The sequence below is a fragment of the Wenyingzhuangia sp. 2_MG-2023 genome (genome assembly GCF_030548295.1).
Lineage (GTDB): Bacteria > Bacteroidota > Bacteroidia > Flavobacteriales > Flavobacteriaceae > Wenyingzhuangia.
On record NZ_JAUOSB010000012.1, the window covers coordinates 1 to 57,671 of the forward strand.

At 32.6% G+C, this 57,671-nt stretch carries 36 protein-coding genes (1 of these 36 running past the window's edge); 2 read left to right on the top strand and 34 right to left on the bottom strand.

What is annotated here, in order from left to right; translation table 11 throughout:
* From Q4548_RS12485 to Q4548_RS12495, 3 genes are all read right to left on the bottom strand, one after another.
* Positions 1-178 (bottom strand): helix-turn-helix domain-containing protein (locus Q4548_RS12485; protein WP_303455661.1); only part of this gene is annotated, 178 nt, incomplete at its 3' end.
* A gap of 87 nt (positions 179-265) precedes the next feature.
* Entirely contained in the window at positions 266-1,042 is a 777-nt protein-coding gene (locus tag Q4548_RS12490) for an alpha/beta fold hydrolase (protein WP_303455557.1), read from the bottom strand.
* Between the two features lie 79 nt (positions 1,043-1,121).
* Positions 1,122-1,970, bottom strand: a complete 849-nt coding sequence (locus Q4548_RS12495; protein ID WP_303455558.1) for a transketolase — start codon at positions 1,968-1,970, stop codon at positions 1,122-1,124.
* A gap of 182 nt (positions 1,971-2,152) precedes the next feature.
* Between Q4548_RS12495 and Q4548_RS12500 the strand changes: the two genes are divergently transcribed.
* Positions 2,153-3,055: an ROK family protein gene (locus Q4548_RS12500; RefSeq protein ID WP_303455560.1), complete on the top strand. Its 903-nt coding sequence runs from the start codon at positions 2,153-2,155 to the stop codon at positions 3,053-3,055.
* An 11-nt stretch (positions 3,056-3,066) separates the two neighbouring features.
* Here the strand turns inward: Q4548_RS12500 and Q4548_RS12505 are convergent, their stop codons facing one another.
* The 12 genes from Q4548_RS12505 to Q4548_RS12560 all read right to left on the bottom strand — a co-directional run bounded on the left by Q4548_RS12505 (position 3,067) and on the right by Q4548_RS12560 (position 20,183).
* Positions 3,067-4,272: an aspartate aminotransferase family protein gene (locus Q4548_RS12505; RefSeq protein WP_303455561.1), complete on the bottom strand. Its 1,206-nt coding sequence runs from the start codon at positions 4,270-4,272 to the stop codon at positions 3,067-3,069.
* Complete coding sequence (locus Q4548_RS12510) at positions 4,265-5,767, bottom strand: OstA-like protein (protein ID WP_303455562.1); 1,503 nt, start codon at positions 5,765-5,767, stop codon at positions 4,265-4,267. Before Q4548_RS12510 ends, Q4548_RS12505 begins: the two co-directional genes overlap by 8 nt.
* Before the next feature lie 214 nt (positions 5,768-5,981).
* Complete coding sequence (locus tag Q4548_RS12515; protein WP_303455564.1) at positions 5,982-6,611, bottom strand: copper homeostasis protein CutC; 630 nt, start codon at positions 6,609-6,611, stop codon at positions 5,982-5,984.
* A 45-nt stretch (positions 6,612-6,656) separates the two neighbouring features.
* Positions 6,657-8,264, bottom strand: coding sequence for a beta-N-acetylhexosaminidase (locus Q4548_RS12520; RefSeq protein ID WP_303455566.1), 1,608 nt, complete (start codon positions 8,262-8,264; stop codon positions 6,657-6,659).
* 32 nt (positions 8,265-8,296) lie between these two features.
* Entirely contained in the window at positions 8,297-9,445 is a 1,149-nt protein-coding gene (locus Q4548_RS12525) for an N-acetylglucosamine-6-phosphate deacetylase (RefSeq protein ID WP_303455568.1), read from the bottom strand.
* 9 nt (positions 9,446-9,454) lie between these two features.
* Positions 9,455-10,927, bottom strand: a complete 1,473-nt coding sequence (locus Q4548_RS12530; RefSeq protein WP_303455570.1) for a sodium:solute symporter family protein — start codon at positions 10,925-10,927, stop codon at positions 9,455-9,457.
* A gap of 66 nt (positions 10,928-10,993) precedes the next feature.
* Positions 10,994-12,556 carry a family 20 glycosylhydrolase gene (locus Q4548_RS12535; RefSeq protein ID WP_303455572.1) on the bottom strand — a complete coding sequence of 521 codons (1,563 nt, stop codon included), beginning with the start codon at positions 12,554-12,556 and terminating at the stop codon, positions 10,994-10,996.
* A gap of 10 nt (positions 12,557-12,566) precedes the next feature.
* Positions 12,567-13,343, bottom strand: a complete 777-nt coding sequence (locus Q4548_RS12540) for a 6-phosphogluconolactonase (protein WP_303455574.1) — start codon at positions 13,341-13,343, stop codon at positions 12,567-12,569.
* A 110-nt stretch (positions 13,344-13,453) separates the two neighbouring features.
* Positions 13,454-14,230: a glycoside hydrolase family 16 protein gene (locus Q4548_RS12545; RefSeq protein ID WP_303455579.1), complete on the bottom strand. Its 777-nt coding sequence runs from the start codon at positions 14,228-14,230 to the stop codon at positions 13,454-13,456.
* A 5-nt stretch (positions 14,231-14,235) separates the two neighbouring features.
* On the bottom strand, positions 14,236-15,675 hold the full coding sequence (locus Q4548_RS12550) for a DNRLRE domain-containing protein (RefSeq protein WP_303455582.1): 1,440 nt from the start codon (positions 15,673-15,675) through the stop codon (positions 14,236-14,238).
* A gap of 39 nt (positions 15,676-15,714) precedes the next feature.
* Positions 15,715-17,067, bottom strand: coding sequence for a RagB/SusD family nutrient uptake outer membrane protein (locus Q4548_RS12555; protein WP_303455584.1), 1,353 nt, complete (start codon positions 17,065-17,067; stop codon positions 15,715-15,717).
* Positions 17,068-17,087: 20 nt separating this feature from the next.
* Positions 17,088-20,183: a TonB-dependent receptor gene (locus Q4548_RS12560; protein ID WP_303455587.1), complete on the bottom strand. Its 3,096-nt coding sequence runs from the start codon at positions 20,181-20,183 to the stop codon at positions 17,088-17,090.
* Between the two features lie 250 nt (positions 20,184-20,433).
* Here Q4548_RS12560 and Q4548_RS12565 point away from each other — a divergent pair, with 250 nt between their 5' ends.
* On the top strand, positions 20,434-21,477 hold the full coding sequence (locus Q4548_RS12565) for a LacI family DNA-binding transcriptional regulator (protein WP_303455589.1): 1,044 nt from the start codon (positions 20,434-20,436) through the stop codon (positions 21,475-21,477).
* Between the two features lie 218 nt (positions 21,478-21,695).
* On the opposite strand, the gene Q4548_RS12570 is transcribed toward Q4548_RS12565, so the two are convergent.
* From Q4548_RS12570 to Q4548_RS12660, 19 genes are all read right to left on the bottom strand, one after another.
* Complete coding sequence (locus Q4548_RS12570; protein ID WP_303455592.1) at positions 21,696-22,484, bottom strand: glycerophosphodiester phosphodiesterase family protein; 789 nt, start codon at positions 22,482-22,484, stop codon at positions 21,696-21,698.
* Positions 22,485-22,550: 66 nt separating this feature from the next.
* Positions 22,551-24,530: a calcineurin-like phosphoesterase family protein gene (locus tag Q4548_RS12575; RefSeq protein WP_303455593.1), complete on the bottom strand. Its 1,980-nt coding sequence runs from the start codon at positions 24,528-24,530 to the stop codon at positions 22,551-22,553.
* Between the two features lie 13 nt (positions 24,531-24,543).
* Positions 24,544-25,776 (bottom strand): BACON domain-containing protein, encoded by a 1,233-nt coding sequence (locus Q4548_RS12580; protein ID WP_303455595.1) that lies wholly within the window; start codon positions 25,774-25,776, stop codon positions 24,544-24,546.
* A 21-nt stretch (positions 25,777-25,797) separates the two neighbouring features.
* The gene (locus tag Q4548_RS12585) at positions 25,798-27,366 is read right to left on the bottom strand and encodes a SusD/RagB family nutrient-binding outer membrane lipoprotein (protein WP_303455597.1); all 1,569 of its coding nucleotides are present in this window, start codon (positions 27,364-27,366) and stop codon (positions 25,798-25,800) included.
* 11 nt (positions 27,367-27,377) lie between these two features.
* On the bottom strand, positions 27,378-30,983 hold the full coding sequence (locus tag Q4548_RS12590; RefSeq protein ID WP_303455599.1) for a SusC/RagA family TonB-linked outer membrane protein: 3,606 nt from the start codon (positions 30,981-30,983) through the stop codon (positions 27,378-27,380).
* A 129-nt stretch (positions 30,984-31,112) separates the two neighbouring features.
* On the bottom strand, positions 31,113-32,084 hold the full coding sequence (locus Q4548_RS12595) for a FecR family protein (RefSeq protein WP_303455600.1): 972 nt from the start codon (positions 32,082-32,084) through the stop codon (positions 31,113-31,115).
* Between the two features lie 139 nt (positions 32,085-32,223).
* Complete coding sequence (locus Q4548_RS12600) at positions 32,224-32,781, bottom strand: RNA polymerase sigma factor (RefSeq protein ID WP_303455602.1); 558 nt, start codon at positions 32,779-32,781, stop codon at positions 32,224-32,226.
* Between the two features lie 185 nt (positions 32,782-32,966).
* Positions 32,967-34,169, bottom strand: a complete 1,203-nt coding sequence (locus tag Q4548_RS12605; RefSeq protein WP_303455604.1) for a DUF4861 family protein — start codon at positions 34,167-34,169, stop codon at positions 32,967-32,969.
* A 24-nt stretch (positions 34,170-34,193) separates the two neighbouring features.
* The gene (locus Q4548_RS12610; protein ID WP_303455606.1) at positions 34,194-35,426 is read right to left on the bottom strand and encodes a right-handed parallel beta-helix repeat-containing protein; all 1,233 of its coding nucleotides are present in this window, start codon (positions 35,424-35,426) and stop codon (positions 34,194-34,196) included.
* 21 nt (positions 35,427-35,447) lie between these two features.
* On the bottom strand, positions 35,448-38,474 hold the full coding sequence (locus tag Q4548_RS12615; protein WP_303455607.1) for a chondroitinase family polysaccharide lyase: 3,027 nt from the start codon (positions 38,472-38,474) through the stop codon (positions 35,448-35,450).
* A gap of 85 nt (positions 38,475-38,559) precedes the next feature.
* The gene (locus tag Q4548_RS12620; RefSeq protein ID WP_303455609.1) at positions 38,560-39,816 is read right to left on the bottom strand and encodes a glycoside hydrolase family 88 protein; all 1,257 of its coding nucleotides are present in this window, start codon (positions 39,814-39,816) and stop codon (positions 38,560-38,562) included.
* Between the two features lie 370 nt (positions 39,817-40,186).
* Entirely contained in the window at positions 40,187-41,449 is a 1,263-nt protein-coding gene (locus Q4548_RS12625; RefSeq protein ID WP_303455610.1) for a T9SS type A sorting domain-containing protein, read from the bottom strand.
* Positions 41,450-41,888: 439 nt separating this feature from the next.
* Positions 41,889-42,830: a DUF5017 domain-containing protein gene (locus tag Q4548_RS12630; protein WP_303455611.1), complete on the bottom strand. Its 942-nt coding sequence runs from the start codon at positions 42,828-42,830 to the stop codon at positions 41,889-41,891.
* Positions 42,831-42,862: 32 nt separating this feature from the next.
* Entirely contained in the window at positions 42,863-44,494 is a 1,632-nt protein-coding gene (locus Q4548_RS12635) for a RagB/SusD family nutrient uptake outer membrane protein (protein WP_303455613.1), read from the bottom strand.
* 11 nt (positions 44,495-44,505) lie between these two features.
* On the bottom strand, positions 44,506-47,685 hold the full coding sequence (locus Q4548_RS12640) for a TonB-dependent receptor (RefSeq protein ID WP_303455615.1): 3,180 nt from the start codon (positions 47,683-47,685) through the stop codon (positions 44,506-44,508).
* 211 nt (positions 47,686-47,896) lie between these two features.
* Positions 47,897-52,009, bottom strand: coding sequence for a hybrid sensor histidine kinase/response regulator transcription factor (locus Q4548_RS12645; protein WP_303455616.1), 4,113 nt, complete (start codon positions 52,007-52,009; stop codon positions 47,897-47,899).
* Between the two features lie 665 nt (positions 52,010-52,674).
* Positions 52,675-54,087: a sulfatase gene (locus tag Q4548_RS12650; RefSeq protein WP_303455617.1), complete on the bottom strand. Its 1,413-nt coding sequence runs from the start codon at positions 54,085-54,087 to the stop codon at positions 52,675-52,677.
* Between the two features lie 4 nt (positions 54,088-54,091).
* Positions 54,092-56,695 carry a glycoside hydrolase family 2 protein gene (locus Q4548_RS12655; protein WP_303455618.1) on the bottom strand — a complete coding sequence of 868 codons (2,604 nt, stop codon included), beginning with the start codon at positions 56,693-56,695 and terminating at the stop codon, positions 54,092-54,094.
* On the bottom strand, positions 56,695-57,671 hold the 3' portion of the coding sequence (locus Q4548_RS12660) for a heparinase II/III family protein (protein ID WP_303455631.1). The gene runs 880 nt beyond the window's last position; 977 of the gene's 1,857 nt are visible here — the last part of the coding sequence; its start codon lies beyond the right edge, outside the window; it ends in the stop codon at positions 56,695-56,697. Before Q4548_RS12660 ends, Q4548_RS12655 begins: the two co-directional genes overlap by 1 nt.

A 57,671-nucleotide genomic window follows, 5' to 3' on the forward strand; every position in this document is an offset into this window, starting at 1 on the left:
AGTTACCATGTTTTCGTAACCAAACCAAAACGGTACTTCTTCCTTGAATTCCATATGCCTTTTGGGCTTGTTTGTAGCTCATTTCGCCTTTTTCTACTTGGGAAACAACGGCTAATTTAAAGCCTAATGTGTAATCACGCTGGCTGCGCTTCTTCCTTGGATTCTCTGAATATTTCATAAATAAGTCGAATTTGTGTCAACTTATTCTAGGATGGGACAATTTATACAAAAAAGGCTTACAGAAAATGTAAGCCTTTTTTATTTCTTATAATCTATCTAATAAATAGTCTTTTAACTTTTTATTGAATACATCTGATCCTTCAATGTTGACAACATGACCACAGTTGGATATAATTTGCAAGGTTGAGTCTTTATGATTTTCAACGATTAACTTTACACTAGGTAAAAACATATAATCTTGAGCTCCCATAAGATATAAAACGGGAGTTTTTATTTGTTTACTTCTAAAAAAAGTCAATAATTCATTAACACTAGACACTAAAGAGAACCATTTAATAAATTCTTTCTGATTCATTTTTTTAGCCTCTTGTACAAAAAAACTTCGTGATTCTTTATGATTTTTTTTAGGCATAATTACATAGGCAAAAAATTTATAAAGCCATAAATAAGGGATTACATGTTTAAAGAGCATTCCTAACTTCATTAAAACCTGTGCTCTAAAATTTAAATACATAACAGCTCCTCCCATTGTTAAAGAACTTACTTTAAGAGGGTATCTATGTGCTAAATCCATAATAATAATTGTCCCCAAGGAAATTCCTACTAAATGTGTGTTTTTAATCTTTAAAAAATCAATTACCTCAACAACATCATCTGTTATGTTTTCAAAACTGTAACTTTCTTTGCTATAAATATCTTTAGACTTTCCATGTCCTCTTAGATCAATTAGTAATAAATTAAAATCTTTTTTAAAATATCTAATTTGTGAAAACCAAATAGAACTACTACCTCCTGCTCCATGTATAAAAGTAAGCCATGGACTGTCTATTTCTTTATGATTGTAAGTTTTGTAGTGTAGCATATCTATTTTTGTTAAACATAAAAAAAGCTCTGTTGTTTAACAGAGCTTTTTTATAATATGTAACTATAAAGATATTCTCTTAATAGTCTCCTAAAGTTGCAGGGTTTTGAGCCAATGCACTTTCTAATTGTTCATCGTTAGGAGCTTTACCATGCCAAGCATGTGTATGCATCATAAAGTCAATTCCGTTACCCATTTCTGTGTATAATAAAATACAAACTGGTTTTCCTTTTCCTGTTAATGCTTGTGCTTCTTTGATACTTGCAATGATTGTTTCAATATCATTTCCTTTTTCAACTTCTAAAACATCCCATCCAAAAGCTTCAAACTTCGCTTTTAAAGACCCCATAGGCATTACCTCATCAGTAGTACCATCAATTTGTTTTAAATTTACATCAATCGCAGCAATGTAATTGTCTACCTTTTTACCCGCAGCATACATAATTGCTTCCCAGTTTTGACCTTCTTGCAATTCACCATCTCCGTGTAAACTATAAATCAAACGATCGTCTCCATTTAATTTTTTAGCTTGTGCAGCTCCAATAGCAACACTCATTCCTTGTCCTAAAGAACCAGAAGCTATTCTAATTCCAGGCAAACCTTCATGAGTAGTTGGGTGTCCTTGTAATCTTGAATCTAACAAACGGAATGTAGCCAACTCAGATACTGGAAAATATCCACTACGAGCTAATACACTATAAAAAACAGGAGATATATGACCGTTAGATAAAAAGAAGAAATCTTCTCCTACTCCATCCATATCAAAATTAGAAGCATCGTACTTCATTATTTCTTGATACAAAACAGTAATATATTCTGCACATCCTAAAGATCCCCCAGGGTGACCAGAATTTACAGCATGTACCATACGTACAATATCTCTTCTTACTTGTTGTGTAAAATCTTTTAGCTCTTGAATAGTTGCCATTATATATATTTTTAATGTGGCAAAAATACAGTTTTATTTATGTGAAGCAAATTATTTTGTTTTGTATATTAATGATATTTCATTATTAAATCCTTTTCTATGCGTATTGAACATTTCTCAACCTGTTGATTTTCCTTATATTTACTTCCAAAGGAACTAATCACCCCAAAAAAACACTATAAATGGAAGTATATTTAGGTATCGATGTTGGAGGAACCAACCTGAAATTTGGAATTGTAACCAAAAAAGGAAAATTACTAAAGAAAGAAAAATACCCTACCAAAGATTTAAGAAAGACCGGAGATTTTATCAATGGATTTGTAACTCTTATTGGCGAAGAATTAAAAAATCATCCTGAAATAAAAAAAGTAGGAATTGCGGTTCCAGGAATGATTTCTAAAAACCGTCAAACCACTGTTTTTATGGCAAACGTTCCCGAATTTAACGACGTAGCTTTGATTCCAATCTTGCAAAAAAAATATCCTGAGATTTCCTTTTTCTTAGAAAATGATGCGAATGCTGCCGCTTTGGGTGAGTTACACTTTGCCAAAAACAAGGTTCCTAAAAACTTTTTATTTATGACTTTAGGTACAGGACTAGGAAGCGCTGCCATTCTTAAAGGAAAAATATTTAAAGGAGGAGATGGAAACGCTATGGAAGCTGGACATATCATTACTTCTAACGGAAAAACTGCCGAAGACAATATGGGAAAACATGCTCTTATTGAAATGGTTAAAGAAAAAATTAAAAACGGTAAAAAGACAAGATTGACTGCCAAAAATCTAGAAGCTAAAGACATTATAATCGCTGCTATGAATAACGATCCTGTGGCTGTAAATGTGTTTGAATATGTAGGAACGGTATTGGGAGAAGCTCTGGTGTCTACCATCCGAATACTAGACATCAAAACTGTTTTTATTGGAGGTGGTGTTAGTAAGGCATTTTATATTGTTGAAAAAAACATGATGAAAATTTTACACGAGAGATTGCCTAATTATTATACCGACAACTTAGATATTAGACTTGCGACTTTAGGAAATGATGCGGGAATTATTGGTGCTGCAGCTCTTTGTTTTAAGAAATAAAAAAAAGCATCTTAATGAGATGCTTTTTTTGCTATTATCTGATTGATAACCTTTATTATTTTATCACAACCTAATTTTATTTCTTCGTCAGAAATGGTCAATGGTGGACTGATTCTCACTGCTCTTTTCTCAAACAACAAAAAGAACAACAACAAACCTTGATCCATACAAGTCAAAACCACTTCTGTAGCCATAGATTCGTCTTCTAACATCAAAGCCAACATCAATCCTTTTCCTCTAATTTCTTTAATTGCATCGTGTTGCAAATACGTTCTAAAAAGTTGCTCCTTTCTCAAAGCTTCAGCCATTAAGTTGGTTTCTGTAATTTCTTTTACTGTAGCCAACGCTGCTGCTGCAATTACAGGATGTCCTCCAAACGTAGTAATATGTCCTAATTTAGGATGATCTTGTAATTTTTGCATGTATTCAAAACTACTGATAAAAGCTCCAATTGGCATTCCTCCTCCCAATCCTTTTCCAGTAATCAGAATATCTGGAATGCAATTGTAATGTTCAAAACCATAAAACCTACCTGTTCTTCCTACCCCTGATTGAATTTCGTCTAAAATCAACAAAGCTCCTACGGCATCACAACGCTTTCTTACTTTTTCTAAATAACCGTTCTCAGAAACAATAAACCCTGCTCCACCTTGAATGGTTTCTAAAATAACCGCTGCAGTTTCATTCGTTATTTTTTCTAATTCTTCTTCATTGTTAAAAGTGATCAATTTGGTTCCTGGAATCAAAGGTCTAAATGCTCTGTTCTGAACCTCCGTTCCACAAACACTCATTGCTCCTTGGGTATTTCCATGATATGCATTTTTGGCAGCAATTACTTCTGCTCTACCAGTTACTCTTTTGGCCAATTTTAAAGCTCCTTCTGTAGCTTCCGTTCCTGAATTCACCAAATAAACAGTATTCAAATTTTCTGGCAATAAATCCGACAGCAATTTGCACAATGCTGTTTGTGGTTGCTGAATAAACTCCCCATAAACCATTACATGCGTATACGCATCTACCTGATCTTTAATAGCTTTAGAAACCCTAGGATGATTGTGCCCCAAACTGTTTGCCGACACTCCTGCAATAAAATCTAAATATACTGTACCATCTGCACCGTATACATACGATCCTTCTGCTCTTACCACCTCAATTGCCAAAGAATGTGGTGTGGTTTGGGTTTGATGTTGAAAAAATTCTTCTCTTAAGCTAGTCATGTATAAAAATATCTTCTTTAGTTAACGGTCGCTCACTTTGCCTCCAAAGAAACCCTTTCAACAATTTTTTATCTTCTGGAAACTGAGTTGGTGGATAAGTTTTACCATCTGGCTTTTTCAAAAACAAAATCTCTTTGATTTTACTTTCTTCAAAAGTAAACTGAATATTACTACATTCTATATTCATAATAGCATTCAATGCTCCCTTTTCATCTCTGGCATAATTCACCACAGCTCCATTTCCTTTGACCAACAATGAAGACAATTTTTGATTCTCAAACTTACCAAACATATTTTTCCCTTGAATCTGATTGTAACCTACACTGTCTTTTTGAACTATCAACGCGTGTTTTAAAATCTTTAAAGAATCTAATTTGTTGGTTTCTTTATCGCTAATCAAACGAATGCTATCTCCGGTAATCTGATTGTTTTCTGACCACAATACAGGATTGGTAAACAATTCTGTAATTCCTTTTCCTTGATGTGTAACTAAAGAATCACACTTTCCACTCAAATCTGATTTGTAAATTTTTACGTGATGGTACACTTTCATCAATTTATTTTTCTCAACTCCAGTAATAGATAAAGTATCTCCATGAATGTACATCGAATCTTTTTCGCTTACCGAAATAGCTATAGGTCTTTTGGTTATAATAATTGAATCTTTTTGCCTGTAAACTTCTCCATAATCTCCTTTCACTATAATTTTATTCACGGTATCTGTAATCACCAAATTCCCAGTTCCCGAAGCAAAATCTGTCAACTGGTTGTAGTACAAACTATCTCCCTGTATTTCACTATCTTGATGGTAAATAATGGAGTTTTTCAACAAATAACCTAAAGACAACCTTGTGTCATAAATTCCCCTTTCTGTATACAAATCACTGTCTTTGTTCACAATGGTAGAAGGTCCATACAAGTACGTTTTTCCAGACTCTGTATAATAATCCATATGCCCTGTTTTCAAAGTCATGTCTGGGTTTACTACCGTTACATTTTGTCTAGCTGTTAATTTTTTGTCATTGGCAAAATATTCCCCAACTTGACTGGTCATGGTATTTTCTTTATTGACAATAGTTCCAAAACAATCGTAAGACAAAACCTGAGTTGCTCTGTTAAAATGCAACGTATCTGTAGTTAAGGTGATGTCTTTGTCTTTTACAATTACTTTTCCCCAAGACAATGCTTTTTGACTATCTCCATCGTATTGCAAATGGTCACTATTTTGAGTCAACGTATCTGCTTGATTCACCAGCACATCACCATAAGCATACAATCTATTTTCTGCTCTGTAAAACAAAGCTCGTTTGCAGGTTAAAATAGCTCCTTGGTGTTCTACTTCTACTGCACCATTTAACACCGTAGCTCCAGGATATTGTTTTTGATCTGCATACGTTTGATCGGAATGCACTATTTTTATTTTATCTGATTGTGCCTTACCTAACAAGGGAAAACAGAAGATAAAAATGATTTTAAAAGGGATTCTTAGTTTCATACGTGAGCAAAGATACTTTATTCCATTAATTTTAGAAATCTTTGTTGTACAATTGACTTACAAGCTTAGTGCCAATATTTTTTACGGTCAAAAACAGTGAGGGTTTTGTTCTATCAACTTTAAATTTACAAATCAAATACAAAACAAAAAAATCACCAACCCTAAAAGCTGATGATTTTAAAAACATAAAACTAAATGATCTCAATTTTTTTTATCAAATATTTCCTACTATATTTTTACCATGATAGGCTCTTGCTTCAATCAAAGAATGTAACTCATCAAAATTAACAGTTGTAATATGCCCCTGAGCCATTATTTCTATTTCATTTGCTGACAAGGCTATCATTTTTCTTAAATTTTCTGCTCCATCATAAGCATTTTCTTTTCCTCCAGAAGTTAAAACAGTGTCAATTTTTTTTATTTTCAACAACTCTTTTAAAGAATCTACAGGACTCTTAGTTTCATCAATGGCCTTGTGAACAACTACTTTTAAAGGATGAGCTGCATTTGCAAGTTTTGTGATTACTGGAATATCTAAAGTTAAATCTTCTTTTAAAACTCCAAAAACAACTCCTTCAACACCTAGTTCTTTACACAGCTCTATGCTTTCTAACATTTGCTGAAATTCTTCTTGATTGTAAGTAAAATCTCCTGCTCTAGGTCTAATCATTACTCTTATTGGAATTGAAACTTCTTTTTGCACCAATTCTATCAAGGCTCTTGAAGGTGTCAATCCTCCTACTTCCCATTCAGCACACAGTTCAATTCTATTTGCTCCCAAAGCTTCTGCTTTTATAGCCTGTGCTACACTCTCCACACAAGCCTCTTTTATAATTACATTCATTTTCTAACTTACAATTTCTATCATCATTCAATAATATCTCACAACTTAATTTTCCAACTCATAAAAATGAATTCCGAGCAAAGTCCATCGTTCCTTTATTTTCTTAAGAGATTGTTCAAATCTTTCAAAATTTTTGTTTTCTATGTCAGTCCACCCAACCTCAGCATATGCTGCCAAACGTGGAAATATTTGTTTTTCCATACTTGGTACAGTAGGTATCCATTCACTCCACATTTGTGTTCCCGTTCCCAAAATATGAGATTGATACTTCTTATCCAATCCTTCTGGAATTGGGTCAAAAGCATACGATTTTGAAAGCGGTGTTCTTTTGTAAGTATAATCCAAATAAGTATCCCAGTGATTTGAATTCACAACATCATATCCTTCTTGTACTGCTTTGTTTATCAAGTCTAAATTTCCTTTCCAAAAATGAACAATAGCGGATTTTGCTAATTTTTGCTCAGATTTTGGTGCTTCTTCTTTTCTTTCACCATGAACATCTCCTCCCATTATTTCATTCCAACCCATCATTCTTTTTCCTGCATTGTCTATATAATTAGAAATTTGATTGGTAAAATAAATTTGCAAATCTACAGGAGATTTTAATCCTTTTGATTCCATAAAACTTTGAACAGATTCCGAATCTTCCCAAGGTTTAAAATTCACCTCATCTCCACCAATATGCACTACTTGACTTGGAAAAAGCACCAATACTTCATCCAAAATATCTTTAAGAAAACGAACTACTTTTGGGTTTGCTATGTTAAAAGAATCGTCCATTTTACCAAAAACCTCTGGTACTTCGGTCGTTGTTCCCAAAGATCCCAACCATGGATAAGCGGCAATTGCTGCCATAGCATGACCTGGCATTTCAATTTCTGGAACTACACTGATATGTCTTTTTTTAGCATAACTAATAATTTCTTTGATTTCTTCTTGTGTGTAAAAACCTTCATGAGGAACCCCTGTTCTTTCCTCACTTTTTCTACTCAATTGCGTGTTTTTTCGTTTTGATCCTATTTCAGTTAATTTAGGATATTTTTTTATTTCAATTCTCCATCCTTGATCGTCTGTCAAATGCCAATGAAATGTATTCATTTTTAACAATGCCATTTGATCCAAAAGATTTTTTACGACTGTTGCTCCTTTAAAATGTCTGGATTCATCCAACATAAAAGCTCTCCAAGGAAACCTTGGTTTGTCCATAATTTCCAATTCAGAAATTTTAATTTTTTGATTGATTTTCACGAAACCAAAATCCACAGGTAAAAGTTGTTTAAATGATTGTATTCCATAAAAAAGACCTGCGGTTGTTGCTGCTTTTATTACAATCTGATCTTTACCTACAGAAAGCATATACCCCTCCTCACCTAGTTCATTTTTTAAGGTTTCCACAATCTCAAGGTGAATTCCTTTTCCTTTGGCTACAATTTTTATTTTTTTTCTAAAACCTTTTTCTAAAAACTCAGCCAAATATGTTGCTTCACTCATCACCTCTTGATTAGCGATAATTTTAACATTCTTTTTCAATGTTATTTCACTTGTTCCCAAAACTATTTTACTAGGTTGTGGAATGATTTGAATAGCTGGTGATGCTTGTACTATATTTGTAAAAAAGCCTACAAAAAGGCAAATTATATTTATTAATTTCATACGTAAATACTTTTACTTATTTTTTGATTTGATTAACGAGTGTAAACTACTTTACCTGCTTTGATGGTCTTTAATATGTTTATTTTATTATTTGTACGCTCAAAAACAATAACATCAGCAATTGCATTTTTTTCGAGTCCCATAGCTCCTTTTTCTCCTAATAATTGTTGAACTTTTATTGAAGCCATGTCTAAAGCGGTTGACAATGTTGCAATTTCTGAATTTACCAAATGATCTACACACCAACACAACGACTGAGCCGAACCTGCCAACATATTAGGATTGTCTTTTATAAATAGTTTTCCATCATCATTTAGTTCAATTTCTCCACCAATATGACTAGAATAAGAACCTGATGGCAAACCTGCAAAACGAGTTGCGTCACTTACCAACACACATTTTTCTCCTTTTACCTTTACAAAAACACTTAAAATAGATTTTGGCAAATGAAAACCGTCTGCAATAATTGTTGCCCATAAATCTTCTGCTGCCAACTGTTCCCATATGTAATTAGCATGACGAGGTAGTGTTGCATGCGATGCATTTCCAAGATGTGTGGAAACTCTAGCTCCAGCCAATACAGCCTCTTTTATTTGTTCTGAACTTGCAGCCGTATGTCCTATTGCCGCTATTACTCCCGAAGCAACACATTGTTTTATAAAAGCTATAGCTTCTGGCCATTCAGGAGACAACGTGATCATTTTAATCTTTCCTTTTGCTAGTTTTTGCCACTTGCAAAACAAATTCCAATCTGGAGCTTTTACATATTTTAATGGATGAGCTCCTCTTGGCCCATCTTCTAAAGACAAAAAAGGTCCTTCTAAATGAATTCCTAAAATGGTTTTATTTATATAAATATCTTTTTCACAAGCACTTACAATGGTTTCTAAAGCAGTACAAACAGCACTATCACTATTGGTAATCAACGTTGGATAATAACTAGTTACTCCTTCTTGCCATAAATATTCCGTTATTTTTACAACATCAGACTCTTGTAATTCTTCTTCATTAAAATCGACACCTCTAAAACCATTGATTTGCAAATCTACCAAACCTGGTGCAATTGTTTTTTCTGATTTTAATGCTGGATTTGACTCTATTTCAGCAATCAAACCGTTATCCAATGTTATTTCAACAGGTTGCTTTGTTTTGTAATGAATTCCTTTTATTACACGCTCCATTTCCTATTCTTAATTTTTCTTATCTAAATTTAAATGCAACTTTTTTACCGCCTCTGGAACTTCTTTTTTATTTAAAAATCCGAAAAGTGTAAATAATATAAATGAAATTACAATAGGAGTTCCAATTGTAATGGCTAAAGAATTTACTGGAAATATTTTAAGTAAAATAAATGTACACAAACCACCAACTATTGATATAACAGCAGCCTTTCCATCGCTTTTTGCAAAAAAGGGCAACAATCCTAAAATCATTGGAATGGAAATAGGTCCTAACAATGCTGCAAACCATGAAATAATCAAACCAAAAACACCTCCAAAAGAACCTGCATTCAACGCTGTTACAATGGTAAGTAACGTAAAACACAATGTGGTAATCCTTGCTAATTTTAGTAATTTATCACTTGAAAAACTTTTGATTTTTGGAAAAATATTTGGAAGTATGTCTCTACTGATAACTGCAGATACTGTATTGGAATCCGAAGCTGTCATAGACAATGTGTTTGCAAACAGAGATGCTAAAACCAAGCCCACCAATCCTTTGGGTAAAAATTCAGTCACCATTAACCCATAAGACAAGGTTGGTTCTGATAAGTTTTCAAAAAATATAGGAGCTGCAAACATGGGGTACAACAATACCAATGGCCAAATAAAATAAAGTACAGATGATAATATAGCGGCTTTTTTAGCTGTTGCTCCCGAGGAAGAAGAAATAAATCTTGTGGCTAAATTCCACGTTCCTCCACTGTAACTAAAAAAGTTGATAATCAGCATGACCAAAGCAAAAAGTAACGTATACGGATCGTTAAAAAAACTAGAATTTTCTTCTGGCAAACGATCCCACATAGTAATGATTCCTTCTACACCATCGTCTAATTTTAAAACAATCATTACAAACATGATCACTCCTGCAAGTAACTGAACGATGAACTGCCCAAAATCATTCCAAACATCTGCCCACAAACCACCAATGGTGATGTAAATTAAAGACACAAACCCCACCAATAAAATTCCAAAAGTGATAGAAGTACCACTAAAAACATTTAACAACATGGCTATAGCTGCCAATTTTCCTCCTGTATCAAAAACTTTTATAATAGCTCCCGCCCAAGCAATCAGTTGCTGCGTTGTTAGGTTGTACCTAAGTAACAGATATTCCGTAGGAGACTGAATTCCTGCATATATTCTTAATTTAGACCATCTTGGTGCAATGTGAAAAGCAGCAATCAGCGTGGCAATTCCCACGGTAAAAGCCCACCAAACATACAACGTAAAACCATGCGTATAGGCAATACCTGCATAAGCTACAAAAACAGCTCCACTATACCCAGATACGTGGTGTGAAATTCCAGACAACCACCAAGGTAATTTTCCTCCTGCTGTGTAAAAATCTGCTGAATTTTTTACTCGGAACGATGCCCACAATCCAATAGCTAAAAGCATTAAAAAGTACAAGGATAAAACAACCCAATCTAATAATTCCATATATTCTGTGTTTAGTTTTTGATGTTGTACAGGTCTAGTACGTATTGACTTAAAATTATTAAATAATTACTTCAGTTTTGCCAAGCGATTGTATAGAACCGTGATCGGTTCAATTCTCAATTCGTTTTGTTCTTTCAACTCAGAATCATAAATAAAATCTTCGTTTAAGTCATAAAATCTTTTGCCTAATTCTTTTCCTTCTTTTAAAATTTGATCTAATTTTTTCAACAACTCTGGAGTTTGATCCACAGAAAAATCTGTTGAGTTGTACTCAGAATTCACCTCTTTAAAATCTAAATAGTGCATTCTTAAATCTGCCATCAACTTAAAATGTGCAAATTCTTCCTTGTTTTGTTTAGGTTTTATCTTGTTAAGTTGATTCCTAACTAGTGCAAAATTAGCTTTCATTTCCGCTATATTTTTGCTTTTTGTAGGTTTTCCATTTACGATTAGCTCTGGAGAAGCGTATAGAAACGCTAACAATTGTTGAGCATTTACATCGTTTAGTCCAAAGTGATTTTTTCCATAATCTAAAATAAATTTTTCAGGATGAATAGGTTCCTTCGTTTTTAGAGCTTGGGCATAACTAGCAATGGAAATTCTGAAAGCGGAAAGCGGATACGTATTTCTTAATTGTACCATATCAACCACATCATAATTCACATCCCAATTAAAACCGTACACTCCACTTGTAGACCAAGAAGTCATAATCATTCCTTCGTAACCCGCTGTTCTTGAGTAAGGAATAAAATCTTTCTGATTTTTAAAATGAGTTTTCCAATCCGTTACATACCAATTGTCTGGGTGACTTCTTATTGCTGGAGCTCCCCAAAAGGTAAATCCTAATTCTTGCAATCCTGGAACATCTCCAAAATGATTGATTCTCCAACCGTAATTCCAATCTACAAAAATGGTTTCTTTGGGTAATTCTTTTGCTGCTTCTGGATGTTTTAAAATAATATCTGCCCACATCACAGGTTTTTTACCAAGGCTTACAACAATATCTGCCATCATTGTCATGTAATCCACAAACAATTTTGATTTTCCTTCTTCTTCCACCTTTTTAGCACATAAAGGACAATGACCTAACAAACGAGTTTCATCACCTCCAATATGAATGTAATCGGAATTGTGCATTTGAGCCATATCTGAAAACAATTCTGTAAACAACTTTTTACTCTCTTCTGTTTTCATAGGACAGAGTTGAGAAATGTCTTTTCGATCTTCCTTTAAATTACTATATCTAGGGTTTCTAAGAATGTATTCTACATGTCCTAAACTTTGTTGCAATGGGATTACTTTGATTCCCAAACCATCACAATACGCAACAAAATCTTGTATTTCCCCACGAGTGTAAGACAATTCATTTGCGATAGTCGCATGTTTCTCAAAAGGATATGTAGCTTCATATTCCATAACAAGTGTGTTCATTCCAAATTCAGAAAGTTCTTTGACAAACTTTTTAAGAGCTTTGGGAGTCATCACTTGTATACGTAAATCCAAATGAAAACCTTTTACCTTAAAATCTTTTGATGTAGCATTTACAGGAACTTGAGCGTTTAGAGAAAAAGGTTGAACAATGCTAAGACTCAAAATTAGTAAAAGACTAAAAAAATAATTACATCTCATGGGGTTCTTTTTATTTATTTAAAACATCAATTTGAACATTTTCCACACAACTATAAGCTTCTTCATCAAAGTAGTAGCTACAGTTCTCGTGTGTTCTAAGAATTGTTGCTGGGCAAGAAGTTGAAATAGGTTCTTGCAAAGTATCTCTAACCGCATTGCTTTTGTTTACACCAAGCACTACACAAAACAAATAATCACCACTTAAAAGTGTTGGAATTGTTAAAGTTAATGCTTTTTTAGGCACATCATCAACCGTTGCAAAACAACCATCATTTACCTGTTGTACACGGCATTCATCATCTAGCTCTACCACTTTTATGGTTTTAGCATCGTTGAAATCTGCCACAGGAGGATCGTTAAAAGCAATATGCCCGTTCTCACCAATACCCAAACACACAATATCTATAGATTCTTTATCTATCAAGTTAGCATATCTTTCTAGTTCTTTGTCTACAGAATCCATCGGGTTGATGGTGTTTTTTTCTTTGACTTGAACTTTAGAAAAAAGATGCTTCTCAAGATATTCTGCAAATAATTGAGGAGCTTTTTGGGGCAAACCTAAATATTCGTCCATATTAAAAGCTACAATTTTATGCCACTGAATTTGAGTTGATTTTGATAGATACTCTAACATCGTATCTTGAGAAGGAGCAGCAGCAAAAACAATGCGTATCTTTTCTCGATACTCTTGCAATTTAACAATACGGGATTCTATTGCCATACCTGCAGCTCTACCGACTTGTTCTGGGGTAGAAAAAACATGAACATCCTTTTTTAAATCTATCATATATATTTTTTATTTTTTACAGTATTAACAAAAGCATTTGCCTTTTTAAAGGTTAAGCTATCAGCATAATTTGTTATAAACTAACACACGTAATTAGTTGTGTTTGTGTGTTAAAAAATATCAACATGGTCTATAATCATTTCTGCTTCTTTGTTATCTGTAGGCTTTACTCCTCTAAAAAGCCATAGGTTTATTTTTAATCTTTCGTCATTATCCGGAGGAATGCTAACACCTGTGTATGTCCAAGTACTAATCACATCTTTGGTTTCTGGGGTGAGGGTATGTCCGCGATAACTTCCGAACTCAATACGATCAGATTTCCAATCAAAGAAATGCGTAGACAATTCAGATTCTAAATCTAAATTGTAACGAGTCTTGTTTCCTGCTAAATAAGAAGGTTGAATTGCAAATTGAGAGTCTTGATTTTCTGAATCAGACCACTTAGAAAACTCAATATCAATTTCTTCCTCGTCATTTTTATAGGTAAACAAACCTCCTACCACATTTTCATCCAATTGATCTACTCTGCTCGCAACATAAAAAACATACTTATCAAATCCGTACGAGTTGCGAAGTGTTACCCCTGAACAATACCATATACCTCCTATTTCTACAATTTTAAGATGCAAACGACCATCTTCATCCACCCATACATTTTCTTCAGAATCTGAGAAATAATTAGGTCCAGGACCTGCTGTACTTTCCTCATTAGTTCTTACCACCCACTCGTATCCTGAAAATTCAATTACTCGTGTTGTATTTACCACAGGCTCTTCCACCTGGTCTTGTGACTGACAAGCCCCTAAAACCAGTAACAAAGATATCTGAATGCATTTTTTAGAAAATTGCATGAATGCTGGATAAATGTTCGTTTTTTTCTTAATCATAATTGTTATTGAATTGTTATCTGTGTTTCAAAAGCATCTAAAGAAGAACCTGCTCTATCTCTTGCCGAAACTGATATTGTGTCTTCTGAACCCGTACCATCATTTATGTACAAAAGATTCATCACATCAACATCTTGTTGCGTAAACTTATCTCCAACTTTTAAAATATCAGCACCTCTTACCAACCATCCATGTGTTGGTTCTGCTACAACACTGTAAATAATATCTGCAGAAGCAGCTCCTGAAACCTCTAATACTTCTTTATTAAAAGCATATGCTCCACCATTTTCTACAATAAATCCTGTATTGGTTTGCAATTCTAAAACATTATCTCCAGAAGCAATTATTGCAATTAACATAGGAGGATTGAAATCTGTGTTTTCTTTAGATCCAAATTCATCAGTTTCATTACTTCCAGCCTCACCATCAAGCATAAAAGAAACACGTTGTTTTTTATCTAGTGAATTGTAATAATCTGTAACATCATAATTAAATGTGCTAACCTTTGTTGTGGTTAGACTTGCAATAGGATCGTTATCGGGGAAAGTTGCATTGTTAAATGTCAAGCCCATTTCTGTCCACAAAGTATCTTTTACTTCATAAAGGTCTAAGGCAACTCCTTTAGCATGTGTAAACTTAACTGCCAATTCAAATTTTAAGTCGGTAATTACACCTTCTTCATCAAACTCATTCAAATCAAACATTAAAAAAGCTTTTCTATCATAAGTTCCATTATCTGTAACATTTTTAACTTTCAGTAATGCATCTGCACCATAATTTCTTCCTGATGCGGAACCACCATTAACAAAAGTATCGTACAATGGGAAAATAGTATCTGTTTTTACTGATGGATCTGGTACACTTAAATCTCCTGCAGCTGAAAAATATACAATAGAAGATACTACGTGTATAATTCCGTTTGTTGGCTCTAAATTAGAAGTTACAATCGTCCACTGTTTATTAGTTTCTTGATTGACAAGTCCCTCATAATTTGAATTGTGAGACAAATACATGGTTTGTCCATTTTCGGTTGCATAAGGTAAAGGCAGATTGCTCTCTGCTAAATCTGGATCTGTAAAAGTGACCAAATCATTTACAATATGATATTTCATTGCATTTTTTAAAATTGGCAAAGGCACATCTCCTAAACTACTGTAAGAATTGTTACTCAGATATTCTGAAAAAGCTGCATTTGTAGGTGCTATAAAAGTTTTAGATTCAGCCTCATAAACCGATTGAAGGTCTACCAACTTTATTGCTTCTTCAAACATCATTAATGAATCGTGACTCTGGATATACTCCCAGGCACTCATGTTCACTTTTTCACTGTACTCAGATTTGCTGTATTCAAAATTTTCTTGAATTTCACAACTATAAAAGGCACCAATCAATAGGGCTGAGCATATAATTTTCCCCCAAGGTGCTGTGATTTTATTATTTTTCATCCTATTCATTTTTTAAATTAAAATCAGGCATAGCCCTTATTATTGATAAAAGGAATTTTGTTCTAACGATGGATTTCTATTCAAAGCATCTTCGTAAATTGGCCATACTAAATTAGCGTCTTCACTCAACCCATTGATAGGATTCATCACCTCTATAGCTTTTCCATTTCTTACCAAATCAAACCAACGATGTCCTTCAAAAGAAAGCTCTATAGAACGTTCGTGTAAAATAGCCGAAGCTACATCTCCATACATTGTAATAGCTGTTGCCTCATCAAGATTAGGTAAACCTGCTCTGGTACGTATTACATTTAACAAAGTCAACGCTTCCTCTGTTTCTCCTAAATTGCTATGAGCTTCTGCTTTTAGTAAAATGATGTCTGCCAAACGCACCAACACAATATTGTTTTCAGATGGATCTGCGCTTTCATCATTAAATCCTTGTCCAAAAAACTTCCATATTTTGCGAGGTTCTTCTACTGTGGTGTCATAGATCAAATCTTTTCTTAAATCATCGTCTTCAAAAGAGTTTCTAAAATCTTCGCTTGGAAAATAATCACTATCCGACCCTAAAGCATACAACACACGAAGTGAATTTGTTTGAGTAGCATTGTAACCTACTTCAAAAATGCTTTCGTTAGAATATCCTGATGTAAATATTGAAGACCAATCACTAATTGCCACTAAAGAATACGAGCTATTGTCCATTACCTTTTCTGCAGATTCAATAGCGTTTGCATATTGTTTTCTCCACATATAAACTTGAGTCAACAATGCGTTTGCACTACCTTGAGTCATTAAAATTCGATCTCTTTCTCCTCCGTAATAATCTTCACAATTTTCTGAAGCAAAAATCAAGTCTTCTACTATTTGATCTAACACCAATTCTTGATCTGTTCTAGCAATAAAAATATCTTGCTCAACACTTTCATACGGCTCAGTAATCAAAGGAACATCTCCCCAAACGCGAACTGCATAAAAATAACACAAAGCTCTTAAAGCTCTAGATTGACCAATTAATTTCAAACCAAACTCACTACTAGTAACTTCTGGAATGTATTTAATAGCATAATTTGCACGGCTAATTGTGGTGTACAAATTGTTCCAACTTGCAGAATTAATGGTTTTACTCAATGTATTTTGCTGCAAAACCAATGGATCTCCTGAATGATTTGTATTTACTGCATCCGCTCTTCCTTCTCCCCAATAAGCAAAGTTGGTACGAAAAGCAGATTGAGCGGCTTCGTAAACTCCGTATACTCCAGCTTGAGCATCGCTTGTTGTTTGGTAAAACCCTTGAGCAGAAAAACTACTGACCGGATTTTTATCTAGTATGTCCTCTGAGCATGAAAATGCACTAAACAGGACTATTGTTAAAATAAGTTTTTTCATGTTTTTCGTTTTTTTCATCATTAAAATCCAAAGTTTAACCCTAAAATCACTGTTCTACTCTGTGGATAAGACCCTTGGTCTACTCCAGCTCTTAATCCGCTGTAAGAATTCACATCAGGATCGTAACCTGTATACTTTGTCCAAGTAATTAAATTTGAACCCGTTACGTAAGCATCTAATTTTGTAATTCCTAATTGGCTAATCATGTCTTTAGGAAAACTATAGCTAAAGTTGATGTTCTTAAGTTTTAGATAAGAACCATCTTCTACCCATCTACTTTGTACTCTACTGTCACTTTCTCTAGGATCGTCTCTAATCGGTTTTGGAAAATTAGTCACATCACCCTGTTGTGTCCATCTGTTTAGAGCATCTGTAGATAAATTATTGTAACGTACTACTGAATTACGTTGATGGTTGATTTCACTATATATATCGTTTCCATAAGAAAATTGAAAAAACACACTCAAACTAAAGTTTTTATAAGAAAAACTGTTGGTAATCCCTCCAAAAAAGTCTGGAGTTGCATCTCCAATAATTTGTTTGTCATCTGCATCAATAATGTTGTCTCCATTTACATCGTCCCAAATAGGTTCTCCTCCTTTAAAAGTTGGCCCTAAAGCTCCGTAAGTGACTCCGTTTACGTTGTCTTCATCACTTGCGTAGACTCCGTTAAATTTCCATCCGTAAAAAGTACCAATCGGCAATCCTTCTTTTAAAATATGGTAATTTCCGTTTTGAATATAACCGTTTGTCAATACATCATCTGGCAAATCTGTAACCTTATTACGGTTTGTACTAATGTTTAAATTGGTATCCCATTTGAACTTTCCAACCAAATTGTGTGAGTTGATAGAAACCTCAAGACCTTTATTTTCAATACTTCCTATGTTTTGAGTAATGTAAGAGAAACCTGTTGTTCTTGGAATTGGAACATTGTACAACAAATCATCTGTCTTTTTCAAGTACACATCTGCATTCAATACAATTCTATTCTGTAACAATGACAAATCCAAACCAGCATCAAACTGTGTGGTTGTTTCCCAAGTCAATCCTGAGTTAGGCATTACTGTAGGAGCAGCTCCAGAATAATCTAAATAATTAGTTCCTACTGCAAATTCTCCTTGCGAAGTATAATTTCCTATAGCTTCGTTTCCTGTTTGACCAACACTAAATCTTAATTTAGCATCGTTTATTACTTTTAATTGATCCCAAAATGGCTCTTCTGAAAATCTCCATCCTAAAGAAAGTGAAGGAAAATATCCAAATCTTTTGTCATCTCCAAATCTTGAAGATCCATCTGCTCTAAGATTCACTTCTGCAAGATACATCTCTTTGTAATCGTAAGAAGCTCTACCAAAATAAGATAGCAATGCGTGTTCTGATGTTGTGTTTACTTCTTGACCAGAAATAGTTCCCGCCCCGTTCAACGTTCTAACATTATCACTTGTAAAATACATCCCATCCATTCCTGTTTGTTCGTATTGCCATTTTTGAAAACTGAAACCTGCAACCGCAGCTAAATTGTGATTGTTTTTGATTTGTTTGTTAAAACTCAAATAAGTTTCATTTCCCCAAGTCAAATTATCAGTAGCTCTTACCGCTCCTGTATTGTAACCTTCACGATAATCTAATGTAGAAGGGACAAACTCATCTTCTTTCATAGAAATAAAATCCAAATTCAAATTACTTCTAATCTTTAATGATTTTAGAATTTGATATTCTACATATTCATTTCCAACAATTCTATTTGTTTTATTTAAATGCGTAGCCAACTCTGCCAACCCTACTGGATTTCTTTTTCCGAATGTATATCCGTTTAAAGAACCATCTGGCAAGTACATTGCATATGTTGGAGGACGAACTAACAATTCACGAACGACACTTAAGTTTCCTGTTCCGGCAGCATTGATACGATTGTTAACACCATTGGTATACGATAAACTTTGACCAAATGTTAATTTATCTGATGCTTTAAAATCCACATTCAATCTAGAGGTAACTCTTTTGTAATTAGAATTTAAAATCACTCCATCTTGATCTAAGAAAGAAGAACTCCATGCATATTTTACATTGTCATTACCACCTCTTACAGACAAATCAATTTTATGCTGAGGTGCTATTCTAAACATTTCTTCTTGCCAATCTACATCACCATTGTTTTTTGCATTTAATGAATCTAAAACTGCAGACAATGGCTCAATAGGATTGTCCATATTATTATACGAATCAATAATCAAAGATCTGTATTGACTAGCATTCAATACACTTAATTTTCTACTTACCTCACTTACTCCAGTAAATACATTCAATTCAATTTTAGCCTTTCCATTCTTTCCTCTTTTGGTTGTAATCATTACCACACCATTTGCAGCACGAGAACCATAGATAGCTGTAGAAGCAGCATCTTTTAACACCTCAATAGACTCAATATCTCCTGGGTTGATATCCGCTAAAGGATTCAAACCAAAATTCTCAGTTCCATTTAACGAAGACAAACTATTAGACTCAATAGGAACTCCATCCACTACATACAAAGGAGAGTTTCCTGAATTTAAAGAAGAACTACCCCTTACTCTAATAGTCATTCCACCTCCTGGAGCTCCAGAATTGGAAGTAACCTGTACACCTGCAGCACGACCTTGTAATAACGATACAGGATCTTGTTGATTTGCACTTGCAATTTCTTCACTTCCTACAGATACAATTGAACCTGTTAAATTTCTTTTCTTCTTTTTACCATAACCCACAATCACCAACTCATCTAACTGACTTAGCTCTGGTTTTAAGATTATGTTAATTCTGTTTTGTTTTCCAACAACAATCTCTTGGCTTTCAAACCCCAAAAAGGAAAAAACCAAAACATCTTTTGCTGACAGATTCCTCATTGTATACTCTCCATCCATACCAGAGAGTGTACCTGCAGAAGAACCCTTAACAAGAACATTTACACCGAACAACGGACCATCATCTCCGGAAACAACTCCAGAAACTGTCCGCATTTGAGAATACCCAGCAACAACAAAAAACATTGCAATAACTGTAGTAACCCATTTTGACGTCAACCTAAAAGCCAATCTAAACTTGATAGGGACACTTTTGTAATTTTTTTCACTCATAGTTAAGTTTACTTATAGTTAATAGATAGTTAAAAAATCGACCTTACTCTTCCAAAGATATACATAACACAAAGTTTATGCAAACGTTTCCATTAAAAAAAAGAACTTTTTATGGACTTACACAAAAAAAAATAGAATTATAACTTAAATTTGTAAAAAAGAACCTGTGAAAATGGAGTATTGACAAAATTCATTGCTATAACAGCCTCTGAAATTTGTTCTATTTTTATGCAATCATTTGTTTTATCCCATGAAAAAAACAAGAATAACGCTAAAAGACCTAGCTCTCGAGCTTAAATTAGCACCCTCTACAATTTCTAGAGCATTAGATAATCATCCTGCAATCAGCAATGCAACTAAAAAAAGAGTGCAACAGAAAGCTGATGAAATAGGATTTGTACCCAACTCCATAGCTTCTAGCTTTAGAAAGAAAAAAACACAATCCATAGGAATTATTGTTCCCAGAATTGATGTTCACTTTCACTCCCTAGTAATTAGTGGAATTGAAGAATACTCTTATGACTCTGGCTACAATGTAACTATTTTTCAATCTAACAACTCTCTAAAACGAGAAGAAGAAATAGCTAGAATACTACAAAACAAGATGGTAGAAGGAGTCATTGCTTGTTTGGCTATAGAAACGGAAAACTACGATCACTTTAAAAAGTTTAAAAAACTAGGGGTTCCTGTTGTCTTTTACGATAGAGTCCCTTCAAACTTTGATGCGAACAAAATAGTGATTAACGACTTTGAATCTGCCTTTACAGCTACTGAACACCTTATCAACATGGGCTGTAAGCGTATTGGCCATATTGCAGGTAATCAATCTACAACTATCTTTAAATATAGACTCGCAGGGTACAAAGCAGCCTTAGAAAAACACCAATTAAACATGGATCCACGTTTGATATCCTATACAAATGACCTAAGTTATGATGAAGGAGTGGAATCTGCAGAAGCTTTTTTAGCACTTCCAGAACTGCCAGATGGCATATTTTGTGCAAACGATTACACTGCTGTAAGTGCCATTCAAGTTTTTAGAAGAGCCAATATAAAAATTCCAGAAGACATTGCTATTGTTGGGTTTAGTAACTATCCAATTTCTAAAGTTATAGAACCTCATATTACAACTGTTAATGATCAAGCTTTTCAAATGGGGTGCACAGCTGCCAAACTATTGATTCGTTTGATTGAAGATGATGATGATGATTCCATCAACTCTGAAACCATTTCTTTGAAAACAGAATTGATTGTACGTGAATCTTCTATGAAAAATAAAGACATTATCAATTAAAGAAGAAATTACCTCATCTAAAACATAAAAAACCTCAACAGCTTGTTGAGGTTTTTTACAAGAAAAGTAGTTTTACCACAGATACAAAACAATTATTCTATTTATTTTAAATTCCGAACACTTAAAAATTAAGTACCAATACTTTAGGGGTAGTATCTATTCTTGATAGTTATAAAGTAGTTTTGACTGTATTTACTCGTCTTTGGTATTATAAAAATTTATTGAGTATCCAAAACCTTAAATAACAATTCAGGGTTGTTAGTTGTAATGTAATCTATATTCTGATGTAACAATTCTTTCATATCTTCTTCTTTGTTCACCGTCCAAGAATTCACTGTTAGCCCTAAATCTTGTGCTTCTTTCATCCATGTTGGATTTTTTCTATACACTTTATAGTTGTAATTAATTCCTGTATACCCCACAGCTAAAACTTCTACTGGAGTTTTGTCTCCGTTTAAATAAGCTATTTTTGCATTTGTATCTAATTGATGAACGAGTTGTCCAGCATCAAAATCAAAACAAATATATTCTACCATGGACTGAGCTTGTAAGCTATGCACTAATTCTACAGCCATTTTAGTCAACTTTAAAGTTTTCTCTTTTCCCGAAGGTGCTGATTTTATTTCTAAAATCAATTTCGTTTTATTCTGCTTTAATCCTTGTTCTAAATATTCTTTTAAAGTTGGTATTTTTTCTCCATTAGAAAGTTTAAGCACTAATAATTCATCATACAAAGCAGTTTCTATGTCTATCCCCATAAAGTCTTTATCATGATTCACAACCATAACGTTATCTTTGGTTAAATGCACATCGAATTCCGCCCCATAACACTCTAGCTCAATTGCTTGTTTAAGAGCAGCAATAGAATTTTCTGGCAATCCATGAGACTCCCACGCTCCTCTATGAGCAATGACAGGATTGTTTTTATTTTTGTTGCAACTAATTAATAAAAACAGCAATGCTATTATTGTTGTAACTTTTTTTGTTTTGAAAAAAACTGATATCATTCTTTTATTTTTATGTGATTGTGATAGTAAAAGAGGTATTTGCATTGCGAAACACCTCTTTATAAATTATTTTGTACTTAAAGAAAATGCCTTGGGACGAACCATACTTTCAGTGTATACATTTCCAAATCTATCTATTACTTTTATTTCTAAAGTAGTATTTGGAGCTGATGCTATTACTTTAAACAAATGAGAAGTTTCATTAGTTGCAAAGGCAGATGTTGGTGTAGCTCCGTTATTTAATCGCAAAGCATCGTAAGAAATAATATGTAGCGGATCTTTAGCCGTAATTCTAGTTACTGCTAATTGATTCCCATTTTCACTTACTTCAATTTGCCAATCTTTTTCATAACCCCAAACATTTATTAACACTTCGTTATTTAGATTCTTTTGTGAATATGAATCTGCATAGATTGCTAAATCTGCATCTGTAGATTGAGGAGCAAAATCAGCAGCTGTAATGTGTACCGAATTTAAATCGTAAGTTCTAAATTGATAATTTTCATCATGACCAATTCCTTTGTACTTCCACTCCATATTTCTATTATTCACATTCCAAATACTGTAACCACCAGGGCTTCCATCTTTACAAATATGATTGTCTGCATAACCATTTTTACCTGTCCACCACCAAGTTGCACAAACAGCTCCCGTGTTATGTTCTATTAAATTGGATTCTTGCTCCACTCTATAATTTTCATGCAAATGTCCAGACAATACATGAACCTTTGAAAAAGGTTTTAGCAGATCTATCAACGCATCTCCATTGTATAAAGAAATATCGTTTATTTGGTTTCCACTGGCATCTAGCGTAGGTCTTTTGTAAAGTGGAGTGTGCATGGCCAATACAATAGGTGTCGATTTATCTGCTACAGCTTCTAAGTCTTGCTGTAACCATTTTAACTGATCGCCATTGATATTGTAACTATAATTACGGCTTCCGACTGTCCCTATAGAACCTCCTGAGTTGATGTACTCCACATCGTCTAAAACCACATAATGAATATCTCCTATATTGAAAGAATAATAGGTAGGTCCTAAAACTTCTCTATACTTATTTTCAGCCTCCCAATCATTCGCATAATAAGGATCGTAATCATGATTCCCTATCAAATTAAAAACAGGGCAATCCAACATATTCATGTAAGGCAAGTATTCATTCAGTCCAAAATTATTTGTGTACCAATACAAATCCCAAGTCATATCTCCCAAGGTTAAAATATATACTTTGGTGCCGTCGGCTGAATATTTAGCAATGGTGTCATTTACATCTGGAACTATTTTGCTTGTGTATTGATCAACATCGTTGTTACGATTTGCCAAATGCCAGTCTGCCATGGGAATGACTACGTGTTTTTGATTGTTTACTTTTATCAAAGAAAAATCCTTTTGTTCTACCGTAGTTGCATTGCTACTCAATCGCTTAAAAAACTGAGGAGCATTTCCTACTGTGGGAACTTCATAATTTCCAGGAATTGAGATAAACACAAAACCTGTTTTCTTAAGTGATGGTAAGTAATATACGCCATTAACATCTGTAACCGTTACTTCGTGTCCATCAGAAACGGACACCCCTGAAATTCCTTGTCCATCAGCATACACAACACCTTTTACCGTCATTCCTTCTACATCAGGAATATTTACATTTGCTATTACATTTAACAACAAACTTCCTAACAAAAGACTTTCTGTATTTCTTTGAACCGTAATTTGATATGTTCCTGTAGAAAATTCTTGTGGAATGACAAATGTTGCATTTCTATCCGTAACGTTAATAACATTACAAATATGACTTATTTCTGAATTTGAAGAAGATTTTAATAAAATCTGATCTCCAACCTCAAACCCTTTACCTGTAAGTTCAAAAGACTCTCCAGCAACCACATCAACACTCGATGGAATTGAAACCCCTGTAATGTTAAAATCATTTACCTCAAGTTCACTCGCATTGTTTTGACAACTTGCAAAAGTAAGTCCCACGCCACTAAAACTAGCAACAGTTGTTAAACCACCTATTTTTAAAAACTTTCTTCTTGTCTGTTTCATTTTAAAGATCTGTTTACTCAATAATGGTTACCTTAATATCATCTAAGAAAATTCTATTTTTCCCTTTTCCAACACCTACTAAGTAATAATCACCACCTAAAAATTTTATTTGTGTATCTGAACTAGCCCCAGTAATGGTAAACTCGTAACTAGATGCTGCATCTTCCCATATTGCTGTACAATCAGGATCTGCATCATAATCTGGCCAGTTGTCAATCGTTAATGAATTTATACTTACAGTTCCTGATCCCACAACACTAACATTTAATGTATTATCATCTTGTGTTCCTCCTTTGGTTTGATAAGGAACAGCTTTAAAAGTGACTTTTAAATTTGTAGGTTCATCTAACCCTGTTAGTTTTGGCGAGATTAAATCTCCTCCATATCCTGTTTTTCCTAATTTTAAGAATCCTGTACGAGCATACACTACTTTTTGATTGCTAGAAAATTCGTTTTCTGTACTATTCCATCCTTTATCCATTTCATCAGTAGTCCACGAATCCATTCTTACCTCTCCTGAATAGGTATAAAAAATAGGGCTTCCGTAATTTAACCAATCAAATTTTTCTTCTAGAATCACATCTCCTGGAGATTGTGTAATGATAATTTCTTTATCTAGACTAGGGTGCTCTGCTGCAGTAACTGTTATAATTGCAGAACGTGTTTCTCCTCTATTTTTTTCTGCTAATAATGTGATTTCATTTTCAGAAATAGCAACTTCAGAAAGCCAACTTCCATCAGTTATGGTGTATGTCCAATTTACATTGGCTTTTACTGCAATAGGAAAACTGTTCTCCGCAGAAGGAATAGCCACTCCACTTTCTGCAGCTTCTACTACAATAAAAGGAATATTTGCTGTTTGATCAATTCTAAAAAGAACAGGTTGCTCCTTTCCATCTACCACAAATGAGAAATTGACATTTCTACTTTCAAAAGTGATGTTTTCATCAATCACAAACTTAAAAATTCCATCATCTTCGCCTTCGGCAGGAAAAGCTCTCACCCAATCTACTGCATCTTGAGCTACAACTTTCCATGGTCTGTTAGACCTTACTACATAACTTTGAGTAAATTCCTGGGTGTCTGCAGAAATTCCTGTAGGATTTTCTTCTATGGTAAAATAAGCTTCACCAGCAACCTCATTTTCATCATTGGTACACGATATCTGTACTCCTAAACAAAAAACGGAGATGATGTATACAATCCTTTTTATTCTTCTTGAATTAAATATATTACTTGTCTTCATGCTGTTTCGTTTTTCAAATTCTTAGTTTCCATCAATGGCTTGTTTACTCCACCAAACTGGAGTTTTCATAGTATTTCCTCCCATATTACTAATAGCTGCTTCAGAATTCACTGCATTTGTAGCTAAAGTTGTCGTTGGATATCCAAATCTTGTTGGTAATGTATAATCATTAAAAACAGTTCCATCACCAATTGTTAACTCAGGATATTCTGTTCTTCTATATTCATGATAAGCTTCCATACCTACCCAGAATAGGGCTAAATATTTTTGATTTCCAATCAACTCATATTTATTGGTAAAAGCATCCCAAGAAGCCAATTCAGAAGCTAACAAAGCTGTAACATCATCTTCAGAAACTACTACAGGAGTTTGGCTGAACTGACCTAAAACTGCCCATTTTTCTACAGAAGCTCTTACTGCATTTTCATAATGTTCTTTAGCTACAGTTTCTCCTCCTGGAATAAATCCTTTTAAAGCAGATTCTGCCAAAATAAACTCTACTTCTGCATAATCCATAAAAGTTCCTGGAGCATCTGCTCTAGCCAACACTTCTGTATTTAACCAAGAAGTTCCTCTATCAGCATCACCTTGGTCTTGCTCTGTAACTCCTGCTATGGTTCCTTTCCAAATATTATTTGGATTCACACTTACATTCGAATTTTTCTTTCCGATAATAGGCAAACGAGGATCCACAAAAGTTTCTTGATCACTTGCATCTGTTACTACGGTCATTTTTATTAGTTGCTCTGTTAATTTTCTACCAGAACTCGTAAAAGCCCCTTCGTTTTCATCTGCAAATTGACTTCTATATGGATCATTTCCAGAAAACACAACCGTTGCATTGTCTTGATTAGAAGTAAAAATTGGATATGTTGAAGGATTGTTTAAAATTTCAGAAATTTTAGTTCCAGCATTCATCTCACTACGTCCACTTACTCTCATCAACAAACGTAAATAAAGGGAGTTGTTAAACTTTTGCCACTGTTCCATAGAACCCCCATACATACCATCTAAAGATGGTTTTAGAAAAACTGGAGTTGTAGCATAAATACTATTCGCTTCTAATAAATCAGCAAACAATTGTTCATACACTTCTTTTTGCGTATCAAACACAGGCTTTGTAGTTCCATTTTCTTTTCTAGCACTAAAAGCCTCTGAGTAAGGAATATCACCAAACATATCGGTAAGGTTAGACATGTATAAAACCTTTAACGTTAAGGCTATGGCTTCTAGAGAACGATTTTCTTGTTCAATACTTAAATCATACATGTGAGAAACATTGTTCCCATAACGGTTATAGGCATTCCAAACACTCTGCCAGTTAGAATCACTAATAAAATAGCGATGTTCTTGTCTTGTGGTTCCACCTGTAAAAGCGGTGAATTGAATCAACTCATTGTTCCAATACCAAGTATAATTTTGCCAAAAATTAGCACCGTTATACAACAAAGGTTCAAACATACCACTAGCTTGTATTTCTCCTACATTAGTTGTGTTTGGATTTGTATTTATTTCGTTAAAATCGCCTGTACACGCAATGCTAATAATTGCCAGTAAAGCTGTTGCTATTGTTATTTTTAATTTGTTCATTTCCTGAGAATTTAGAATGAAAATTTAACATTGAAACCATAAGATCTAGTCATTGGAAAAGACATGGTTTCTATCCCTTTATAAATATCAGATCCATTTAACATTCCTGTTTCAGGATCGTATTGAGGGAATTCCGTAATGGTAAATAAATTGGTAGCAAAGACTCCTAAGCTTGCATCGTTTAAAAAACCTGTCTTTTTCAAGATTTCCTGTGGTATTTTATAATCCAAACGTAGTTCTCTTAATTTTAAATAAGAATTGCTAAACGTATTTGTTTCCGCATTGTTACGGTTCCATATATAAGAATTGTAGTAGGTTTGTATACTTTTGGTAACATTTGTGTTTTCTGTATAAGATATTGTTCCATCTGTATTGTTTACAACGTTTACTCCATTATGCACCAATCCATCATACCTTCCTTCTAATGAATTGTTCAATTTTCCTTGATAAGACAAAGCAAAATTGGTAACCGAATACGTGTTTCCTCCATATTGCCCTGTAAAATTAGCCGTTAAAGAAAAGTTTTTATATCTAAAACGCTGAACAACACCACCTCTCCAATCAGGGTTTACATTTCCTATTTTTCTATCTGGAGCTTCATCTAAAATAGGATACCCATCTGCATTTACTAAATGCATTCCCGAAGCATCGTGTTCTTGACCATTTTGATCTACATAAGTAGATCCTTCTGGTGCTCTTTGAAATCCACGACCATAAATTACATGCATTTGTTGCCCTACATAAGAGTAGATATTTACCCTACCCCCAATGGTAGTTCCCATTTCGGTTTGAAGTGGTTGATTTGGATCCCAATCATCTTGTAAACTCACCAACTTGTTTTTATTTTTAGACCAGTTGATGTCAAAAGACCATTCAAAATTTCTATTTCTGATAGGTACAAAATGTGCAGAAACCTCAATTCCCTGATTGCTAATTTCCCCTGCATTTATTTTTAAGCCTGTTGCTCCTGTAGCCTGATCTACTCCTACAGATACGATTTGATTTGTAGTAGACGATTTGTACAAGGTTACATCAAAAGCAACTCTATTTTTAAACATTTTAGCCTCTAAACCTGCTTCCCAGCTTTCTACGTTTTCAGGCTTTATTTCTGGATCTGGAATAGTTCCTGGCAATGTATATCCTCCTGGGTAAGATGATGTTGAATAATATTGATCTAAAGAATAAGGATTGGTATCGTTCCCTACATTTGCCCAAGACAAACGCAATTTTGTAAAATCAATCCATGCTGCATTTTTTCTAAAATCAAAAATTTCACTCATTAAGATACTTGCTGCTACCGATGGATAAAAGAAAGATCTGTTATTTTTTGACAAAGTACTAGACCAATCATTACGACCTGTGATGTCTAAATAATAAGTATTGTCCCAGCTTAAAGAAGCCAAACCATACAAACTATTCACAACTTTTTTTCTTCTATAATTGTATGGATCTGGAATAACACCTGTTGGTAAATTAGTTGTATGATAAATTCCTTCTTCACCAAGTTGGCTTAACGTTATTTTGCTATTGTAATCTTCGTTTACTCTATTGTTAGCACCAACTACGGCAGTTACACCCAATTTACCCTGCACCAAATTGTTATTTGTATAGCTCAACATTGCTTCATTGTTATTCTCTATACCCCTAACTGTTTGCTCTCTATAAAAACCATCTTGATAATCTGCAGTATAAAAAGGTCTACGTTGAGTTCTAAATTCATCAGACCAGTCCAATCCTGAATTCACTTTAAACACAAGGCCTTTCATAATATCGAAACTAAAACCTATGTTCCCAAAAACTCTATTTTTATCTTGTGTATTTAATTCCTCATACAAAGAACGGTATGGATTAAAACCATTTTTAGAAGGAAAAACTAAGCCTTGGCCATTCTCACCTTCGGCATTCCAGTTAGCATAATTGTATCTACCTTGAAAATATTCATTTTTCCAATCGTTGATACTATTTACATTAAATCCCCAAGTTAAAGCATACATTGGGTTGTTTTCATTATATCCTCCACCAGGCATGTTATCACTCTGTTTGCGAACATAATTAATTTTTGTGTTTAATTTAATTCTATCCGTTACAGGTGTGTTTAGCGATAATGAAACTGTTTTTCTATCAAAACCAGTATTGGGTAAAATCCATTCATTCTTAAAATCTGTAACCGAAAAACGAGTTGATGTTCCATTTCCATTGTTCCCGCTAATGCTGATGGTATTACTCTTGGTAACTCCTGTTTGAAACAAACCAGTATACCAGTCATCTTTATACGTATAAGGTAGTTTTGTAAATTCACCTGTATCCCAATCTTTAGAGGCATACAAGTAACGTAATTTGTTTTCATCAAACTTTTCTCCAAATGTGTAACGAGAATAATGCCTAGGTACTGCTATACCATCGTTGGTCATATCTGATGTTAATTCCCACATAGAAAACTCACTTTCTCCCATATCTGATCCGTTTCCGTATTCTGTTTGAAAATCTGGAAAATAACCTGCTTTATCAAAAGTGATAGACGAGTTTACCGAGACACCAATTCCTTTTGTTTTTTTACCCGATTTTGTAGTAATTAAAATAGCTCCACCACCTGCTCTTGACCCATACAAAGCTGCTGCTGTAGGTCCTTTTAAGATAGAAACCGAAGCAATATCATCTGGGTTTAAATCACTAATTCCATTACCATAATCAATAGGAGCATCTCCTTGAGCATAGTTACTTACACTTCTTGTGGATGTAATTCCAGAAGTAATAGGCACACCATCTACTACAAATAAAGCTTCGTTGCTTCCGTAGTTTAAAGATTGATCTCCACGCAAAGTAACTCTTACAGACCCACTTGGTCCTGTACCTGCTTGGTCAAAAGTTAGTCCCGCTACTTTTCCTGACATCCCATTGATCCAGTTTCCAGTTACCGTTTTGGTTAAATCTTCTTCTTTAACTTTTGCTACTGAATATCCTAAAGATTTTTCTTCTCTTGTAATATTAAGAGCAGTAACCACTACTTCGTTCAATTTTGTAATATCTTCTTTTAAAACAATTTTAAATTCAGTCTTATTTTCTACAGCAATTTCTTGGGTAATAAAACCATTGTAAGAAATTATCAATGTTGGATGTAGACTTGATAATTGTATTTTAAAATTACCGTCAAAATCAGATATTGCATGATTTGAAGTTCCTTTTTCTAAAATATCGACTGCTGGTAAAGGCTCTCCTGCCTCATCAATTATGACTCCAGTTATTTTTCTCAAACTTATCTTTGATCTAGATAGTTGTTGTACAGAAATGTTGTTGTTAATACGTTTAAACTTTAATTTGGCTTCAAAAGTTAATTGTTCTAATATTTTTAAAACAGATATGTCTTTTGATTTTACTGTAATAACCTCATCAATTTTACTTAGAGACTCATCGTAAATAAAATGATACTCAGTTTTAGATTCTACTTCTTTTAAAATTTCTAAGGGGGTTGCATCTATTTTTAAAATTGATATCTTTGTTTCTGCTAGTCCTTGTCCAAAAGCATATTTTGCAAGCATTGGATTGGCAAAAAATAAAATAGCTAAATAAACAGACAATTTTGTGACCATTTTGACAAAAGGGTGTTTAATTAATTTCATAAAAAATGTTTAATAATTTCTATAATTAGTTGTTGTTAAGCCGTAACAGTCTGTTTTACTCGCCAAAGTATCTTATAACAGACTGTTTTTTATTATATGTGTAAAGTGTTTATTTCATAGTTTTTATTTTTAATTATTACAATCTCCTATTATTTCAACCTCTCTAGCTGAGATAAATTTATAAGTTAAACTAGGTTTGACAAATGTGATATTTTGTAAAATATTTTCTAATGAAGCATTCTTAAACACTCCTGTAAACGAACAATTTTTACTGCTTTGATTTTGGATTTTAATTTTCACATTGAACCATTTCTCTAATTTTGGAATGGCTGTAGCTAATTTTTCATTATCAAATCTTAATACTCCATCTCTCCAACACAAAAACCTATCTAAATCTATTTTTTGCTTTACAAAACCTTGGGTAGATTTGTTATAGTTTACTTGGTACGATGGTGTTAGTAGAATTTCATTTTCATTTTCTATATCCACGCTTATTTTACCAGTTGCTAAGGTTACCGTGATATCATCTTCATCATCATAAGATTTTATATTAAAAGAAGTTCCCAACACACGAGTAGTAATTAGTGAAGTTTTTACAACAAACGGATGTAAACTGTCTTTTTTAACTTCAAAAAAAGCTTCACCAGAAAGTGTTACTTCTCTAATAGAATCTCTAAAAAACTCAGGAAATTTAATTTCACTTCCGCTATTCAGTTTTACCAAAGAACCGTCGGGCAATGTAACCGTTAACTTTTTACCGTAATCTGCTTTTTTACTTATTATTTCTGCCATCGGTTTCAAAATAGCACCTCTATTTAATTCCGATGAATAATACCAACTAACTCCTCCAATAGAAATAGAAATGATAAAAACTGCAGCTATTTTCATCCAACTATCTATCAATCGTCTTTGTTTGTTCTGATTAATTTTGGCATAAATATCTTGACCAATCATAGATTTATGCCTATTATTTAGGAAACTAGTACTCTTATTCTTTTCCATCATTTTCTCTTCAAAAGAAAAAAGAATAGCCTCTTCTTTTTGAGTAAGAAGTCCTTTTTGTTTTTTACCGATGAGTATTTTTAATTCTTTTTCTGTCATGCTATTTTTAGGTCTATATTAGTATATACCCAAACACATGAGCCTTTCACGGTTAAAAATGCAGGTTTAATGTTATGTTTACATTTAGAAAGGTTGTTAACTTTTAATTAACAAAATAGAGAGGTTTGCAAAGAATAACCTAACAATTTAGAATAAAGAAAAATACAGAAACAGCTTTCCCCATATTGTTTCTAATAGACTTTACCGCAATAGATAACTGATTTTCTACAGTTCGTTTAGAAATACCAATTTTATCAGCAATTTCTTCGTTATCCAATCCTTGATAACGACTTAATGTAAAAATTTCACGACACTTAGTAGGTAATAGATTTACATAATAATTCAAACGCATACTTACTTCGTCTAAATCATGATTCAATTCTACTGGAGCATCCATAGATAGTTCACTACAAACTTCTAACTGAACTTTATTGAATTTTTTATCCCTAAGAGTATTGTAAACTTTGTAACGGACCGCTTGATAAAGAAAGGCATCAATGTTATCTGTAGAAATCTCACCTCGTCTTTTCCAATAATCCAACCAAACTTCTTGAATTACGTCTTTAGCCTCAACTTCATCCATAATAAGTGATTGAGCAAAAACAAACAATTTTTCCCATAACCTATTATACAAACTACTAAAAGCTATTTCGTCAGAATTGGCAATTCGCTTTGCTAGTTCTACATTAGAAGGCATTTTATTACTTTTTTTAAAAGTGCAATGTAATCAAAATAGGTTTTTTAAATATTACTGGAATGTTAACGTTTGATTTTTAAAAGATTTAAAAATCAAACTTAGAATTAGAAAAGAAGACTTCCTTTTCATTTCTCCAAATAATTTGATTATTGATAAAACTACTCGAATCTCATTCCTAAAAATATTTATTTTTTTATTGAAACAATCAGTTTGTTTTCTATGATTTTCTTTTGTTTTTGTAATAATTCATCCCAATCATTCACTAAGGAAACTTGTTTACTTTTGGTCCATGCAAAACCTACATAATAGGTAAGTCTATCTGTTGGTTTGTTAATTACCAATAACTGACTTTGATCTGGAATAGTAGAAACGTGTTGCTTAGCATCTAAAATAGTTTCTGAACTTATAACTATTCCTTCACCTACATAAGATTTTCCCATGGGCTCCCAATGTCTAAACCATCCTTGTTCTTTGTTTAATTTCACTTTTCCTTTATTGTTATGTAACGTTATTCCAACTGTGTAGTTTGGAACTTTATGCTCTGATTGTAAAGCAACCTCGAATTTGGAAAAATTACTTCCTAAATCTAACGTAATCTTCTTTTTTTCAGAAATTTGATAAGCACTCCACGGAGCATAACTCAACTCAAATACTGTTCTTAAAGGTCCTTTAGCAACTCTATTATAGGTTGTGAAATTTTTAGAAACGTATAAACTATCATTTTCCCACACCCCTATTCCACCAGTACCTCTACTAGTTCCTACGTGATATGGGTCGTGACCTTCTCCACGATCTGTGTGATAATATCCTGGTTCATTCATGTTTTTTGAATACCATTTATCAATAATAGCATAATCTACACGTTTCAGCCATAAGTCAATACCACTAGAAAGTGTTCCATCCTCTTCCTGTTCCTCTATCCTACGTTGAGCATCTGGCCCATAAGTTCTAAAAGCGACTTTGTCATTTTCCCAAGTATAATCATCTGTTCTTTCAGGAACAAATCTAGAATACGCTACTACATTTGTAGTTTTTATTTTAGAGGTATCATCAACTACAACAATATATTTTGCTTCTGAATTAGGAGCAACATGTGCTTGAAACAACAATTCATCATTCACACCATCTTGATTGTTGTCTATCCATTGTGTTACTACATATTCCGTTTCTCCTTGCTTTTTTATTTTTATAATTGTTTCTGAGTGTTTTTGTAACAGTGGGTTTAATTGTTTTCTGGATAAGGACACCACCTCAGCTCTGTTAAAATCTAATGTATTAGTAACTTTAATTATCAATTGATAATCTTCTTTTTTACTAGAATAAGAAATTAAACTCACTAACAATATTAGAAATATAATCAGTGAGTATATATTTAAATGTTTCTTCATTTAATAAATTATTTTTAGTATTAATTAATAATTATTGGAATTATTAATTCCTGAAGCTAGATAAATAGTACCTATACTATTGTTATACACTCCACCATTATTGCTATTAAACAATGTTGCATCTACTGGACTTGTTATTTTAAGAGTTCCAGCAGACAAATTATTTCCAGATATCAAAATAGATTCTTCATAAAAACCACTAGAGGTTGTATTTCTCCAATAACCAATTCCGTGATAGATGTCATTTGGTGAATTTGCTACTGAAATGGTATTGTTAATAATTTCTATGTTTTTTAAATAGGGATGAGCTGCAGTGCTAACATACACATACATTAATATACCCGAAGTTGTCATGGTATTGTTTTGAATTAGTGCTCCATCTCCATTTCTAATTTTAATAGCTCCACCCTCTCCAGCTGCGGGCCATCCAGAAATTGTATTATTTTCAATAATAACATCGTTAAAACTATGAACATAAATACCATGATCAGTTTCATCAAAATCTACCCACGATTCATTCCTACTGATCGTATTTCCTGAGATAGAGGTTCCATCACTATTGTCATTAATAGCTGTTACAAAATATCCTTCTGCACCACTATTACCAAAAGTGTTGTTGGCTATTCCTGTATCTACACAATCAACTGTATAAATACCTCGCCCACTATTTCCTAGTCTTCTTTTAAAAACATTCCCTTTTACCAACATATCATCACAATTGTACATTTGTATGTAAGCATCTTGCGTATACGTTTTTGTAGTTCCTGCTTTTCTTCTTCCATAATCAAAAATGCAGTACCTAAAACTTGTGTTGCTAGCATTTCTAATGTTGATTCGGATGTTTCTAAACTGTATACCGTAAATATCAATATCTCTATTGTTGGAGCTCCAATATTGCTCTAGCATTTCAGTTGTTGATGTATCGTAAGCTGTAAATATTGGGGTTACGGAAGATTCTTTGTGAATGGTAATTCCGTTTTTTATAGCCAACTCTCCTGTAATTACGTACGTTCCAGGCTCAACGGCTATAGTATCTCCATAGGAAGCTGATTTTAAAACGGTATTGATCTCAGAAAAAGTCATTCCATTTGTAATCTTATGATTAGAAAACACTACAATAGTATCTTGATCCACAGAATCCTTTTCTTCGATTGCCTCTTCTTCAATTTCTTCCTCCATATCAACATTAGTGGAACTACAAGAAACAAAAAAAAGAAACCCCAATACAACTACTAAAAAATCTTCTAATTTATACATTTTGTTGTTTCTTAGTATTCATTACATTTTTTTCATTGAAAATTTTCTAGGCAACCCATCTATACATTCTAACAAGACTACTGTATTGCCTTTTTTGTAAGTAATTGATTTGATAAAATTTAAATGCTCACTTTGCCATTTTCCATTTAAAGTAATGGCTACAGACACAGATCTACTATAATTTCTGTATCTGTATTTCTCATATTCTTCAAAGTTCAAATCAGGTTGTACAGCACTGATTTCTATTTTATTTTGAACATCATCAATCATAATTAAACAAGGTTCTGACACTTGTTTTAAAACTCCATTATTTAAGTCTTTATCAGCTTCAAAAACCACATAACCTGTTGTATTTGTTGTTTTATAAGTAACGATGTGAGCTACTTCATCAGCTCTTAATACACTATAACTAGTGTCTTTTTCAGCTTTTTCTTCAAATTTATTTTGGCTTTTTTCATCTAAAAAAGGATAAATCACATATTGATAAGAAGCATTGTTGGGTGCCAAACCGTGGTCTATCCACCCTGTTGCATAATCTCCTTCCGTTTCTTTTACTCCTTTTCCTTTTGCATTCATTTTACCCGTATTGATAGAGTATTTATTATGATAGGATTGTTGCTCTTTTTTCTGGATATAAGTATCATTTTGTGATAACAAATAATATCCATTTCCATAAGGATCTATCACCCATTTCTTTTTTGCTGATACTTCTGACAACTTTATCAACGATGGTATTTTTTTAATCTTTCCTTCAGAAGAATACAATACTTTTTTTGCTTCTGGTAAAAAGGTTTGAAACAAATTGGTCTGTGTAGCATTTATAGAATCTATACTAGAAATATTACTTCCTATAGCTATCATTTTATCACCAAAAGAGAATACTGATTTTTTAGCTTTTAATTTTCCTGGATAACCATTTTTGGTATTTTCTCCATCTGCATTAGAACCACTACCTTCATTCAATATCATTCCAAAAACTCCATTTCCGTTTAATTCCGTTGCTCCTGCAAAAGTTTCATCGCTTCTAAACATCACCAATGGCTTACTAGGCTCTAATTCTTTAAAAGGCAAATAAATAACGGTAGCTCCCGGATATCGGTTCCAATCCCAGCCGTCTTGTTTAAAACCACTACCACTTTCTCCTTTGTTATTTAACAACTGTATGGTTCCGTTTGATGGATATCTACCATATCTATTTTCATCCACATATATTTCTGATGCCCAGACATATTTGTTATATCCTTTTACAATAGCAGCCCAATCATCATTTTTTCTATGAATGGCCGTGGCTGCATAGGGCATGGTTATGTATGATTTTAATTCTTGTTCTTTGATACCTTCTATATCTTTAAAAATAGAACTATTAAGCACGTCCTCTTCTCCCCAAAGTCTTATATAAGCAGCTGCAAACTCTTGATCTATTTTTGAATTCCCTCTAGGATTTCCAGCCTGTGCCATCATTAAATATTGAGGCCTTAAAGATTCTATTCCATTATTCTCTATAGGATGTCTTCCTGCATTACCAAATCCCCAATTAAAAATTTGACAATATTCACTTGTTTTTAAAAAAGCATTTTTAAAGTTTTGATGTCCTTCGGTTCTAACTCTAAATCTTGTTCTGGATAATGTTTTAATTACTTTAGGAACATTTTGAAAAGCTCCAAAACCATAAGCAGGATAATGTCCATTATGATGCCATGAAGTTCCATCTACTTTAAATCCTCTTGGTTCGTTTTGTTGAGCCAAAATTGCAGACATATAATTGGAATAAGCTTTTAGCAATGCTGCTTGTTTCTCTTGATTTTCTTCTAAAAAAATCAACATTAAATGATAATACGATTGTGTGTTTAAGTAATCTATGTTTACATGAAAAGTACTTTCATCATCTAACAACATTCCTAAATTAAAAAGCCAATGCATACTATCTGCTACCTCTTTTAACAAACCTGCTTGATACAGTACTTTTCTCATGGTATAAAAACCTTCTGCAATACCTCTTACAAAATATCCTACATGATGTCTTGTTCCACCATTAGAACCCGCTTGCCAACCTTGATCTAAAAAATATTTGGTTCCAAGCACAAACATACTTTCTATTTCTCGGGTTTCTTCCAGAGAAGATCTATCGTGAAAATGAGATAATTTTCTCATGATAGCTCCAAACTTCTTTACATCATTATAACGTCGTTTTCCTTGCTGATTTTCATCAAAAAACTCTTGTTCCTCATAAACTGTTAACGGAGGCCCTAAAACAACTCCATCTTTTTCATAAATCCCCATCTCATCAAAGTCCGATTTTAAACTATTGATATATGTTTTATACTTAGCAGGAACTGTTAAGTCTTGTGTAATTATTTCTTGAAATTTATTTAGTTCTAATCTTGTTGCAACAGAAATAGGAGCTGCCTCTAAGTTTTTAATACGATTAAAATTACTAGCCAAAGGCATCCAAAAGTCTTCTCTTAACTTTTTATCTTTTTTTATGAAGGGAACTATCTCATCTGGATATTGATGTCTATCATCTTGGTATTGAGAAAATACAATGTCATCAAAAAACAATTCCCCTTGACTAGAAGTTGTGGTTACTTTAAAATAATCATAATCTACGGGTTCTCCTTTTTTAGGTGCATTTCCATACATTTCATAAAAAGGAACCCAAACTCTTCTCCATCCTTTAAAAGACAATTCTACATCAAAATACACTTGTTGCACTCCATCTTTTTCAAAAGAAATTGTTATGGTATCGTTTATAGCTTTTTCGTTATAAATAGAAATATTTAGCGTAGGGCTTGCAGGAAAATAACTCCCGTATGCTAAAGGACTTTCCTCCATAGATACTGTTTTAAAGTGAGCTGTACCAAATGAACTCTGTTGGTTCCAACTCCACTTTAAAGAGCTATTTCCATATCTTTTATGCTTTTTACTAATTGATAAATCTCCTGCTGATTGATTGTAAAAATTTAAAATAGTTTTACTTTCAAAAGATTCAACAGCAGGCAATTTTTCTTGTGCATATACTGTTACTACACTAAAAAAGATGAATATCAAATAAATTATTTGATGATTTAATTTTGAAAAAACACGAACCATAACTGTTTATTTTCTAACTTATAAATACATTTAAAACTACTTACTATTTCTCTTGAAGTCTTTTTAATCTAGACAAAGCTTCAATATAATAGTAATCTGCATAAATTAATGCAACATCAATTTCCCAACCTAAAGATTTAGCTCCTGTAGAATGTCTTAAAAAAGCATCGTTAATTCCTACTCCTGAATATTCTGTAGAATTTAAACTCTTTAACATAGCCAATGCTGCATGGTAATATTTTTCTTGACTAGCTTTGTCTTCTACTAAAGTACTTAAATCAATTAAAGCACTAGCAACAACGGCTGCAGCAGAAGCATCTTTTTCTTCTTTTGGATTGTTTGCTACATCAAAATCCCAACAAGGAATCATATCTTCTGGCAACAAACTCAAATATGTATCGGCTAATACTTTCGCAAAATCTAAGAATTTTTTGTCCTTCGTTTCTTTGTATACCATTGTATATCCATAAACCCCCCAAGCTTGTCCTCTAGACCATCTGCTATTGTCTGCATAACCTTGTTTGGTGTGTCTATTTAATACTTTTCCTGATATAGAATCGTATTCCAAAACATGCCAAGAAGTATGATCTTTTCTAAAATGATTATTCATGGTTGTTTCTGCATGTTTTACAGCTATATCATAATGCTCAGGATTTCCTCCATTTTTTGCAGACCAAAACAACAATTCCAAATTCAGCATATTATCTATAATCGTAATATGTTGTTTCCATCTTGGATGCATTTTGTTAGACCATGATTTTATAGTTCCTACATTTGGATTGAATCTGGTTGCTAATGAATTTGCAGAAGTTAATAGAATGTCTTTGTATTCTTTTTTATTTCCTATTTCAACTCCATTACCATAAGCAGGAAACATCATAAAACCAATATCGTGGTGTTCTGTAATATTTTTAAAGTCTTCAAAAACCTCGGTACGTTTGATAGCTTCTTTTTTCCATTTTTCATTTCCAGTAACATCATAAGCATACCATAAAATTCCAGGATAAAAACCAGAAGTCCACATTAGTTTATCATTTTTCACTTGATGCCAATCACTATCTTCTTTTTCTATAAATCTAGGATGCATGGTTAAATCCGTTAATTTAGGAACCGATTTTTCTAATTGCGCTTCACAATCTGCAATGGCTTTTTTTAAAATATAAGCAGACAACGTATCTTTATTAGAAACTGTGATTGCCTTATTTGATTTTTGAGTTTCACCTTTACAACTTATCAAACCTAAACACAAGCTTAAGAAAGCCGTTTTTATCACATTAGGAACTATTTTTTTTAGCATCATTCTTTTATTCTTTTTATTTAAATAATTGTTTTTACGCTCTCATCAGTACAAGAACGAATTGTAAAATTGAGTCTTCTTCTTAAAAAAAAGGAGGGGATTCTTATTCATATAAGAGGTATTTACTGTTCTCACTTTCCTAAAAAACCTTTGAACACTGAAATCCAAATACTTAAAAAAACTATTGTTTTTTTGTTATTGAAAACTCTTTTAAAAATCACATAACAGATGAGTGATCTTAATAACTTCCATAATTCATCTCCTAGATTGTTCCTTATTTGAACGATTGATCAGCATATAGATAAACAAGGACAGATAATTTTGAAGTCTGTCCTTGTTAGAAATCAAACTTTGATTCTTATTTTTATGATTCTTACTTCAAAATTATTTTTTTAACCAATACACCACCTGTTTCAGATTCTAACCTTAAAAGATACAGACCTCGTGGAAAGCTACTTACGTTTAGATTTTGTGTAAACGAACCTTGGTGCACTAATTTTCCTGTAATATCTAAAATCATGATGTTTTTTACACTAACAATGTCATTCCCTACTATGTTTAAAATATCTGTTGCTGGATTTGGATATACTGAAACGTTTTCATTTAAAACAGTATCTTCTATAGATAAAGTTGACAAGTCTGTAGAGATTACTGAACCACCAACAGTTACATTATCTATCGAGAAATCACGAGACATATTCCCATCAAAATCTTTCACAAATCTCAACTCTACTACATCACCTTCATCTGTAGACAAAGCAGTATAACTTATTGATATTTCAGCTACACTACCTCCTGGTAAATTAGTAACTCCTGATGTTTTTAACTCTTGACCATCTGTAACATTATACAAAGAAACAACGACTTTGTTATATGAAGAACCTGGATTGTAAACGTTCGTTACCACACTATATACAACTGTTTCTTCCATGGTATCATCAAATGTAAAAGCAACACCTTGACCAATTGCCACTGACAATCCATCTACAAAAATAGCCCCATCACTCACTCCATCTCCATTATCTCCATCATCGATAGTATTTGTTATTTCAGTATCTCCAATTGGAGACCATGATCCGGCTGGAGACAATACAGATGGAGGGGTAGGACCAACCGCTATTCCATTCAATTCTAAAATATCAATCGCATAATTACGGTAAGCACCCGCTTGTGTTTTCACATACCTCACTTCTAAGACATCACCTGCATCAGTAGCTACAGCAGTATAGTTTAACTCCACTGCTTTGATATCATCTCCTGCAGCGTGATTAAAAGGTTGAACTCCAGCAACCACTGATGTTAATTCTGTTCCATCTGTTTTGTTATACAAATACACTGTTACATTACAGTAAGAAGTATTTACATTGTATAATGTTGTGTTTAGAGTATAAGTGGCACCATTTTCAATAGTTCCATCAAAAGTAAAGTATACTGCTTCATCTATAGCCGTACCATCTGCTCCGTCAATAAATTTTGCACCATCTCCAGCTCCATCACCATTATCTTCATCGTTTGTAACATCTGTTATGATTACGGATCCTACACCAACAGAGTACGAACCTGTTGCGGTAACTTGTGCTTTTGAAATGGTAGCAATTCCAAATAAAAGAATTGTTAATAAAGTAATTTTTTTCATACTAAAAGATTTAAAGGTTAATAATTATATTGACAAAATTAACTTGACTTTTAGTTTTTAAAGAGGGGCTAGCTTTTCCAAAAAGAGGGGCTAACTAGCAAAACACCATTAATTATCAACACAATAGATAATTTTCTAAGTTTGAATAAGGCTCTAATAGAATTACCTTGATGTAAAATTCTTTAAACCTAAAATTAAGATCTTTTAACTCTTTAGTAAAACTTCTATTGAGTAATACTATCTGTATTTGTACTATCTATTGAAAAACATACAGAGCTTTTGTTTTTATAAATGTTTAGGCTTACAGCACAAATATCTATATAGTTCTCTTTTGTACTTAAAACAACAAAAGTTGTGTCGCTAAAACTATAGTGGGGTTTCTACAGCCTTAACAAACACAACTTTTATTCTAAAATTTTAGCACTTATTTTAAAAGCAACTATTCTACAACTTCAATAGTCAATTCTTTTATACCTTCTTTACTTCCATATACCGTTGTATTGTTGCCTAGGAAGGTTGCTGTATAAATTCCAGCTTCTGTGTAAGTATGTGTAAAAGAAGACAAACGTTCTGAATACGATTTTAAAGCTGCTCCTTGGTCTGGTAAAATAGCTGTTAAATCAATTCGTTCTGTAATTAACCAATCTTCATTAGTATAATCTGCAGAAGTTCCATTCATTCTAAAAAAACCATCAGACCAATAAATCCATTGATCTTTGTTGGTATCATCATTGGTTCCTTGAACATTGACTGTTTGCCATTCCGTTGATTCAAAATCTGTAACAGGTAAAGATGTTGATTTTCCTTCTACTGCCAACTCAATATTAAAATTATTAAAACGATACTCTCCCTGTCTGTTTCCTTCTGATGTTTTTCCATCTGCTAGAATTTTAAAAGCAATATAAACTGGTTTTCCTTCAGATGCTAAATCAGAAATATCTGCAATTCCAGAATTTGTCCACGCATACGTTCTAGCGGTAGGTAACACAAATTTATCGGAAATATCAATCCACGTTGCCAAAGCTATGGCTTCTGCAGTTCCTGACCCATCATAATCTGTAGAGTATTGCACTGACAATCCAGGATCTGATAAACTTGTACCATTTTGATAGTGTTGAGCACAATCAAAGGACATATTAATAGTTCCATCAATATTAGTTCTGTCTCTATGTTGATATTCATATCCAAATTCTCCTGAATAAAAACTTAAAAAATTAGGTGCATTTTCTATACTAAACTCAACCTCTTCACCTACCTTAACAGTTTCATTACTTACGGTAATATCAAAATTAGGTTCGCTTACTTCTTCAAAATCCTCACAACTTGTAAACACAAGTGCTAAAAGAGAAATGCTTGTTATTATTTTATGTATACTTTTCATATGTATGTGCTTTTAAATGATACGATGGAATTTTACCAACCTTTTGTTTGTGACAAGTTGGTATTTACTCCTAATTCTTGTTCTGGAATAGGTAATATGTAATGTTTAGAAATATCAAAATTGTTGTACCCATCTAAGTAGTTAAAAGACGAACTGAAACTATTGTATCTTACTTCTAAAACATCTGGTTCATCACCACTTAACGGAATACCATCATCTCCTAAATTTGCTTCTGCATAAATACTCCAATCAGTATTTAAAAACTCTGGATCTGCTGCTAGAGTTTCCATCAATTCTTTGGTTTCTGTAACCTTATCTTCTAAAACTCCCCATCTTAAAAGATCGTATTTACGATGTCCTTCAAAACACAACTCCAATCTACGTTCCTCCTGTATTAATTCTTCATTAATAACCGTTAGTGGTGTTGCATTGGCTCTATTTCTCACTCTGTTAACAGCATCTAAAGCCAAACTAGAACCAGGAGTAATGTTGTTTTCTGCTTCTGCATACATCAACAATACATCAGAAAATCTTAACACAGGCCAGTGATGAGCTCCATAACTTGAATTAGTATTGTTACTTTCTAAAGATCTTCTGTATTTGGATGCTACTTCTAAAAATTGATTGTTCAATAACTCAGGTTCACAATCATTTAATCTTGGAACATAATAAGGGTTCACGTTCCACAAACCTCTTTCATCAGCAAGATCTGATCTGTATTTTTGAATTAAAGAAATGGTTGCATTCATCAAGGCAAAACCTTTCCCACAACCTTCATCGTGCACTAACATTCCGGATACTGCTCCTAATTTTGAGGCTTGATACACATCTGAATTGGCAAAAGAAAAACCTATTTGAAACAATACTTCCTTAGGCTCATATATTTCCATTGCTAGGTTATTAAACACATCTTCATAACTAGGATTTAGTTCATAATAAGGATCGTTTATAATGGTTTCTGTCCATTCTTTAGCTTTTTCATACGCTCCAGGTTCATTAAATGGTGCACCTGCCATATATAAGTATGCTCTTGCTAACAAACCTCTTGCAACTCCTTTTCCTGCTCTACCTGGAGTTACATCAGCATCTTCAGGTAAATTTTGTTCTGCAATTTCTAAATCTGAAATAATTTGTTTGTAAACATCTATTCCTGGAGTTCTAGGTAAAAGTTGTCCTGAAGTGTTTTCTAATTGCATTGGAATTCCTTCTTCACCTCCAAATGCTTTTTCTAAATCAAAATAAAGAAACGCTCTTAAAAAATGTCCTTCTGCAATTAACTCTTGTTTTAAACTCTCTTCTAAATTTGATTTTTTTACTCCTGTTAAGAAAGTATTAACACTTACAATTCCTTCATAATAATTGGTCCAAACTGCTTTTAACTTTGTGTCTGATGCAGAGAAATCATTTTTAATATAACCAAATGCTCCTACTCTGTTGTAATGTCCTTCATCTGTATAACTAGAAGGGTACAATGCGTTAATTTCTGCTTCTCTATACGCACTCACTACTCTACTATATACCCCTGCTAATCCTGCTATAGCACCAGATTCTGAAAGATATAAAGTTTCTGAAGAGATATTATCTTTTTGTTCTATATCTAATAAATTGTTACATCCTTGTATAAACAGAAATGTTACTGATATGATTATTAATCTTATTTTCATAATTGTATTTTTTAAAATGATGCTTTTAAACCTAAACTAAATGTTCTTTGTTTTGGGTATGCAGAATAATCTATTCCAGGCATAATTGCTGAACTGTTTACAGAAACCTCTGGATCAAAACCAGAATAATTTGTCCAAGTAATTAGATTTTGTCCAGATGCATATAATTCTAAACTATTTAATTTTAATTTTTCCCAGTTCTCTACTTGAAAACGGTACGATAAGTTCACTGTTTTTAACCTTATGTAAGATCCGTCCTCTACAATTCTAGAAGAAATATCTTCAAATCCTTGTCCACCTGCTCTGTACATATCTGTATCTTGATTATCAATAGTCCATCTATTTACAGCAGTTGCTAATTGATTTTGTCCTACCGTATTTAAGTCTTCAAAAACCAATCTATTGGCATTTAAAATATCATTACCATAAGACCATTGAAAGAAAGTACTTAAGCTAAAGTTCTTATATTTAAATGTATTTCCTAATCCACCAAAATGTTTTGCCAAACCATTCCCAATAATCGTTTTGTCATCATTTGTAATCACTCCATCACCATTTAAATCTTTGTATTTTTCATCTCCTGCTTGGTGACTTGAGTAACTTGGTTGATTAGCTAACAACGTATGAGTAGTTTCTGTAGGGTCATAATTTTCAAAATCTTCAGGCTGGTAAACTCCGTCAGATATAAACCCATACATATTACCTAAAGGTTTATTTTCTTCTACTATATATTGTTGACTACTTAGTTTCCAGTAATAATTTGGAGTTCCAAAAATGGGTTTGCTTTCTGGTAAAGACATTACTTTATTTTGGTTGAATGAAATGTTAAAATCTGTAGACCAACTAAAGTTTTTGGTTTTTATATTTTGAGTATTAAAACTAAATTCAAAACCTCTGTTTCTTACATGACCTGAATTTACCCACTGAGTAGAAAACCCTTGAGATGGAGCTGCATCTGAATTTAACAATAAATCTTTGGTGTCTTTTTGATAAATTTCTGCAGTAAAAGAGACTCTATCTTTTAAGAATGCTACATCTATCCCCGCATTAAATTGTGATGTGGTTTCCCATTGCAAATCTAAATTTGCACCAAAACTAGTCGTTCTTTGTCCTAATATTGTTTGACCATCTATAAAATATGAAGCGTTATCTGAAGTTAAGACTTGATTTCCTGCATTGTAATCAAGTATTCTATCATTTCCTGTTTTACCATATCCAACTTTAAATTTAAGTTGAGAAAAAAGGTCTAAATCTTTAATAAATCTTTCCTCTTCTGCTTTCCAAGATGCTGCTATAGAAGGAAAATAACCCACTCTGTTATTCTCAGGAAAAGCTGACGAAGCATCTCTTCTAAGAGTAGCAGTTAGTAAGTATTTGTTTTTAAAACTATAGTTTAAACGTCCTAAGAAAGAAAGCACACTTCTTTTTTCAGTACCATTTACATCGGTTCCACTGTTTAGTGTTCCTTCATCTATAGCATTAATTCCTAAATGCTCTACATATTGAGGAATGTCTATAGACTTAAAATAAGTTTGTTCAAATTCTCTTATGTTTAATGTAGCACCTACAAGCGCATCAATTCTATGATCGTTAAAGGTCTTTTTATAACTTAATGTATTTACAGAAGAATAATATTTCCATCTTCTATTGTCCATGGATCCATTAATACCATCTATTTTGTTTACTAATCTTCCATAAACAGTTTGGCTGTTGTAAAACTGACCTGTTTTTCTGTGTTGAGAATTATAACTCCCTTTAACATCTAAAGTTAACTGTGGTGTTATTTTATACATTAAACGCAGATTTGTTATTAACTGATCTGTTTCACTTTTTCTATATTCATTGTTTAATGATATAATTGGATGCCATGAAACAATGTTTGTCAAATCATACTCATCGCTAATGGTATTTAAAGGATCTTCACCTCCATAATCTAAAAATTTATTAGCAACAGGTGTATAACCTATTAAACTTCTTAAAAAAGAGTAAGAAGAGGTTCCTTGAGTACTTAACCCTTCTTGAGAATAATCTGTGTAAATTAAATCTACAGTAGCATCTAACTTATCATTTATTTTATGATTTAAAGTAAGCCTACCATTTAGTCTATTGTACTCAGAATTCAACAAAGTTCCTTGATCCTCAATAGCATTTATAGAAGCATTAAATTTTGTTTTTTCTGCTCCACTAGAAATTTTAATTTTGTGAGTTTTAGAAAATGCCGTTCTAAAAGCTTCATCTTGCCAATTTCGGGTCGGTGCATCCACATAATCTTCTAAATCACCTACCATAACACTGTTTCCTGTTACTTCATCTGGTATAGAAAAGAACCTTAAACTCGTTGAGCCTTCGTTCAATTCTAAATTTAATTTTATGTATTCATAAGAATTTAAAACGTCTAAAGTTTTAGATACTTCTTTAACATCAAGCCTTGTTTCATAACTAATTTTTGTTTTTCCTTTTTTAGCTCGTTTGGTGGTTAGTATAATAACCCCATTAGATCCTCTTACACCATAAATAGCTGTTGCAGATGCATCTTTTAAAATATCCATAGACTCTATATCCGATGGATCTATCAAACCAGGATTAAAATCTTCTACAATAAATCCATCAACAACATATAAGGGTGAGTTGTCTCCGTTTACGGTATTCCCACCTCTAATAACGATGCTTGATGCACTACCAGGTTCACCATTTCCAGAACTTACTTGTACACCAGAAACTCTACCTGCTAAAGCTTCATCAAAATTTGCTACGGGGGCTTCAGTTAATTTCTCCATATCTACAGAAGCTACGGAACCAGTTAAATCCTTCCTTTGAACATTTCCATATCCAATAATAACAACCTGATCCAATACGCTTAAATTTGGAACCAGCTTTATATTGTATACAGATTCTTCTGTAACTGTAATTTTTGAAGGCTCATACCCCACAAAGCTAAATTCCAGCTGTGCACCTTTATTTACACTTATTACAAAACGACCATCGAAATCGGTAACCTCTACAGTTGAATTTGATTTGTTAAAAATATTGACCCCAGGTAATGGCATCCCCAATTCATCTACTACGGTTCCTTCTATCTCTTTTTTCTGGGCATTTGATGAAAAAACACCAAATACTCCAACCAGAATTAAAAATAATATTGCCTTTTTATATACTAAATTTGGCAAAAGTAACTTGTGCTTGTTTTTCATATTCATGTTTTAGATTAGACTTAGTACAAACTTAAAATGCTTTTAAATTTTTAAAAAGGTAGTCCTTATTCAATTTTGAGGGGCTAGCTGTTCAGACCTTTAAAAACAGGGGTATTGACAAGTTATATGAGAATGATTACGTAAAAAAGGTTAACCATTTAGAGATTAACCTTTTTTATTTCTAACTCATTTTTATGATGTTCTCTTAAAGTTATTCATCTAAACTAGATGAAGCATTTGTACGACATTCTGACGGCAATTCGTTAAACAACTCCTTAAACGTTTTTCTAAAGTGTTTTAAATCATTAAAACCAAGACTAAAGGCTATTTCAGAAATATTTAATTGTGTATTTACAATCAGCTGTCTTGCTTTTTTAAGTTTTATGGTTCTTATAAATTCAATAATAGTTTGGTTTGTTAACGCTTTTAACTTTCTATACAAAGCAGACCTACTCATCCCCATATCCGATATAAAATCTTGAATAGCATATTCAGAATTTTGCATATTATCTTCTATCAAGTTGATGGCTTTTTGTAAAAATAATTCATCTTCAGACTCAACTTCTACTTTTTTAGGCTCAAGAATAATCTCTTTTCTATACTTTTCTATAAGTGCTTTTCTTGCCTTGATTAAGTTATCAACCCTAATTTCTAAAACGGTTGAATCAAAAGGTTTTAAAATATATGCATCTGCTCCGGTTTTGTATCCTTGTTTCTGAGATTCTTCTGATGTTTTGGCAGTTAACAAAATAACAGGAATATGACTGGTAGAAATATTGGTTTTAATTTTATCACAAAACTCCATTCCATTCATTTCTGGCATCATTACATCGCTAATAATTAAATCTATAGTCTGATTTTTAGTGATCTCCAATCCAACTTTTCCATTCTCGGCCTCTAGTATATTATAATTCTTTTTTAAGATACTTTTCACAAAGCTTCTTACCTCAAAATTATCTTCAACAACTAAAATTGTGGGGCTTTCATCAGTTACTTCATTTTCTGTTTCTATATTTTCTGTGACAATATCTTCTGATAAAAAATCCGAAGTGTTGGTTAAAAACAAATTTTGATTTTGATCTATTTTGTTTTCATCAACAATTTGATCTTCTCTTAGGTGATTTTTACCTAGTGGCAACAAAACAATAAAAGAAGTTCCTTTTCCTTCTTTACTAACTACTTTAATAGATCCATGATGCAATTTGATTAAACTTTTAGTCAATGCTAATCCTATTCCCGTTCCTGTACGGACATTTTCGTTTTGCTCTAATTGATAAAACCTCTCAAAAATAAGTTTGATGCTTTTTTTAGGTACTCCTTTTCCGCTATCTTTTACAACTACTTTTACAAAATCTTTAGCCGTATCTTTTTTATCTTTCTTGTTAATTATTGATACTTCTATGCTAATTGCTCCATTGTCTGGTGTAAACTTAAAAGCATTTGATAATAAATTAAGGATTACTTTTTTTAAGTTGATTTTATCATACCATAAGTAAATATTAGCATTAGATGGTGTATAAGAGTAATGAATATTTCTTACCCTTGCCAACTCATCAAAAGAAAGTTTGATGTTTTCTATAAACGGAACAATATTAGATCTGGATGCTTTTAGTTGAATTTTACCGGATTGACTTTTTCTAAAATCTAACAATTGATTTACTAGCTGTAACAAAGTTTTTGCATTTCTATACATAATTTTATGCTGATTTTGCATAAACTCATTCCCCATACCATCTTTAATTAAACTTTCTAAAGGCCCAATAATTAAAGTTAAGGGAGTACGAAAGTCATGAGATATATTAGTAAATAACTGGAGCTTTAACTGGTTAATTTCTTCTAATTTTTCTTTTTCTAATCTTTCTTGTTTTAATTCATTTTTTTCCTGAATTCTTAAAAGGCTATACTTTCTAATAATTAAAAGAATAATTACTATGATAATTGTATAAATAAGGTAAGCCCACCAGGTTTTCCATGGTGCAGGAAGTATTTTTACTTTTATAGTTGCTCCTTTTTCATTCCACACACCATTGCTATTTGATGCTTTTACTTTAAAAGTATAGGTTCCTGCATCTAAGTTGGTATAGGTTGCTGATCTTTTGTTTCCTATATAATTCCACTCCTCATCAAAACCATCTAATTTGTAAGCATATTCACATTTTTTAGGTTTAGAATATCCTAGCGCAACAAAATTAAAGCTGAACACATTGTGATGATGTTTTAAAACAAGTTCGTTATTTTTAGCTAAAAAAGGTTGGTTGTTTACAAGTATAGAAGTAATTGAAACAGGAGGAATAAAAGAACTTTCTACCATACGATTGGGATTAAAATAATTAACACCATTTGCTCCTCCAAACATCAAATTATTATTTTTTAGTTTTATGGCAGCTCCATAATTAAATTCATTTTCTGTCAATCCATCAGAAACATTAAAATTATCAAATTTACGAGTGGATAAATTCAAACGACTTAAACCATTATTGGTACTCAGCCAAAGATTGTTATCATCATCTGGCAATACACTATAAATAACTTCGTTTGGCAAGCCATTATTTATATCGTATTTGGTACTTTTTTGAGTTTTCGCTTCGTAATAATACAATCCATCTCCTTCTGTACCTATCCATAAATTATGTAATGCATCTTCATAAACATCTAAGGTTGCACTAACCGTATATTCATAAGTTTGCTTTTTTCTATAAACTAATGGTTCTATTTTATAGGTTAGTGTATTTAATTTTGCCAAACCTTTATTGCCTCCAACCCACAATGTGTTTTTTTCTGAAGCCTGAGAAATGGTGTAAATAATAGAGCCTATACTGTTTAAAGAATCTTTAATTCTAACAATTTTATTGTTTTTAAAAACATTTAAACCACCTCCAGAAGTTCCTATACAAATATTGTTGGTGTCATCTTCAAATAGAGATATTACACGGTTACTGCTTAAACTGGTGGTATCGTTTAATTTATTTTTATACTTTTTAAATACTTTGGGTTGTTTGTGTACCTCTAAAAAATTTAAACCACCGTCATGAGTTCCAATCCATAAATTTCCTTTTTTTGTTTTGATGATAGATTTTACATTGTCTGCACTGATGCTATTAGGATTTTTACTATCATGTCTATAATATTTAAACAGTTGAGTGCTTTTATTATAAAAATTGATTCCACCACCTTCTGTACCAATCCATAAATTTTGATGTTCATCTTCGGCAATAGAACTCACCACTTTGTAATTCAATTTAGATTTGGTTAAACCAGCAGTAAAGCTTTTAAACAAATCATAATTTCTATCGTAATAATTAATTCCACCCGCATAAGTACCAATCCATATGTCTTTTTTAGTATCCTCAAAAATCTCATAGATAGAATTCTGACTCAGACTGCTTGGGTTATTTTCTTGATGTTGAAAATGACGTATAAGAGTTTTATCCTGATCAATAATATAAAGTCCCGTATATGTACCCACCCATAAATGACCTAAATAATCTTGAAAAACACTTCTAACCTCACTGGATATTGATTGAATTGCATTGGTTTGAATCTTAAATTTTTGAAAATTATTAGTATCCTTGTTAAAAAACCAAAGACCATTTTGATATCCTAACCAGATAGATCCCTCTTTATCTTCATAAATAACAGGAGCATAATTATCTGTTTCTTTTTTTACAGTACTTGGAGGATATGAAAAAGTTTGATGTTTATTATTTTCTGGATTAAAAACATCTATATTTTCTGTATTACATATCCATATATCTCCTTTATTTTGAATGCATAAACTTCTTATTTTGTTACTAGACAACTCTTTTTTATTCGCTGTATATTGGGTGATTGTATTACTTTTTACATTAATTTTTTCCAAACCTAGATTTGTAGCCAACCAAATATTTTGATTTTTATCTGCTGTAATATCCCATATTTCTTTGGTTTTAATTAATGTATCTTGCTTGTGACTATAACGCTGAAAGTTGTTTTCTTCTGGAATAAATTTATTCAAACCATTCATGGTTCCAACCCAAATATCTCCTTGTTGATCTTGAAATAAAGACCTCACAAAATTATTACTTAGGCTATAAGTATCTTGAGAATTATGACGGTAATTTATAAAGTTATGACCATCAAATCTATTTAAACCATCTCTGGTTCCAAACCATAGAAATCCTTCACGATCTTGAAGAATACAAAGCACAGAACTTTGAGACAATCCTTCCGCCAAGGAAAATTGTTTGAACTTTAATGCTTGATTTTCTTTTAAATTATCTTGACTACAAAGAAAGTTATGAAATAAGATAAAACATAAAAATGTTATTCTTTTTAATGATTTCAAATTTTGAATTATAAAATAGTTAGTAAAAGTATTGTCCTTAGACCTTGATATTTATTACAAAATAAACATAAATAGATTAAAAAAAATATATTTACCGATGTATTTATGAAACGTAAGATAAAGATAGCTTATACTTTTTGGATCATTATATAGTTAAAATAGACACGACAATTTGTCTTGATCCTATATTTTGCTTTTGTTTCAAATTACCACAAACAAAAAAGCCTTATAAACATAATGTTTATAAGGCTTTGGAAGAGATTAACTTTTCTCTTGCGGTCTGGACGGGACTCGAACGTTTTCCGTTATGCCTTATAAACAGTGCTACTACACACATATGTTACTTTTTACTAACCGAATCACTAACCAATAATTTGAGTATAATTATATTAATTTGATTCGCATTTCTAACTACAAACTTACGACTTAATACACTATAAATCAATATAAAAAGCATCAAATATTATGATACTTGCTTCAAATATTGGTTGATGATTTCGATACTTATCCCGCTATATTCAGCGAATTCTTCTGAAGTGATAAATTGGCTATAAATTTATTTACTTATTCTGACAAAAGTTCAATTTTCAAATAACACACTGAGTCTATTTTATAGAAACAACAAATTATAATGATTTCCATAACAAAATTCATAATAAATCACCTTATTCAATAGCTCTTTTTTTAGCTAATTTAATAAGTTCCAACATCTGTTTTACAACTTCTTTGTTTTCTGGTTTATTAGCTATATTTTCATTTTCTTCTGGATCAATTTTTAAATTATACAACATCATTCCTGGTTTTTTTCCCGTATATTCTGTAAAAGAATATTCTTTTGTTGTTATCGCATCTCCATCTAAAAAACGACTATACGCATATTCTCTAAAACTTAATTTAGGATTACTAATATTTTTAACAAAACTCTTACCTTGAAGTGTCTCTGGAGGTTTTACACCTGTTAATTCACATAATGTTGGATACAAATCCACTGATTCAACAATAGCATTACTAGTATTCCCTTTATTGATATTTGGTAATTTAATCATCAGAGGAACTTTTAATGACAAATTCATTGTATTATGTTTTCCCCAGAAATTATGCTCTCCTAAATGCCAACCATGATCCCCCCATAAAACAATAATAGTATTCTTATCTAAGTTTAAATCTTCTAGCTTAGAAAGTACATCTCCTATTAATTTATCTGTATAACTAACACTCGCTAAATAACCATGTTTCATAACTCTATGAAATTCTTCAGAATTACGCTTCATTCCATTTAAATAGTAATTTTTTAACTCACCACTTCCATGAAGTGCTTTTGGAGCATCTTTAGGTCTAAAGATATTATCTGCTAATTCAATTGAATCTCTGTTATATAAATTCCAATATTTCTTAGGAGCATAAAAAGGCATATGAGGTCTCACAAAACCACATGCTAAAAAGAATGGCTCTCCACTATCTTTTAAGATTTCTAACTTCTTCATTGTTTTTAATGCTGTTTGACCATCTGGATATTGCCAGTCATCAACATCGGGAGATTCCACAATACTTCCTCTTCCTCTCTTACTTAAATGGTTTAAAGTTTTTGGATCTAACGATAACCTATAATTTAATTCATCCTCTTCCTCTTGATATTTTCTCCAAGCAGGCTCACTCCAACTTTTTTGTTCAGAATCATGTTTACTATGGAATACTTTACCTATCGAAAAAGTTTTATAGCCTGCCTCTTTAAATTGTTGCGGTAATGTTTTAGCTTTTGGAACATCTTTTTCTGCCAAAGCATCATACTGCACAAACCTATTTAATGTTGGTAAAATACCTGTTAATATACTTGCTCTTGACGCACCACAAACAGGAACATTACAATATGCTTTGTTAAAAAGCACTGCTTTTGATGCAAGCTTATCTATATTAGGAGATATTACTTGAGAAGCCCCATAGCACCCTAATTCTGGACGAAGATCATCCACCATAATGAACAAAACATTAGGAGAGCTTTTAACTAAAGGTTCTTTTTTACTTATTTGATATGTTCTACAAGAAGAAAAGAACACCATTAATATTAATAATCTATACATGTTTTTATTTTTTATTTTTACTTCTAAACTCCATCAACTCCTGCTCTTGCCCTGTAATAACTAATCTTAAATTTTCTATCTCTTTATGTAATTCTTGTACATCTAATGGTAAATCTATAGTTGAATCTTGAACAGAAATAATATGTTCATTCTTTGATTCTTTTGACATTTTAAAATAATTTTCATCATATAAAAAAGGAATATTCGCAGGTTTGGATTTTAAAGATATAGTTGATGAACTTAATCCATTTGAATACGCTTTTATTTTTATTTCTCCTGATTTTAATGATGCACGAACTAACATTGTTGCTACTCCCATCTCCGTTTTCACAGGATTTAAATTTACCAATGAACCTTCACCTTCTATTGTAAAATATACTTCAGATGAAGCTAATACTTTTTTAACTCCATCAGTATCAACAATTGTAGCTCTTATAGGTACAATATCTGATCCATCAGCAATCAAATCTAAACCTTCAGAAGACACATTTAATTTTACTCCTGATGTTCGTTCAGCATAATTTTTGTGCTGTTTCACAACAACTTCATTTCCTATCAATCCTTCAACAACCAATTCTATTTGATTTGTTTTTCTTCTCCAATTTGTATTAATCTCCGAAAAATCAAACGCATCTTTAATAATAAAAGGCGGGTGTGGTAAATTTCTATATTTAGGATCTGTAGATGGTTTTATTATACCAATTACCTTACCTAACCATGTAACTTTAAGTTTTTCACAATTACTAAAAAACACCATATCCTTAGGTGATATCTGAGTTAATTCATTTGCTGCAAAAACCATTGGACCTGTTTTAATACCATTGACTTTATAGGTAGGATCGTATTGACTTTTATATAAATAATAAACATATTTTGGTAGCCTAACCCCGTTTAAAAGCCCTCCCCAAAAAGGATCTGGATGATACCCTCTTTGATGATCAATTCCCGCCCAAATAGCACCACCTAATCTTGATTTTGGTGTTGCATACCTATCACTTAAAGTAGCAGCTTGTATTAATGCTTGATTTAATAAAGCACGTTCTCCCCATTCCATTTTAACACGAGTAGTAGCATTTTGAGATGACCAATTATCTACCTCATTTCCATCTCCATACTCACGATTAAACGAATTTACATTAGGATCTGTTCCATGATAATGCAAATCTAACCCTCCTTTCTTAGCTTCTTGATAATCTGTTACCGTAAACATTCCCGGAAATGGATATTCTTTATGTGCTATTTTATGCATGGTATTCATCGCATTCGCTGGCTGCTTAGGTGTTTCATTCAATGCTGTTTCCCACATTAATACAGAAGCCACATTTCTATCTCTTCTAACCAATCTACGAGTATCTTCATATAGTCTTTTTTCAAAAACTGGACTTTTAAAATTAAAAAAGTGCCACCCAGGATTTGCTGTTGTGGTTAACATCCCTAATTCATCGCAAGCATCATAAAAAGCGGGGTCTTGAGGATAATGACCTGCACGGATAATGCGAGAACCTCCCTCTCTTAATAATTTCACATCTCTCCACTGGCCTGAATTAGGTAATGCATTTCCTATAAATGTATAATCTTGATGACGATTGACACCAATCAATTTATCTGTATAAGGCATTTTATTGATATACAATCCGTTTTTTCCTCTCATTTCAAATAAACGAATTCCAATTCGTGTTCTCATCGCATCTACAACTACTCCATTAATCAACAATTCCGTTTTAATAAAATGTAAGTAAGGGTTGTCTGGGTGCCAAAACTGTACATCGTTAACAGTTAACAACTGTTTCATTTGTTTAGACTTTCCTGCTCTTAGAGTTAGTTTTTTAGTCGTTTTTTTAAGAAGATTAAAATTAGTATCCTCTAAAGTTGTCACCAATTCAATTTTACTAGTTTGCTTACTATCATTAATAACCTCTGTTCTAATTTCTAATTTAGCAGTATTGTCAGAAACATCAATAGTTCCTGCAAAAACGCCACCTCCAGCAACAGTATTACTTAATTCTGGCAATGTTATATGTGTGTTAGATGTTTGAATAATATAAGTATCTCTATAAATTCCTCCCATATAAGTAAAATCTAAACCTCTTTGAATTTTCCCTGGTAAATATGAAGTATCATCACTATTATCAACCTTAACAGCAATTGTGTTATTTCTATCGTCACTATTAATTTCTTTACTGATATCAATAGTAAAAGGCAAATAACCTCCAAAATGCTCTGCAACTATTTTTCCATTTATCCATACTTTACATTTACCCATTACAGCTTCAAAATAAAGATATGTTTTAGTTTTAGGATTATTAGTTATTTGAAACTGTTTACGATACCAAGCAATTCCTTGGTAATTTCTTCCTCCACTTGCATTTTCTCCCAATACTTCCAAACCATGTGGTATATTTGCAGCTTCCCATTTAGTATCATCAAAGTTCACTTTTTCGGCTCCTTTGAGATCGCCTTTGTAAAATCTCCAACCTGGATTAAAATTAAAAACCTTTCTAGGTGTATTTTTCACCTGATAAAAACCAGCTGTAGAAAAACTCTGAGCTTGCAACACATAACTACAAGCTAGAACCATAAAAAATACTAGATATTTTGATTGTTTCATTATTTATTTTTTTTTAATCTAATTTTTAATATTGTTTCCTTAGATTTTATTGATTTTCTAGGAATACGTATTTCAATTCGTTTTAATTTTTTTATTTGTCTATCTAATTTTAATGGAGAAGGATCTAAAGAAACAACAGACATTTTATAATTAGGATGTGTAATATTTTCTAAACTTAATTTTTTACCATCTTTACTTAAAACAGCTCCAGTATTCGTAATTAAAACATCTGCAGTTGTTAACATTTGCCAGGTAATTAATTCTGTTTTTTCAGAAAACTCTAATTCATCTACAATTAATAATGATGTACCACTTTCTTTACAAAATGTCCTTTGAGCCTTTTTTATATTATCTCCATAAACAGGTGTTAAATCAAAAGTAACCTCTGGACTCTCTCCTTCTTTAAAATCAATCATTTTAGCATAAGCCCCACTATTAAACAACTGATTATTAATAGTTAAAGTATTGTGACCGAAATTATTTTTAGTTAACAAAGTCCACCTATCACTTGTTTGAGCACTAGACCATAAATTAAAACCTTCTTTTTCTAATTCATGATACCCTTGTACTCCTGGATCTATAGCCCACCTAACCTTATCTAATTCAAAAACAAAAGAACCAGCATCCATATTACCATGGCTGATACTAGCCCTACCTCCTTTACAACCTAAATAAAATTGATGTTCTCCTTCACTTCTAAAAATCGCCAACGGATTACTCCCATTTCCTTTCCAATTTAAAGGTAATTTCTCTCTTGATTTTTCGTTGAATTGAGCTAACCAAAGCATAGCAATACCATCAAACCTAGATAACTTACCCATACTTTTAGGAGCTTTTAAAAAGCTTTCTTCCTTATAAAAAGACTTATTACCTGTTTTTGTTGCAAACCATGCTAAACTAGAATTTCCATTATCATTCTGAAAATCCTCACAATCAGAAAAATTAAAATACCTCCCTGATGGGGCTTCACTTAATA

Excerpts from the sequence above, each read along its gene's own strand:
- Q4548_RS12490 (WP_303455557.1), bottom strand. The coding sequence starts at position 1,042 with ATGCTACACTACAAAACTTACAATCATAAAGAAATAGACAGTCCATGG.
- Q4548_RS12495 (WP_303455558.1), bottom strand. The coding sequence starts at position 1,970 with ATGGCAACTATTCAAGAGCTAAAAGATTTTACACAACAAGTAAGAAGA.
- Q4548_RS12500 (WP_303455560.1), top strand. The coding sequence starts at position 2,153 with ATGGAAGTATATTTAGGTATCGATGTTGGAGGAACCAACCTGAAATTT.
- Q4548_RS12505 (WP_303455561.1), bottom strand. The coding sequence starts at position 4,272 with ATGACTAGCTTAAGAGAAGAATTTTTTCAACATCAAACCCAAACCACA.
- Q4548_RS12510 (WP_303455562.1), bottom strand. The coding sequence starts at position 5,767 with ATGAAACTAAGAATCCCTTTTAAAATCATTTTTATCTTCTGTTTTCCC.
- Q4548_RS12515 (WP_303455564.1), bottom strand. The coding sequence starts at position 6,611 with ATGAATGTAATTATAAAAGAGGCTTGTGTGGAGAGTGTAGCACAGGCT.
- Q4548_RS12520 (WP_303455566.1), bottom strand. The coding sequence starts at position 8,264 with ATGAAATTAATAAATATAATTTGCCTTTTTGTAGGCTTTTTTACAAAT.
- Q4548_RS12525 (WP_303455568.1), bottom strand. The coding sequence starts at position 9,445 with ATGGAGCGTGTAATAAAAGGAATTCATTACAAAACAAAGCAACCTGTT.
- Q4548_RS12530 (WP_303455570.1), bottom strand. The coding sequence starts at position 10,927 with ATGGAATTATTAGATTGGGTTGTTTTATCCTTGTACTTTTTAATGCTT.
- Q4548_RS12535 (WP_303455572.1), bottom strand. The coding sequence starts at position 12,556 with ATGAGATGTAATTATTTTTTTAGTCTTTTACTAATTTTGAGTCTTAGC.
- Q4548_RS12540 (WP_303455574.1), bottom strand. The coding sequence starts at position 13,343 with ATGATAGATTTAAAAAAGGATGTTCATGTTTTTTCTACCCCAGAACAA.
- Q4548_RS12545 (WP_303455579.1), bottom strand. The coding sequence starts at position 14,230 with ATGATTAAGAAAAAAACGAACATTTATCCAGCATTCATGCAATTTTCT.
- Q4548_RS12550 (WP_303455582.1), bottom strand. The coding sequence starts at position 15,675 with ATGAAAAATAATAAAATCACAGCACCTTGGGGGAAAATTATATGCTCA.
- Q4548_RS12555 (WP_303455584.1), bottom strand. The coding sequence starts at position 17,067 with ATGAAAAAACTTATTTTAACAATAGTCCTGTTTAGTGCATTTTCATGC.
- Q4548_RS12560 (WP_303455587.1), bottom strand. The coding sequence starts at position 20,183 with ATGAGTGAAAAAAATTACAAAAGTGTCCCTATCAAGTTTAGATTGGCT.
- Q4548_RS12565 (WP_303455589.1), top strand. The coding sequence starts at position 20,434 with ATGAAAAAAACAAGAATAACGCTAAAAGACCTAGCTCTCGAGCTTAAA.
- Q4548_RS12570 (WP_303455592.1), bottom strand. The coding sequence starts at position 22,484 with ATGATATCAGTTTTTTTCAAAACAAAAAAAGTTACAACAATAATAGCA.
- Q4548_RS12575 (WP_303455593.1), bottom strand. The coding sequence starts at position 24,530 with ATGAAACAGACAAGAAGAAAGTTTTTAAAAATAGGTGGTTTAACAACT.
- Q4548_RS12580 (WP_303455595.1), bottom strand. The coding sequence starts at position 25,776 with ATGAAGACAAGTAATATATTTAATTCAAGAAGAATAAAAAGGATTGTA.
- Q4548_RS12585 (WP_303455597.1), bottom strand. The coding sequence starts at position 27,366 with ATGAACAAATTAAAAATAACAATAGCAACAGCTTTACTGGCAATTATT.
- Q4548_RS12590 (WP_303455599.1), bottom strand. The coding sequence starts at position 30,983 with ATGAAATTAATTAAACACCCTTTTGTCAAAATGGTCACAAAATTGTCT.
- Q4548_RS12595 (WP_303455600.1), bottom strand. The coding sequence starts at position 32,084 with ATGACAGAAAAAGAATTAAAAATACTCATCGGTAAAAAACAAAAAGGA.
- Q4548_RS12600 (WP_303455602.1), bottom strand. The coding sequence starts at position 32,781 with ATGCCTTCTAATGTAGAACTAGCAAAGCGAATTGCCAATTCTGACGAA.
- Q4548_RS12605 (WP_303455604.1), bottom strand. The coding sequence starts at position 34,169 with ATGAAGAAACATTTAAATATATACTCACTGATTATATTTCTAATATTG.
- Q4548_RS12610 (WP_303455606.1), bottom strand. The coding sequence starts at position 35,426 with ATGTATAAATTAGAAGATTTTTTAGTAGTTGTATTGGGGTTTCTTTTT.
- Q4548_RS12620 (WP_303455609.1), bottom strand. The coding sequence starts at position 39,816 with ATGATGCTAAAAAAAATAGTTCCTAATGTGATAAAAACGGCTTTCTTA.
- Q4548_RS12625 (WP_303455610.1), bottom strand. The coding sequence starts at position 41,449 with ATGAAAAAAATTACTTTATTAACAATTCTTTTATTTGGAATTGCTACC.
- Q4548_RS12630 (WP_303455611.1), bottom strand. The coding sequence starts at position 42,830 with ATGAAAAGTATACATAAAATAATAACAAGCATTTCTCTTTTAGCACTT.
- Q4548_RS12635 (WP_303455613.1), bottom strand. The coding sequence starts at position 44,494 with ATGAAAATAAGATTAATAATCATATCAGTAACATTTCTGTTTATACAA.
- Q4548_RS12640 (WP_303455615.1), bottom strand. The coding sequence starts at position 47,685 with ATGAAAAACAAGCACAAGTTACTTTTGCCAAATTTAGTATATAAAAAG.
- Q4548_RS12650 (WP_303455617.1), bottom strand. The coding sequence starts at position 54,087 with ATGTATAGATTATTAATATTAATGGTGTTCTTTTCTTCTTGTAGAACA.
- Q4548_RS12655 (WP_303455618.1), bottom strand. The coding sequence starts at position 56,695 with ATGAAACAATCAAAATATCTAGTATTTTTTATGGTTCTAGCTTGTAGT.